78 protein-coding genes, 2 tRNA genes, 1 other RNA gene and 1 other annotated feature (2 of these 82 cut by a window edge) are annotated in these 52,925 nt (G+C 42.2%); of the genes, 76 read left to right on the top strand and 5 right to left on the bottom strand.

Annotation, left to right across the window (positions count from 1 at the left end):
* From rpoC to rlmH, 28 genes are all read left to right on the top strand, one after another.
* On the top strand, positions 1 to 1,463 hold the end of the coding sequence (gene rpoC / locus ACSYSH_RS04855; protein WP_252773355.1) for a DNA-directed RNA polymerase subunit beta'. 2,191 nt of this gene lie to the left of the window's left edge; 1,463 of the gene's 3,654 nt are visible here — the last part of the coding sequence; its start codon lies off the left edge, out of view; its stop codon occupies positions 1,461 to 1,463.
* Positions 1,464 to 1,557: 94 nt separating this feature from the next.
* Entirely contained in the window at positions 1,558 to 2,007 is a 450-nt protein-coding gene (locus ACSYSH_RS04850) for a hypothetical protein (RefSeq protein ID WP_489816129.1), read from the top strand.
* Positions 2,008 to 2,198: 191 nt separating this feature from the next.
* Positions 2,199 to 2,609, top strand: a complete 411-nt coding sequence (locus tag ACSYSH_RS04845) for a Mini-ribonuclease 3 (RefSeq protein WP_252773357.1) — start codon at positions 2,199 to 2,201, stop codon at positions 2,607 to 2,609.
* Entirely contained in the window at positions 2,602 to 3,351 is a 750-nt protein-coding gene (gene rlmB / locus ACSYSH_RS04840; RefSeq protein ID WP_252773358.1) for a 23S rRNA (guanosine(2251)-2'-O)-methyltransferase RlmB, read from the top strand. The genes ACSYSH_RS04845 and rlmB overlap by 8 nt, the downstream gene beginning before the upstream one ends.
* 45 nt (positions 3,352 to 3,396) lie before the next feature.
* The gene (locus ACSYSH_RS04835) at positions 3,397 to 3,963 is read left to right on the top strand and encodes an RNA polymerase sigma factor (RefSeq protein WP_252773359.1); all 567 of its coding nucleotides are present in this window, start codon (positions 3,397 to 3,399) and stop codon (positions 3,961 to 3,963) included.
* Positions 3,964 to 4,016: 53 nt separating this feature from the next.
* The gene (gene rpmG / locus ACSYSH_RS04830) at positions 4,017 to 4,166 is read left to right on the top strand and encodes a 50S ribosomal protein L33 (RefSeq protein ID WP_252773360.1); all 150 of its coding nucleotides are present in this window, start codon (positions 4,017 to 4,019) and stop codon (positions 4,164 to 4,166) included.
* Between the two features lie 11 nt (positions 4,167 to 4,177).
* Positions 4,178 to 4,354, top strand: a complete 177-nt coding sequence (secE, locus tag ACSYSH_RS04825; RefSeq protein ID WP_252773361.1) for a preprotein translocase subunit SecE — start codon at positions 4,178 to 4,180, stop codon at positions 4,352 to 4,354.
* Between the two features lie 93 nt (positions 4,355 to 4,447).
* Positions 4,448 to 5,017 (top strand): transcription termination/antitermination protein NusG, encoded by a 570-nt coding sequence (nusG, locus tag ACSYSH_RS04820; RefSeq protein ID WP_047974799.1) that lies wholly within the window; start codon positions 4,448 to 4,450, stop codon positions 5,015 to 5,017.
* Between the two features lie 162 nt (positions 5,018 to 5,179).
* Positions 5,180 to 5,644 carry a 50S ribosomal protein L11 gene (gene rplK, locus ACSYSH_RS04815; protein WP_047974798.1) on the top strand — a complete coding sequence of 155 codons (465 nt, stop codon included), beginning with the start codon at positions 5,180 to 5,182 and terminating at the stop codon, positions 5,642 to 5,644.
* Positions 5,644 to 6,336, top strand: coding sequence for a 50S ribosomal protein L1 (rplA, locus tag ACSYSH_RS04810; RefSeq protein ID WP_252773362.1), 693 nt, complete (start codon positions 5,644 to 5,646; stop codon positions 6,334 to 6,336). Before rplK ends, rplA begins: the two co-directional genes overlap by 1 nt.
* A gap of 36 nt (positions 6,337 to 6,372) precedes the next feature.
* Positions 6,373 to 6,492, top strand: a sequence feature (ribosomal protein L10 leader region).
* Between the two features lie 22 nt (positions 6,493 to 6,514).
* On the top strand, positions 6,515 to 7,033 hold the full coding sequence (gene rplJ / locus ACSYSH_RS04805) for a 50S ribosomal protein L10 (protein WP_489816127.1): 519 nt from the start codon (positions 6,515 to 6,517) through the stop codon (positions 7,031 to 7,033).
* Between the two features lie 50 nt (positions 7,034 to 7,083).
* Positions 7,084 to 7,452, top strand: coding sequence for a 50S ribosomal protein L7/L12 (rplL, locus tag ACSYSH_RS04800; RefSeq protein ID WP_047974795.1), 369 nt, complete (start codon positions 7,084 to 7,086; stop codon positions 7,450 to 7,452).
* Positions 7,453 to 7,526: 74 nt separating this feature from the next.
* Complete coding sequence (locus ACSYSH_RS04795) at positions 7,527 to 8,144, top strand: class I SAM-dependent methyltransferase (protein WP_489816126.1); 618 nt, start codon at positions 7,527 to 7,529, stop codon at positions 8,142 to 8,144.
* Positions 8,137 to 8,670: a tRNA adenosine(34) deaminase TadA gene (gene tadA / locus ACSYSH_RS04790; RefSeq protein WP_489816125.1), complete on the top strand. Its 534-nt coding sequence runs from the start codon at positions 8,137 to 8,139 to the stop codon at positions 8,668 to 8,670. Before ACSYSH_RS04795 ends, tadA begins: the two co-directional genes overlap by 8 nt.
* A gap of 70 nt (positions 8,671 to 8,740) precedes the next feature.
* Positions 8,741 to 8,827: signal recognition particle sRNA small type (gene ffs, locus ACSYSH_RS04785), an RNA gene on the top strand.
* Between the two features lie 46 nt (positions 8,828 to 8,873).
* Positions 8,874 to 10,874, top strand: a complete 2,001-nt coding sequence (gene dnaX, locus ACSYSH_RS04780; RefSeq protein WP_489816124.1) for a DNA polymerase III subunit gamma/tau — start codon at positions 8,874 to 8,876, stop codon at positions 10,872 to 10,874.
* Between the two features lie 3 nt (positions 10,875 to 10,877).
* The gene (recR, locus tag ACSYSH_RS04775) at positions 10,878 to 11,483 is read left to right on the top strand and encodes a recombination mediator RecR (RefSeq protein ID WP_489816123.1); all 606 of its coding nucleotides are present in this window, start codon (positions 10,878 to 10,880) and stop codon (positions 11,481 to 11,483) included.
* Positions 11,483 to 11,749 carry a DUF2508 family protein gene (locus tag ACSYSH_RS04770; protein ID WP_489816122.1) on the top strand — a complete coding sequence of 89 codons (267 nt, stop codon included), beginning with the start codon at positions 11,483 to 11,485 and terminating at the stop codon, positions 11,747 to 11,749. The genes recR and ACSYSH_RS04770 overlap by 1 nt, the downstream gene beginning before the upstream one ends.
* Before the next feature lie 9 nt (positions 11,750 to 11,758).
* A complete protein-coding gene (gene tmk / locus ACSYSH_RS04765) occupies positions 11,759 to 12,391 on the top strand; it encodes a dTMP kinase (protein ID WP_489816121.1) in 633 nt (210 codons plus the stop codon).
* A 4-nt stretch (positions 12,392 to 12,395) separates the two neighbouring features.
* The gene (gene darA / locus ACSYSH_RS04760) at positions 12,396 to 12,719 is read left to right on the top strand and encodes a cyclic di-AMP receptor DarA (RefSeq protein ID WP_252773370.1); all 324 of its coding nucleotides are present in this window, start codon (positions 12,396 to 12,398) and stop codon (positions 12,717 to 12,719) included.
* 6 nt (positions 12,720 to 12,725) lie between these two features.
* Entirely contained in the window at positions 12,726 to 13,688 is a 963-nt protein-coding gene (locus ACSYSH_RS04755; protein ID WP_489816120.1) for a DNA polymerase III delta subunit-related protein, read from the top strand.
* Positions 13,689 to 13,694: 6 nt separating this feature from the next.
* Positions 13,695 to 14,612 carry a 16S rRNA (cytidine(1402)-2'-O)-methyltransferase gene (rsmI, locus tag ACSYSH_RS04750; RefSeq protein ID WP_489816119.1) on the top strand — a complete coding sequence of 306 codons (918 nt, stop codon included), beginning with the start codon at positions 13,695 to 13,697 and terminating at the stop codon, positions 14,610 to 14,612.
* The gene (locus ACSYSH_RS04745) at positions 14,605 to 15,363 is read left to right on the top strand and encodes an acyl-[acyl-carrier-protein] thioesterase (protein ID WP_489816118.1); all 759 of its coding nucleotides are present in this window, start codon (positions 14,605 to 14,607) and stop codon (positions 15,361 to 15,363) included. The genes rsmI and ACSYSH_RS04745 overlap by 8 nt, the downstream gene beginning before the upstream one ends.
* Positions 15,364 to 16,359, top strand: coding sequence for a UDP-glucose 4-epimerase GalE (gene galE / locus ACSYSH_RS04740; RefSeq protein WP_252773374.1), 996 nt, complete (start codon positions 15,364 to 15,366; stop codon positions 16,357 to 16,359).
* Between the two features lie 167 nt (positions 16,360 to 16,526).
* Positions 16,527 to 17,405 carry an ROK family protein gene (locus ACSYSH_RS04735; RefSeq protein WP_252773375.1) on the top strand — a complete coding sequence of 293 codons (879 nt, stop codon included), beginning with the start codon at positions 16,527 to 16,529 and terminating at the stop codon, positions 17,403 to 17,405.
* A gap of 86 nt (positions 17,406 to 17,491) precedes the next feature.
* Positions 17,492 to 17,564, top strand: a tRNA-Lys gene (locus tag ACSYSH_RS04730).
* Between the two features lie 67 nt (positions 17,565 to 17,631).
* Entirely contained in the window at positions 17,632 to 18,387 is a 756-nt protein-coding gene (locus tag ACSYSH_RS04725; protein ID WP_252773376.1) for a M15 family metallopeptidase, read from the top strand.
* A gap of 592 nt (positions 18,388 to 18,979) precedes the next feature.
* Positions 18,980 to 19,459 (top strand): 23S rRNA (pseudouridine(1915)-N(3))-methyltransferase RlmH, encoded by a 480-nt coding sequence (gene rlmH, locus ACSYSH_RS04720; protein WP_252773377.1) that lies wholly within the window; start codon positions 18,980 to 18,982, stop codon positions 19,457 to 19,459.
* Positions 19,460 to 19,540: 81 nt separating this feature from the next.
* Here rlmH and ACSYSH_RS04715 read toward each other — a convergent pair whose 3' ends face one another.
* Positions 19,541 to 20,194 (bottom strand): NAD(P)H-hydrate epimerase, encoded by a 654-nt coding sequence (locus ACSYSH_RS04715; protein WP_252773378.1) that lies wholly within the window; start codon positions 20,192 to 20,194, stop codon positions 19,541 to 19,543.
* Between the two features lie 78 nt (positions 20,195 to 20,272).
* Here ACSYSH_RS04715 and ACSYSH_RS04710 point away from each other — a divergent pair, with 78 nt between their 5' ends.
* Both ACSYSH_RS04710 and ACSYSH_RS04705 read left to right on the top strand, forming a co-directional pair.
* A complete protein-coding gene (locus ACSYSH_RS04710; protein WP_489816117.1) occupies positions 20,273 to 20,602 on the top strand; it encodes a hypothetical protein in 330 nt (109 codons plus the stop codon).
* A gap of 47 nt (positions 20,603 to 20,649) precedes the next feature.
* Positions 20,650 to 20,737 (top strand) — tRNA-Ser (locus ACSYSH_RS04705).
* Positions 20,738 to 20,898: 161 nt separating this feature from the next.
* Here the strand turns inward: ACSYSH_RS04705 and ACSYSH_RS04700 are convergent.
* From ACSYSH_RS04700 to ACSYSH_RS04690, 3 genes are all read right to left on the bottom strand, one after another.
* Positions 20,899 to 21,966, bottom strand: a complete 1,068-nt coding sequence (locus ACSYSH_RS04700; RefSeq protein WP_491702259.1) for a site-specific integrase — start codon at positions 21,964 to 21,966, stop codon at positions 20,899 to 20,901.
* Positions 21,967 to 22,042: 76 nt separating this feature from the next.
* Complete coding sequence (locus ACSYSH_RS04695; protein ID WP_491706141.1) at positions 22,043 to 22,894, bottom strand: PH domain-containing protein; 852 nt, start codon at positions 22,892 to 22,894, stop codon at positions 22,043 to 22,045.
* Positions 22,895 to 22,907: 13 nt separating this feature from the next.
* On the bottom strand, positions 22,908 to 23,588 hold the full coding sequence (locus ACSYSH_RS04690; protein WP_491702261.1) for a helix-turn-helix domain-containing protein: 681 nt from the start codon (positions 23,586 to 23,588) through the stop codon (positions 22,908 to 22,910).
* 139 nt (positions 23,589 to 23,727) lie between these two features.
* Between ACSYSH_RS04690 and ACSYSH_RS04685 the strand changes: the two genes are divergently transcribed.
* Positions 23,728 to 23,940, top strand: coding sequence for a helix-turn-helix transcriptional regulator (locus tag ACSYSH_RS04685; protein WP_491702262.1), 213 nt, complete (start codon positions 23,728 to 23,730; stop codon positions 23,938 to 23,940).
* Between the two features lie 51 nt (positions 23,941 to 23,991).
* Positions 23,992 to 24,150: a hypothetical protein gene (locus ACSYSH_RS04680; protein WP_489816012.1), complete on the top strand. Its 159-nt coding sequence runs from the start codon at positions 23,992 to 23,994 to the stop codon at positions 24,148 to 24,150.
* On the opposite strand, the gene ACSYSH_RS04675 is transcribed toward ACSYSH_RS04680, so the two are convergent.
* Positions 24,128 to 24,310 carry a YegP family protein gene (locus ACSYSH_RS04675; RefSeq protein ID WP_491702263.1) on the bottom strand — a complete coding sequence of 61 codons (183 nt, stop codon included), beginning with the start codon at positions 24,308 to 24,310 and terminating at the stop codon, positions 24,128 to 24,130. The genes ACSYSH_RS04680 and ACSYSH_RS04675 overlap by 23 nt on opposite strands.
* A 72-nt stretch (positions 24,311 to 24,382) precedes the next feature.
* On the opposite strand from ACSYSH_RS04675, the gene ACSYSH_RS04670 reads away from it, so the two are divergent.
* The 44 genes from ACSYSH_RS04670 to ACSYSH_RS04455 form a co-directional block, all read left to right on the top strand.
* On the top strand, positions 24,383 to 24,586 hold the full coding sequence (locus tag ACSYSH_RS04670; protein ID WP_491702264.1) for a hypothetical protein: 204 nt from the start codon (positions 24,383 to 24,385) through the stop codon (positions 24,584 to 24,586).
* Between the two features lie 249 nt (positions 24,587 to 24,835).
* Entirely contained in the window at positions 24,836 to 25,057 is a 222-nt protein-coding gene (locus ACSYSH_RS04665; protein WP_491702265.1) for a hypothetical protein, read from the top strand.
* A gap of 64 nt (positions 25,058 to 25,121) precedes the next feature.
* Positions 25,122 to 25,304 carry a hypothetical protein gene (locus ACSYSH_RS04660; RefSeq protein ID WP_491702266.1) on the top strand — a complete coding sequence of 61 codons (183 nt, stop codon included), beginning with the start codon at positions 25,122 to 25,124 and terminating at the stop codon, positions 25,302 to 25,304.
* On the top strand, positions 25,301 to 25,690 hold the full coding sequence (locus ACSYSH_RS04655; RefSeq protein WP_491702267.1) for a hypothetical protein: 390 nt from the start codon (positions 25,301 to 25,303) through the stop codon (positions 25,688 to 25,690). Before ACSYSH_RS04660 ends, ACSYSH_RS04655 begins: the two co-directional genes overlap by 4 nt.
* Positions 25,691 to 25,705: 15 nt before the next feature.
* Positions 25,706 to 26,464, top strand: coding sequence for an AAA family ATPase (locus ACSYSH_RS04650; protein WP_491702268.1), 759 nt, complete (start codon positions 25,706 to 25,708; stop codon positions 26,462 to 26,464).
* Positions 26,465 to 26,468: 4 nt separating this feature from the next.
* Positions 26,469 to 27,071, top strand: a complete 603-nt coding sequence (locus ACSYSH_RS04645) for a DUF669 domain-containing protein (protein ID WP_489816005.1) — start codon at positions 26,469 to 26,471, stop codon at positions 27,069 to 27,071.
* A 51-nt stretch (positions 27,072 to 27,122) separates the two neighbouring features.
* The gene (locus ACSYSH_RS04640) at positions 27,123 to 27,971 is read left to right on the top strand and encodes a helix-turn-helix domain-containing protein (RefSeq protein ID WP_489816004.1); all 849 of its coding nucleotides are present in this window, start codon (positions 27,123 to 27,125) and stop codon (positions 27,969 to 27,971) included.
* Complete coding sequence (locus ACSYSH_RS04635; RefSeq protein WP_491702269.1) at positions 27,968 to 28,195, top strand: helix-turn-helix domain-containing protein; 228 nt, start codon at positions 27,968 to 27,970, stop codon at positions 28,193 to 28,195. Before ACSYSH_RS04640 ends, ACSYSH_RS04635 begins: the two co-directional genes overlap by 4 nt.
* On the top strand, positions 28,188 to 28,907 hold the full coding sequence (locus tag ACSYSH_RS04630; protein ID WP_491702270.1) for a phage antirepressor KilAC domain-containing protein: 720 nt from the start codon (positions 28,188 to 28,190) through the stop codon (positions 28,905 to 28,907). The genes ACSYSH_RS04635 and ACSYSH_RS04630 overlap by 8 nt, the downstream gene beginning before the upstream one ends.
* A gap of 228 nt (positions 28,908 to 29,135) precedes the next feature.
* Positions 29,136 to 29,546: a helix-turn-helix domain-containing protein gene (locus tag ACSYSH_RS04625; RefSeq protein ID WP_491702271.1), complete on the top strand. Its 411-nt coding sequence runs from the start codon at positions 29,136 to 29,138 to the stop codon at positions 29,544 to 29,546.
* A gap of 8 nt (positions 29,547 to 29,554) precedes the next feature.
* Positions 29,555 to 30,232, top strand: a complete 678-nt coding sequence (locus ACSYSH_RS04620; protein ID WP_491702272.1) for a putative HNHc nuclease — start codon at positions 29,555 to 29,557, stop codon at positions 30,230 to 30,232.
* A 17-nt stretch (positions 30,233 to 30,249) separates the two neighbouring features.
* Positions 30,250 to 30,642 (top strand): hypothetical protein, encoded by a 393-nt coding sequence (locus ACSYSH_RS04615; protein ID WP_491702273.1) that lies wholly within the window; start codon positions 30,250 to 30,252, stop codon positions 30,640 to 30,642.
* A gap of 84 nt (positions 30,643 to 30,726) precedes the next feature.
* Positions 30,727 to 30,948 carry a hypothetical protein gene (locus ACSYSH_RS04610; RefSeq protein ID WP_491702274.1) on the top strand — a complete coding sequence of 74 codons (222 nt, stop codon included), beginning with the start codon at positions 30,727 to 30,729 and terminating at the stop codon, positions 30,946 to 30,948.
* Positions 30,948 to 31,175 carry a hypothetical protein gene (locus tag ACSYSH_RS04605; protein WP_491702275.1) on the top strand — a complete coding sequence of 76 codons (228 nt, stop codon included), beginning with the start codon at positions 30,948 to 30,950 and terminating at the stop codon, positions 31,173 to 31,175. Before ACSYSH_RS04610 ends, ACSYSH_RS04605 begins: the two co-directional genes overlap by 1 nt.
* 28 nt (positions 31,176 to 31,203) lie before the next feature.
* Positions 31,204 to 31,551 (top strand): YopX family protein, encoded by a 348-nt coding sequence (locus ACSYSH_RS04600; RefSeq protein ID WP_491702276.1) that lies wholly within the window; start codon positions 31,204 to 31,206, stop codon positions 31,549 to 31,551.
* Positions 31,552 to 31,671: 120 nt separating this feature from the next.
* Positions 31,672 to 32,061: a dTDP-glucose pyrophosphorylase gene (locus ACSYSH_RS04595; protein WP_491702277.1), complete on the top strand. Its 390-nt coding sequence runs from the start codon at positions 31,672 to 31,674 to the stop codon at positions 32,059 to 32,061.
* Positions 32,062 to 32,101: 40 nt separating this feature from the next.
* Positions 32,102 to 32,527, top strand: a complete 426-nt coding sequence (locus ACSYSH_RS04590; protein WP_491702278.1) for a DUF722 domain-containing protein — start codon at positions 32,102 to 32,104, stop codon at positions 32,525 to 32,527.
* 304 nt (positions 32,528 to 32,831) lie between these two features.
* Positions 32,832 to 32,981, top strand: a complete 150-nt coding sequence (locus ACSYSH_RS04585; protein ID WP_491702279.1) for a hypothetical protein — start codon at positions 32,832 to 32,834, stop codon at positions 32,979 to 32,981.
* Positions 32,982 to 33,237: 256 nt separating this feature from the next.
* Positions 33,238 to 33,471, top strand: coding sequence for a hypothetical protein (locus tag ACSYSH_RS04580; RefSeq protein ID WP_491702280.1), 234 nt, complete (start codon positions 33,238 to 33,240; stop codon positions 33,469 to 33,471).
* On the top strand, positions 33,461 to 33,835 hold the full coding sequence (locus ACSYSH_RS04575; protein WP_491702281.1) for a DUF2335 domain-containing protein: 375 nt from the start codon (positions 33,461 to 33,463) through the stop codon (positions 33,833 to 33,835). Before ACSYSH_RS04580 ends, ACSYSH_RS04575 begins: the two co-directional genes overlap by 11 nt.
* A gap of 70 nt (positions 33,836 to 33,905) precedes the next feature.
* Entirely contained in the window at positions 33,906 to 34,676 is a 771-nt protein-coding gene (locus ACSYSH_RS04570) for a terminase small subunit (protein WP_491702282.1), read from the top strand.
* Complete coding sequence (locus ACSYSH_RS04565) at positions 34,663 to 35,943, top strand: PBSX family phage terminase large subunit (protein WP_491702283.1); 1,281 nt, start codon at positions 34,663 to 34,665, stop codon at positions 35,941 to 35,943. Before ACSYSH_RS04570 ends, ACSYSH_RS04565 begins: the two co-directional genes overlap by 14 nt.
* 9 nt (positions 35,944 to 35,952) lie before the next feature.
* Positions 35,953 to 37,527, top strand: coding sequence for a phage portal protein (locus ACSYSH_RS04560; RefSeq protein WP_491702284.1), 1,575 nt, complete (start codon positions 35,953 to 35,955; stop codon positions 37,525 to 37,527).
* Positions 37,502 to 38,359 carry a minor capsid protein gene (locus ACSYSH_RS04555; RefSeq protein ID WP_491702285.1) on the top strand — a complete coding sequence of 286 codons (858 nt, stop codon included), beginning with the start codon at positions 37,502 to 37,504 and terminating at the stop codon, positions 38,357 to 38,359. The genes ACSYSH_RS04560 and ACSYSH_RS04555 overlap by 26 nt, the downstream gene beginning before the upstream one ends.
* A 151-nt stretch (positions 38,360 to 38,510) precedes the next feature.
* Complete coding sequence (locus ACSYSH_RS04550) at positions 38,511 to 39,044, top strand: capsid assembly scaffolding protein Gp46 family protein (protein WP_491702286.1); 534 nt, start codon at positions 38,511 to 38,513, stop codon at positions 39,042 to 39,044.
* Between the two features lie 14 nt (positions 39,045 to 39,058).
* Positions 39,059 to 39,967, top strand: coding sequence for a hypothetical protein (locus ACSYSH_RS04545; protein WP_491702287.1), 909 nt, complete (start codon positions 39,059 to 39,061; stop codon positions 39,965 to 39,967).
* 20 nt (positions 39,968 to 39,987) lie between these two features.
* Positions 39,988 to 40,323, top strand: coding sequence for a phage head-tail connector protein (locus ACSYSH_RS04540; RefSeq protein ID WP_491702288.1), 336 nt, complete (start codon positions 39,988 to 39,990; stop codon positions 40,321 to 40,323).
* Positions 40,320 to 40,607, top strand: coding sequence for a hypothetical protein (locus ACSYSH_RS04535; RefSeq protein WP_491702289.1), 288 nt, complete (start codon positions 40,320 to 40,322; stop codon positions 40,605 to 40,607). Before ACSYSH_RS04540 ends, ACSYSH_RS04535 begins: the two co-directional genes overlap by 4 nt.
* A gap of 1 nt (position 40,608) precedes the next feature.
* Positions 40,609 to 40,968: a hypothetical protein gene (locus ACSYSH_RS04530; protein ID WP_489815980.1), complete on the top strand. Its 360-nt coding sequence runs from the start codon at positions 40,609 to 40,611 to the stop codon at positions 40,966 to 40,968.
* Positions 40,961 to 41,374, top strand: coding sequence for a hypothetical protein (locus ACSYSH_RS04525; RefSeq protein WP_491702290.1), 414 nt, complete (start codon positions 40,961 to 40,963; stop codon positions 41,372 to 41,374). The genes ACSYSH_RS04530 and ACSYSH_RS04525 overlap by 8 nt, the downstream gene beginning before the upstream one ends.
* A 9-nt stretch (positions 41,375 to 41,383) precedes the next feature.
* Entirely contained in the window at positions 41,384 to 41,935 is a 552-nt protein-coding gene (locus tag ACSYSH_RS04520) for a phage major tail protein, TP901-1 family (protein ID WP_491702291.1), read from the top strand.
* A 71-nt stretch (positions 41,936 to 42,006) separates the two neighbouring features.
* The gene (locus ACSYSH_RS04515) at positions 42,007 to 42,384 is read left to right on the top strand and encodes a tail assembly chaperone (RefSeq protein ID WP_491702292.1); all 378 of its coding nucleotides are present in this window, start codon (positions 42,007 to 42,009) and stop codon (positions 42,382 to 42,384) included.
* Positions 42,385 to 42,473: 89 nt separating this feature from the next.
* Complete coding sequence (locus tag ACSYSH_RS04510; RefSeq protein WP_489815976.1) at positions 42,474 to 42,767, top strand: carbohydrate-binding protein; 294 nt, start codon at positions 42,474 to 42,476, stop codon at positions 42,765 to 42,767.
* Entirely contained in the window at positions 42,760 to 45,636 is a 2,877-nt protein-coding gene (locus ACSYSH_RS04505) for a phage tail tape measure protein (RefSeq protein ID WP_491702294.1), read from the top strand. The genes ACSYSH_RS04510 and ACSYSH_RS04505 overlap by 8 nt, the downstream gene beginning before the upstream one ends.
* Positions 45,637 to 45,644: 8 nt before the next feature.
* Positions 45,645 to 46,436 carry a distal tail protein Dit gene (locus ACSYSH_RS04500; RefSeq protein WP_491702295.1) on the top strand — a complete coding sequence of 264 codons (792 nt, stop codon included), beginning with the start codon at positions 45,645 to 45,647 and terminating at the stop codon, positions 46,434 to 46,436.
* 35 nt (positions 46,437 to 46,471) lie between these two features.
* Positions 46,472 to 48,601, top strand: coding sequence for a phage tail spike protein (locus ACSYSH_RS04495; protein WP_491702296.1), 2,130 nt, complete (start codon positions 46,472 to 46,474; stop codon positions 48,599 to 48,601).
* 10 nt (positions 48,602 to 48,611) lie between these two features.
* Positions 48,612 to 49,025 carry a hypothetical protein gene (locus tag ACSYSH_RS04490; protein WP_491702297.1) on the top strand — a complete coding sequence of 138 codons (414 nt, stop codon included), beginning with the start codon at positions 48,612 to 48,614 and terminating at the stop codon, positions 49,023 to 49,025.
* Positions 49,009 to 50,265 carry a BppU family phage baseplate upper protein gene (locus tag ACSYSH_RS04485; RefSeq protein ID WP_491702298.1) on the top strand — a complete coding sequence of 419 codons (1,257 nt, stop codon included), beginning with the start codon at positions 49,009 to 49,011 and terminating at the stop codon, positions 50,263 to 50,265. Before ACSYSH_RS04490 ends, ACSYSH_RS04485 begins: the two co-directional genes overlap by 17 nt.
* A 10-nt stretch (positions 50,266 to 50,275) precedes the next feature.
* Positions 50,276 to 51,529, top strand: a complete 1,254-nt coding sequence (locus tag ACSYSH_RS04480) for a BppU family phage baseplate upper protein (protein ID WP_491702299.1) — start codon at positions 50,276 to 50,278, stop codon at positions 51,527 to 51,529.
* Between the two features lie 14 nt (positions 51,530 to 51,543).
* A complete protein-coding gene (locus tag ACSYSH_RS04475; protein WP_489815969.1) occupies positions 51,544 to 51,885 on the top strand; it encodes a YomQ N-terminal domain-containing protein in 342 nt (113 codons plus the stop codon).
* Complete coding sequence (locus ACSYSH_RS04470; protein WP_489815968.1) at positions 51,885 to 52,016, top strand: XkdX family protein; 132 nt, start codon at positions 51,885 to 51,887, stop codon at positions 52,014 to 52,016. Before ACSYSH_RS04475 ends, ACSYSH_RS04470 begins: the two co-directional genes overlap by 1 nt.
* Before the next feature lie 27 nt (positions 52,017 to 52,043).
* A complete protein-coding gene (locus tag ACSYSH_RS04465; protein ID WP_491702300.1) occupies positions 52,044 to 52,343 on the top strand; it encodes a hypothetical protein in 300 nt (99 codons plus the stop codon).
* A gap of 28 nt (positions 52,344 to 52,371) precedes the next feature.
* Positions 52,372 to 52,686, top strand: a complete 315-nt coding sequence (locus tag ACSYSH_RS04460) for a phage holin (protein ID WP_491702301.1) — start codon at positions 52,372 to 52,374, stop codon at positions 52,684 to 52,686.
* 12 nt (positions 52,687 to 52,698) lie between these two features.
* Positions 52,699 to 52,925, top strand: partial view of a peptidoglycan recognition protein family protein gene (locus tag ACSYSH_RS04455; RefSeq protein WP_491702302.1) — the start only. 676 nt of this gene lie beyond the right edge of the window; 227 of the gene's 903 nt are visible here — the first part of the coding sequence; its start codon is at positions 52,699 to 52,701; its stop codon lies beyond the right edge, outside the window.

The following is a 52,925-nucleotide window of genomic DNA, read 5'->3' as shown; positions in this document are numbered from 1 at the left end:
AGGATTCAGGTGCTCGTGGTAACATCTCGAACTTCGTTCAGTTGGCTGGAATGCGTGGTTTGATGGCCGGTCCTGGTGGTAAGATTATCGAATTGCCAGTTACCTCAAACTTCCGTGATGGTTTGACTGTGATGGAAATGTTTATCTCAACCCACGGTGCTCGTAAGGGTATGTCTGATACGGCCTTGAAGACGGCCAACTCAGGTTACTTGACTCGTCGTTTGGTTGATGTTGCTCAGGACGTTATTGTTCGTGAATACGACAACGGTTCTGATCGTGGTGTGGCTGTTAAGGCAATCGTTGATGGTAGCTCAGTGGTTGAACCATTGTACGACCGAATTCTTGGTCGCTATGCTATGAAGACTGTCTTTGACCCAGAAACTGGTGAAAAGATTGTTGCTCGCAACGAAATGATTGATGAAGATGCCGCTAAGAAGATTGATGCTGCCGGTATTGAAGAAGTCACGATTCGCTCTGTCTTTACATCAACGACGGAACACGGCGTTTCTGTCTTGGATTATGGCCGGAACTTGGCTACTGGTGAAGAAGTCGAAGTTGGTGAAGCCGTTGGTACTGTTGCCGCTCAATCAATCGGAGAACCTGGTACGCAGTTGACCATGCGTAACTTCCACACGGGTGGTGTTGCCGGTGGAAACGATATTACACAAGGTTTGCCTCGTGTGCAGGAAATTGTTGAAGCTCGTATTCCTAAGGGACGTGCTGAAATTTCTGAAGTAACTGGTAAGGTTACCACGATTGAGGAAAACCCAGCCGAACGTACAAAGGAAGTCACAATTGAAGGTGAGACGGATACCCGGACTTACACCTTGCCTTTGGCTGCTCGGATGCGCTTTGGTGAAGGCGACATGATTAACCGTGGTGATGCGATTAATGAAGGACCAATTGATCCAAAGGAATTATTGGCCGTAACAGATACGTTGACTGCTGAATCATACATGTTGTCAGAAATCCAAAAGGTTTATCGTTTGCAGGGAATTGAAGTTTCTGATAAGCACATCGAAGTGATGATTCGTCAGATGTTGCGTAAGGTACGTGTCATGGATCCAGGTCAGACGGATTTGTTGCCTGGAACTTTGATGGATATTGCGGACTTCAAGCGGGCTAACGAACCAGCTTTGTTTGCTGGTAAGGTTCCCGCAACTGCTCGTCCTGTTTTGCTTGGAATTACAAAGGCTGCCTTGGAGACTAACTCATTCTTGTCAGCTGCCTCATTCCAAGAAACAACGCGTGTCTTGACGGATGCTGCTATCCGTGGCAAGAACGATCCACTTGTCGGTTTGAAGGAGAATGTTATCATTGGTAAGATTATCCCTGCCGGTACTGGAATGGCTGAATATCGTAAGATTAAGCCAGAAGTTGTTGGTGAAGTTGTTGACCAACCCGAAGAAAAAGACATTCAATCTTTGGACCAGGTTGCCCAAACAATTGATGGTCAAGACTAAAAGAATCAAGGGAAAACCAGCGAAAGCTGGTTTTTTTATTGTTCAAAGTCCCTGAGTAGGGTAGACTAGGAGTAGATTTAAAAACGAGGCGACCATGAAAAAAGTAAAGATTGACTGGATTGATTGGATCCAAAAGCTGAATAAAAAACAACTTTGGGCAATGGTGATCATCCCGACAGTGCTCCTATTAGTTTTGTTGTTGGTCCGCATTAAAACTGGGAACGAAGCCTATAATCAAAATTGGTTTGTTTATTTTTTTGCGGTCCTTTACGTTGTCGCATTTAGTCCAATTGGTGAACAAATCCAATTTCGTTTGTTTCCACAATCGATTCCTCATAACCAATACCAGGTGACCACTTGGTCGCAATGGAAACAGGCCATGATTACGGCTACTGTTTTGATGATTATTTCGCTTTTATTTTGGCCAATTCAAAAGCAAGGTGAAATTGCGACTCATTTGATTGCGGCCATCATCGTTGGTTTTTTGTCCATGTGGACGATTCGAATGGTGCAGGGAATGCGGCGAGAAAAGAATAGGCGCTAAGTCAATCACTCGTTATCAGTCAGCGAATTTTCGACTGAGGCGAGTGTTTTGCCTTTTGCAAGAAATGTTATTGAGGCCTTAATTTTGTAAAATCAGGACAAGATTAGCCTGATTACTTGTTGAGAGCTAACAAAATTGGTACTGTCTAGGTGTCGCTAGCCTAGTTGAGCCAAAACTGAAAGAGATATTGAATGGAACAACTTGACTATAAACAGATGAATGGGCTGTCTTTAGCTTACATCGGTGATGCGATTTATGAATTAACAGTCCGCAATCACCTGGTTGCCATGGGATTAACGAAAGTGAACGACTTACAAAAAAAGTCACGGCACTATGTCTCGGCCAAAGCGCACGCCGCCTTGTACCAATTGATGGAAGATGATCAATTGCTCAGTGAGAATGAGTTAACTTATTTTAAGCGTGGTCGCAATGCCAAGTCATATACCAAGGCTAAAAATACCAATGTTGTGGCATACCGGATTTCAACTGGTGTGGAAGCAATGATTGGTTACTTGTACTTGTCTAATCAAGAAGAGCGTTTACAAACGATGATGGAATGGATTTTCGACCAAGTGGAAAGCGGGAGAACGAACAATGTCTAATGAGCAAGCACCAGCCTTTATTTACGGTCACCATGCCGTTGTTGAGGCTTTAAAACAGAAAACAGCAATCAACAAGCTGTGGTTACAGCCTGGTTTGCAGCCAAAAGTAGAGCGGGAAGTGAGCCAATTAGCTAAGCAACAGGGCATTGTTATCCAACAAGCGCCCAAGGCAAAGTTGGATGAGTTAGCCGATGGGGGTAATCACCAGGGCTTGGTTTTGTCAGTGGCTGCCTTTACTTATGCTAGTCTAGATGACTTGTTTGACAAGGCTCAGAGTAAAAATGAGGATCCTTTTTTCCTGATTTTGGATGAAATTGAGGATCCCCATAACTTAGGATCAATTTTGCGAACGGCTGATGCTGCTGGTGTTCATGGTGTCATTATCCCCAAGCGTCGAGCAGTGCAACTGACGGGAACGGTGGCGAAAAGTTCTACAGGTGCAATTGAGCACGTCCCGGTTTGTCGCGTGACGAATTTGGTGCAAACAGTTAAGACATTGAAAGAACGTGGCGTTTGGATCTTTGGTACTGACATGGCCGGACAAGATTATCGGACATGGGATGCCAAAGGTGCTACGGCCCTGGTTATTGGAAATGAAGGGAAAGGAATTTCACCCTTACTGAAAAAACAGGTTGATGGTATGTTAACCATTCCAATGATTGGTCATGTTCAATCGTTGAATGCCAGTGTGGCTGCTAGTTTATTGATCTATCAAGGATATAGTTCAAGGCACCCTCTTTAAGGGGCCTTGTGTTCACAAAGCCCCCCGCTAAAGGAGGCTTTTTTGATGGAAAGAAGACCATTACGGGAAGGGAGCCACGAAGTGCTCCTAGCGCAACAGGGTGATGAAGAGGCTTTTGTGACCCTCTATCGTCGTCATGTGGGCATGGTATGGCTGGTCTACGGTAACTATTTGACGAATGTTTGTCGCGCAGATGATTGGGAAGCGGATGCTCTCGAAGCCATGTTGCACTGCCTAAGACGTTATGATGTGCAAAAGGCTCGGGCAAAGTTTTCAACATACTTAATGGCTGCTTTACGTAATCGGGCGATTGACTATATTCGGAAGCAAAATACAAAGCAGGAGCAGTTTAACCGTGCGATGACACGTTTTGATGCCAGCCAGGATTTGCCTGTTGTGGTTGCTGAACCGACGGGAACCCCGGAACAACAATGTATTGCCCGTGAAACTCTAGCGGAAGTTTTAAACTTTCGCAAAGGTGAAGTTGCTAATATTATTAGTTTTCTGATTGGTGATGGGCGAATTTTATTGCAACCACATGAATCGAGTCATCAAGTTACTAGGGTGCAATACCGGTTGAAGCAGGCTTATTTGCGGCGGCTCTATGAGTGAATGTTGAAAAGCAGGCCTAAAGATGCTATGATGCTAGTTAGTGAGGTAACTTTATGCCAAGTCAAAAAGCATCATTGGCCTGTGAGGTCTGTGGATCAAGAAATTATACCGTTACCCTGGCAAAGGGGCGGGTAGAGCGCTTGAGCGTCAAAAAGTTTTGTCCCCATTGCAAAAAGCATACGCTCCACCGAGAAACAAAGTGAGGTAGTGAACCATGATTACATACTTTAAAAATGTCGCTGCAGAAATGCGCAAAGTTTCTTGGTTGTCAATGGAACAAACAACAAAAGAAACGGTTGCTGTTATTAGTATCTCAATCGTTTTTGCCGTCATTATTGGTGCATCAGATTGGCTTTTGCAACAAGGTGTCAATTTGTTCTTGGCACGATAAGTCGGAATATAGTATACTAAAGGCAGTTAGAAGAGTCAGCGGACTCTTTTTTATTTGCAATTCAAGGAGGAAGGGCATTTGCCCGAAATAACCATGACTGAAGAAATCGAAAAAGCTTGGTTCGTTGTCCACACATATTCAGGTTACGAACACAAGGTTCAAGCAAACTTGGAATCACGAACACAAACAATGGGAATGGCCAATCAAATTTTCCGGATTTTGGTGCCAGAACAAGAAGTTTCGACTGTTCAAGATGGTGAAGTGAAGACTTCCATCGAAAATGATTTCCCTGGCTATGTCTTGGTTGAAATGGCCACTCCACAAGATGGTAATATGACTGATGAAGCTTGGTATGTTGTTCGTAACACGCCAGGTGTTACCGGATTCTTGGGTTCTCACGGAGCCGGATCAAAGCCAAACTCTTTGTTGCCTGAAGAAGTTGAATTGTTGATGAAGCGCATGGGAATGACTGGTCAAGCCACTGTTGATTTGGATATCGAAGTTGGTCAAACAATCAAGATTGTTGCTGGTCCATTTAACGGGATGGAAGGAATTGTCCGTGCCATTGACAATGAAAAGCAAGAAGTTGAAGCAACAGTTGAGGTCTTTGGTCGTGAAACGCCAACAGAACTTGGCTTCAACGATATCGATACAAATTTTTAATTAGAGTTTAGACCGAGTACAAATGCCTTTGTTGTTGGGTTTAAAGAAAAAACGTCCTTTACTTGGGACGTTTTTTTTGATATACTAATCTGGTATGTCAAAGACATGCGTGGAAGCAGCACTGAAGCTGCGCTCTACCACAACACGAGGAGGAAATATATCGTGGCTAAAAAAGTTATCAATGTTGTGAAACTGCAAATTGCCGCTGCCAAAGCAACTCCAGCTCCACCAGTTGGACCTGCCTTGGGACAAGCCGGTATTAACATCGCACAGTTCACTAAGGAATTTAACGCACGGACTGCTGACCAAGCTGGTTCAACAATCCCTGTCGAAATCTCAGTTTTCGATGATCGATCATTCGAATTCGTTACTAAGACTCCACCAGCAGCTGACCAATTGCGGAAGATTGTTGGTAAGGGTTCTGGTGAACCTAACCGTACTAAGGCCGGTAACGTAACCTTGGACCAAATTCGTGCAATTGCTGAAAACAAGATGGCAGATTTGAATGCCAACGACGTAACAGCAGCCATGAAGATGATCGAAGGAACAGCCCGTTCAATGGGTGTTACGGTCGACGGTGTGGACTTGACTGTTGAAGGAACAGCAATCAAGGAGGACGCAGAATAATGACACAAAAGCATGGTAAGAAGTATTTAGAAGCTGCTGCTAAGGTTGAAGCTGAAAAGGCTTACGCATTGGCAGACGGAATTTCTTTGTTAAAGGAAGTTTCATACGCAAAGTTCGACGCTTCAGTTGAAGTTACTTTCAAGTTGAACGTTGACACTCGTCAAGCTGATCAACAACTCCGTGGTGCTGTTGTTTTGCCTAACGGTTCTGGTAAGGACAAGACAGTTGTTGTCTTTGCTCAAGGCGACAAGGCAAAGGAAGCCGAAGCTGCCGGTGCTGACGTTGTTGGTGCTGCTGACTTGGTTCAACGCATCCAAGACGGTTGGTTAGACTTTGACGTTGCTGTGGCAACTCCTGACATGATGGCACAAGTTGGTCGCGTTGGTCGCGCATTGGGTCCTAAGGGATTGATGCCAAACCCAAAGACTGGAACTGTAACCATGGATGTTACCAAGGCTGTTTCAGATGCTAAGGGTGGTCAAGTGACTTATCGTACTGACCGTGACGGAAACGTTGCCGTTACTGTTGGTCGTGTATCATTTGACGATGCAAAGTTGGCTGAAAACATTAAGTCAATTGCTGAGACTGTTTTGAAGGCTCGTCCTGCAGCTGTTAAGGGAACTTACGTTTCAAACGTTGCTTTGTCTTCAACAATGAGTCCTGCAGTTACCTTGGACTTGGCTTCTCTTTAATTGACAGTCTAGCTGAAAACTGCTAAGATAAATAAGTAAATAAAATCAATTTTGCCTAAGACTCAGGTGGTGCTTGCACCTTAATATCCTGCCGAGGAAGTTAATCAATTAACTTTACCCGTCTGTCTTTTGCAGGCGGGTTTCTTTTGCAAAAAAATCTTTGAAAGGAGAATTTCATATGAGTGAACAAGCTATTGCAATCAAAGCACAGAAGGTTTCAGAAGTTGCCGATCAATTTAAGGCTGCTTCAGCCGCTGTTGTTGTCAACCCACGTGGTTTGACTGTTGCCGAATCAACCGACTTGCGTTCACAGTTGCGTGAAGAAGGCGTTGTCTTGGAAGTTATCAAGAACAAGGTTTTGGAACGTGCTGCTAAGGAAGCTGGTTTCGAAGAACTGAACGATTTGTTTGCTGGCCCATCAGCCGTTGCCTTTTCAAACGACGATGCTGTTGCCCCAGCTCGCATTTTGAAGAAGTTTGCTGACGAAAATGACAAGCTCGTTATTAAGGGTGGTGTTGTTGACGGAAGTATTGCTGGTGTTGATGAAATTAACAAGTACGCTTCATTGCCTTCTCACGAAGGTTTGCTTGGTCAGTTGATGGCCGAATTCCAGTTCCCTATCCGTTCCTTCGCTTATGCTGTTAAGGCATTGCAGGAAAAGAAGGAAGCTGAAGAAGCTACTCCAGCTGCTGAATAAGCATAACTATAAATTACAAACTATTTAAAAACTAATTGGAGGAATTAATCATGGCTTTTGATAAAGACGCGATTATCGCATCATTGAAGGATGCAACAATTTTGGACTTGGCTGACTTGGTTTCAGCTATCGAAGAAGAATTTGACGTTTCAGCTGCTGCTCCTGTAGCCGCTGCTGGTGCTGCTGGTGCCGATGGCGCAGCTGCCAAGTCAGACTTCGACGTAGAATTGACTTCAGCAGGTACTGCTAAGGTTAAGGTTATCAAGGCAGTTCGTGAAGCTACTGGTCTTGGCTTGAAGGAAGCTAAGGACATGGTTGACAACGCACCTTCTGTTATTAAGGAAGGCGTTGCTGAAGCCGATGCTAACGAATTGAAGGAAGCTTTGGAAGCAGCTGGCGCATCAGTTACTTTGAAGTAATCCTAGAAAAAGGGCCTTTAGAGGCTCTTTTTTTGTACATATTTTAGTAAAATAAGAACAGAGGACAACAACGCATGACGGAAAAAATTTCAGGTGAACAATACTTTACGGCACAACCAGATGCAGCTCATGATTATCAAGATTTTGATTTTGAACTTTTAGGTAATAATTTGCATTTCACGACCGATGCTGGTGTTTTTTCCAAAAGAACGGTTGATTTTGGGACACGGACGATGCTTGCTGTCGCGGCCAAAACTGATTTTCCAGCTGGTCGTATCTTGGATTTGGGCACCGGTTACGGTCCAGTGGGGATTGCTATTGCTAAGGCGCTGAACAAAAATGTTGATATGGTCGACGTCAATCAGCGAGCCCTTGATTTGGCCCAAAAGAATGCCAACAAAAACGGAGTGGGTAGCCAAGTGAAAGTTTTTCAGTCCAATATTTATGAGGGTGTTCAGGATCAATATGCGTTAATTTTGGTCAATCCGCCAATTCGCGCTGGTAAGCCAGTGGTGACAGCAATGCTCCAGGAAGCCAAAAACTATCTACTACCAGGTGGTAAGCTCCTAGCCGTTTTGCAAAAAAAGCAGGGCGCACCATCTGCTCAAAAGAATCTCGAAGCTGTTTTTGATAACGTTTCGATTGTAGGTAAAAATAAGGGCTACTATGTCTTGGAGGCGGTGCATGGCTGAAATTCCAACTTTAAGCTCTGAACAAGTGGCTTATTTTATGGATATTGCCATAGCAGAGGCGAAACAGGCTGGTGAAATTGGTGAGGTACCGATTGGTGCTGTAATTGTCAAAGATGGACAGGTGATTGCGACCGGTTCAAACCGGCGGGAAATCGACCAAGAAGCCAGTAGCCATGCTGAATTATTGGCCATCAACCGGGCAAATCAGGAGCTCGGTACGTGGCGGCTCGAAAATACAGCACTTTTTGTGACCTTAGAGCCCTGCCTGATGTGCGCGGGAGCCATCATTAATGCTCGGATTCCATTGGTCTATTATGGTGCCCAGGATCAAAAGGCTGGTGCTGTATCATCTTTATATAATGTCTTTGAGGACAAGCGGTTAAACCATCAAGTAAAAACTTATGTTGGTGTGAAGGCTGATCAATCCAAGGCTTTATTGAAGGCCTTTTTTCAAGAAATTCGACAAAAGCAAAAAGCGAAAAAACGGGCTGCCAAAACATTGAAAAAGTTGGCTGAAAGTGAGTAACCGTCAGGTTTTTAGACTGATTTTTCTTCTTGGAAATGCTTGCTAAAAACCTGATATTTCGCTATAATAACAGTGCAGGCAAGGGTTGCCTTTCGAACCGAGTCAGGACAGAAATGTAGCAGCTCTAAGATTGATTAACCTTGTGCTTGTGTACATAGCAAAACCGCCAAACGGCGGCTTTTTTTGTAAGGGAGGGGACCACCATGGCATATCAAGCACTTTACCGGGTGTACCGGCCAAGGACTTTTGAGCAAATGGTCGGCCAAGAAGTGATTACCAAGACGCTCGAGAACGCCATTGAGCAGAAACAAACAGGTCACGCATACCTATTCTCGGGTCCACGCGGAACGGGAAAGACCTCAGCGGCTAAGATTTTCGCCCGCGAAGTCAATGGCATTAGCCAGGACCAGGCAAATGAGTCCCACCCCGACATTATTGAAATTGATGCGGCTTCGAATAACGGAGTTGATGAAATCCGATCTATTCGAGATTCGGCTAATTACGCCCCAATCGAAGCACCATTTAAGATTTATATTATTGATGAGGCCCACATGCTATCGACGGGCGCCTTTAATGCACTTTTGAAGACTTTAGAGGAGCCACCGGCTCAAGTAAAGTTTATTTTGGCGACGACTGAAGTGCAAAAAATGCCTGCCACCATTTTGTCGCGGACACAGCGCTTTGAGTTTAAGCGGCTTTCTAACGAAACGATTAAGAACCGCATGATTGAAATTTTGCACCAGGAAGAGCAGCCATTTGAAGACCAGGCTTTAGAGGTTGTGGCCACTGCTGCGGAAGGTGGGATGCGCGATGCTTTGTCAATTTTAGATCAGGTAATTGCCTATGGTCCAGATAAAATTTCGCTCGAAAACGCCCTGACGGTAACCGGATCGGTCAAAATCGATCAGTTACTGACTTACTTAAATCAAATATTAGACCGCGACACGGCAGCTGCTTTAGCAACTTTGTCTGCAATTTTGTTAGCAGGAAAGGACGCTAATCGCTTTTTAGCTGACTTGATGGCTACCCTGCGAGATGTGATGCTCGTTGACTTAGCGCCGGATCTGGTGCAGGCAACTAGTAAGATAAAAGAGCTAAAAGCCTTTAAAGCCAAAATTTCCCAAGACCAATTGCAACAAATGCTTGTCGTTATCGATGATGTGAAGACCCAATTGGCTGCCTCATTGCAAAGCGATATTTACCTTGAAATCTTGACGGTTAAGCTAACATTAGCAGACGCAGATCAAAGTCAGTCAGCTTCCCGAGTTAATCAAGGAAAGTTGCATGAAGAACCTTTTACACGCAGGGAAAACACAAAAGAAGTAAAAATAGCTGCTAAGCCAGTTGATACAGACCAGACTAAGCCGGCTATTGTTGAGGCTGCGGCAACCAAACAAGCTGCAGTGACTGAGGACAAGGTCACTGAAAGAATTCAAGGAGAACCAGCTGCTAAAGAGGCAGCGGGTCGACAGGCTCAATCAGAGCAAAGACCACTGACAGGGTTAGAGCAGGATAATGATTTGTTAGGGGATACTGATTTTGCTGGTGAAGAGCGGCCTTCACCAATTGACCCGGCGGCAAATCAATCAACGGGAAAGTCACAGAACGACGCGTCTTACGCTCAAGTACAAGCAGCGCCAGCCAAAGAATCAGTTTCGCGAGAATTACCAACTGTTTATATCGGTCAAGAGCCCGTTCAAGCAGTTCTGTCTCAGGCAAAGCGAGATTGGCTGACAAAGGCGCAAAACGTCTGGCCTGACCTAGTCAAGGATTTTGCAGTTAAAGACCAAGCAGTCTTACAGACGGTCGAACCAATGGCTGCTTCCGACCGGGCCTTGATTTTAGCCTTTGATTTTCCAGCAATTATGGACGCTAGTATACAAAATACCGCTTTGTTGGCTAATTTGGCAGCTGCACTGCGCAAAAATCAGTTACCAGAAATTCTAGTCATCCGGAGCAAGGACGAATGGCAAAATGACCGAGCAGCTTACGTGACAGCCTTGCGGTCAGGGAAAAAAATCGAGATTGCTCTTGATGACTTGACTCCACTGGTCTTAGAACCAAAGTACGACCAGTCAGCGGCAGTGACTGAGACGGCCAACCAAGAAAAAGTTGACCAGGGTCCTGATTTAGTACAAGAAGCCAAAGCCCTCTTTGGGGACGATTTGGTCGTTGTGACCCAAACAGATGATGAAGGAAAATAGGACATGCAATATCCAGAACCAATTGCAAAATTAATCGATTCATATTCAAAGTTACCGGGAATTGGGGCAAAAACTGCCAGCCGATTAGCTTTTTACACATTGGGGATGGACCGAGAGGATGTCAATTCCTTTGCCAATGCCTTGGCAACAGCGAAAGAATCGGTTACATTTTGCGAAATTTGCGGTAATATAACAACAAAGGATCAAAATCCTTGTGCTATTTGTTCCGATGCTAGCCGTGATCAGAGTACAGTTTTGGTCTTACAAAACCCAAAGGATGTGATGGCAATGGAGCAGACTGGGGAATATCACGGACTTTATCATGTTTTAAATGGTGTGATTTCTCCTAGTGCCGGAACAGGGCCAGAGGATATTAATCTGCCATCTTTAATTAAGCGTCTTTCAAAGGATGAGCAGATTCAAGAAGTGATTGTTGGGACGAACGCCAATACCGATGGTGAAGCCACCGCGATGTACTTGGCCCGCCTTTTGAAGCCGGCTAATATTAAAGTGACTCGACTAGCAACCGGCTTAGCGGTTGGGGCCGATATTGATTATGCGGATCAATTGACTTTGATTAAGTCCATCGAAGGCAGAAATGAGCTCTAATGTTTAATAAAAAGAAAAAAGTGAATACTGGTTTCCTCAAAGAAAAATTTGATGCATTACTTTTAAGTCAAATTAATCAAGCACGTTTAGAATACCACCAAGCGCAAGAGTCCGAAACGGCATTGGTCGATTCGCGGGTTAACGGTCATATGATTCAAGCCCGAACGGCAGTCGACAAGGTGAAGTTCTCCTACCTTTACAATGAGGCTCGACGTCGCAAGGCAGTGGCGAAGCAACCGCTGATTTTCAAGCAACCACAGGAATAGGAGCTGCCCATGAGTGAAATGCATTTTTTGTCATTTGAGGGTCCGGAGGGGGCAGGAAAAACCACGGTGATTGAGGCGGTGCGTCCGTACTTAGCAGAACTGGCTCAGGCAGATGTCTTAGTAACTAGAGAACCAGGTGGAACACCGATTGCTGAAGGAATTCGAACGCTGCTCCAAGAAAAAACGGAGCCGGCAATGGATTCTTGGACGGAAGCATTGCTCTATGCCGCTTCTCGACGTGAGCACCTAGTCCAAACCGTTCAGCCGGCAATTGCTGCCGGAAAGGTGGTTTTGTCAGACCGGTACCTTGATTCATCATTGGCTTACCAAGGTGGTGGGCGTCAACTTGGGGTGAACCGGATTGCCGAACTAAACGCCTTTGCCACGCAGGGACGACTACCAGATTTAACGATTTATTTGGATTTGCCGGTCGAGATTGGGTTGAAGAGGATTTTTGCCAATCGAAAGGGTAAGATTGACCGACTGGATGAAGAGGAACTTTCTTTTCATCAGACAGTCCGTCAAACTTATTTGGAATTGGTGGAAAAAAGCCCAGAACGAATCAAGCTGGTCAATGCCAACCAAGATGTTCAAGCTGTAATTGAAGAAGTCAAGCAGGTCCTAGCGACCTATTGGAGGTAAGAAGATGAAATTAGTCAATGCCATTGTTCAAGATAAAGATGCAACAAAGTTAGCTAACGCCTTCGTGAAGGCCAAGATTCAAGCAACCCGTCTTGCCACATCAGGTGGCTTCTTGCGGTCCGGCAATACGACCTTTATCATTGCCATTGATGAGGACCGAGTTGAGGAAGTTCTGCAAATTATTAAAGATGTTTCACAGAAGCGTAAGCAGTTTATGGTGCCGCCAATTAGTGTTGAAGGAGAGCGGACGGGGGCTTTCCCAGTCGAAGTTGAAGTAGGTGGGGCCACTGTCTTCACGCAGACGATTGATGATTTCTACCAGTTCTAATTTTTAATGGCTAAAAGAAATAGTAACAAGGGTCAAACAGCCCAAAATACTGCAGCACCAGCTCTTGTTGACCAAGATTTTCAGGCAATGGCAGCAGCGGCCTATCCGGCTAATTACCGCCAGCTTGAGCAAGCGGTGGCTGAAGACCGCCTTTCACACCTCTATTTGTTAGCTGGTGTGGGCAATGCTGAAAAAATTGCCTTGGCGCAGTCGTTGGCTTCTTTTGTACTTGGTCAAGATGAGCTAACGAAGCAGCGACTGGCCGCTTTTGATCACCCAGATTTTGTGACCGTTTTACCCGAAAAGCCGGGAGCGGCGATTAAAATTGCACAAATCAGGGCCTTGGTCCCAGAACTGACAACAACTGCCTTGGAAGGACAGCGAAAAATTTTCGTGATTGACCAGGCGGATACGTTGACGACAGCAGCGGCTAATTCACTGTTGAAATTTATCGAGGAGCCGGTGGGTCCACAATTAATTTTGCTTTTAGCAAATCAGACCAGCGATGTGTTGGCAACGATTCGGTCGCGCGCCCAGTTAGTGAGCCTCCAGGCATCCGACCAAGTAAACCTTGGTAGTCAGGTTGCTCAAGAAGCTTTCGCCAAGGAGGCCCAACCGAAGGTTTTTAAGTGGTTTGAACTGGCGATGACAGAGGATGTGGCTTTAATGGCATACCTACAGGGACAACTTTTGCCCATGGTGACCGTCAAGGACCAGGAAAATCAGGTTCTATCCTGGCTTCAGTTGCTTGGTCGCGACTTAGCTGTTTATTCTTATGTTGACCAAGACCAATTGGCTTTTCCTCAGTTGCTTGGTTTTTATCAGGGAATGGTTAAGCGTTATCAGCCTGACCAGTTATTAGCGGTTGGGAAGCTGATTTTACAAACCGACCAGTTGAAGAATGTTAATATTTCTTGGCAAAGTCGGTTAGAAAAACTGGGACTCGAAATCACAATGGCCTTGGGATAGGATGATATGCAGGTACAAAAAAGTTTTGCAGAACAAACAACGGGGACACTCTACCTCGTTGCCACACCGATCGGTAACCTTCAGGATATGTCAAAGCGAGCCATTGAGGTGTTATCGACCGTAGATTTGATTGCAGCTGAAGACACAAGACACACACAGTTATTACTGAACTACTTTGATATTCATAACAAAAAGACGGCCCTTCATGAGCATAACTGGCAGGAAAAGGCTCCACTGATTGTTCAAGATTTGTTGGCAGGACAGTCGGTTGCCCAGGTTTCTGATGCGGGCTTGCCTTCCATCTCAGATCCGGGGAAAGAATTAGTAGCCCAAGCAATTGCTGCTGGAATTCCAGTTGTGCCTGTGCCAGGGGCCTCAGCCGGTATCACGGCGTTAATTGCCTCTGGCCTTGTGCCACAACCATTCTATTTTCATGGCTTCTTGCCACGAAAGAAGGGAGATCAGCAGAACGTTTTGGCGGACCTTGCTCGTCGACCCGAGACACTAATTTTTTATGAGGCCCCGCACCGCTTGAAGGCAACAATGGAAAATTTGCTTACTGTGTGTGGCCCTAGTCGACCAGTCGTCTTGGCCCGGGAGCTAACAAAGCGTTACGAGGAATTTTTGCGTGGGACCACGAAGGAGTTGGTCGACTGGCTAACTGAAAATCAGGCCCGTGGAGAATTTGTTGTGATGGTTGCCGGCGCTAGCACAGAAGACCTCAAAGAAATGGCCGAGCCACAGCAGGGGGATGCTAAGATTTTGGCTGAAACGGCTGACCTCCCTCTTGACCAAGCGGTGGCCAAGTTAGTCACGGCCGGTCAAAAGCCGAATCAAGCGATTAAGCAGGTCGCCAAAGAACGGGGATTGAACCGGCAAGAGGTTTATAAAATTTATCATCAAATCGAGGAAGATCATGGCTGATATTTTTTCAATTACACGACCTGTTGAGTATTATCAGGTTGATCTGACACGCAAGCTTTCCTTACCAATGGTCTTGAACCTGGCCATCCTATGCTCCAGGCTCCAGGGGGAACACTTGAACGTTGGTTATACTGAAACCGATAAGCGTGGTTTGGGTTGGGTTATTTTACAATATGATTTAAAGATTACCCGCCGGCCAAAATTAGGTGAGAAGATCACAATTGAGACCAAGGCTGGGGAGTGGTCTTCTTATTTTGCCATGCGTGGCTTTTACTTTAAGGACGAACATGGTGAAATAATTATTGACATTGATTCCCTTTGGGCCTTGATTGACTTAGAGACGAGGCGAATGAAGCGCCTACCTGAAGACCTTGTTGTTCCTTATGGTGGCCAAGAGGTGCGTCGTTTAGACAAGATGGTCAAGGTTGATAAAATCAAAGATGCAGATGTTCAGGTTAGGCGGCCCTATCAGGTACGTTTCTTGGACATTGATGGAAACCGCCACGTCAACAATTCTAAATACTTGGAGTGGATGTTGGATGTGTTGCCCCTTGATTTTTTGAAAGGGCATGAGGCGGCTGAGCTGACCATTCGTTATGAAAACGAAGTCCATTATGGTCACCGAGTTGAATCACAAGCAATTTTAACAGATAATAAATCAAGACACCGGGTTGTCAAAGAAGATGGAATTTCGGCAGAGGCCGTGATTAATTGGATGGACCGGCCCAAACAAAAAAGTGAGGAAAAGTAGATGTCTGTATTAGTATTAGGTGGCGCTGGCTATATTGGTTCACATATGGTGCGGCGGTTGTTAGACCAAGGACAAGATGTTGTTGTTGTTGATAATTTAGTAAAGGGGCACCGAGCAGCGGTGGCACCGGAAGCTAAGTTTTATCAAGTCGACATTCGCGACAAGCAAGCCTTGTCTGAAGTTTTTGAAAAGGAAAACATCGATGCTGTCGTTCATTTTGCGGCTTTCTCAATTGTGCCAGAATCCGTTGCTGAACCATTGATGTACTTTGATAACAACACGGCGGGAATGGTGACTTTGCTGGAAGTGATGAAAGACTTTGATGTGAAGAAGATTGTCTTTTCATCAACGGCCGCTACTTACGGTAACCCAGTGAACATTCCAATCAAGGAAACAGACCCACAAAACCCAATCAACCCTTATGGGGAATCGAAGTTGATGATGGAAAAGATGATGGCTTGGGCCGATTCGGCTTATGACATCAAGTGGGTAGCCTTGCGCTACTTCAACGTGGCCGGTGCTATTGAAGATGGTTCAATTGGTGAAGACCATGGTCCAGAAACGCACTTGGTCCCCATCATCTTACAGGCGGCAGCCGGTCAACGCGAATACATCGAAATGTTTGGGGATGATTATAAGACGCCAGATGGTTTCAACGTTCGGGATTACGTCCACGTTGTGGACTTGGCAGATGCCCATATTTTAGCCTTGGATTACTTGGCCAAGGGTAACAAATCAGCTCAATTTAACTTAGGATCTGCCACTGGTTTCTCGGTTAAGGAAATGGTTGAGGCAGCCCGTGAAGCAACTGGCGTGAATATTGAGGCCAAGGTTGGGCCACGTCGTCCTGGTGACCCAGATATCTTGGTTGCAGATTCAACGCAAGCTCGAGAAGTTTTGGGTTGGCAACCAAAGTTTGATAATGTGAAGGACATCATCAAAACAGCTTGGAATTGGAAAGAAAAGCATCCAAATGGCTATGATGACCGCAAATAAAGTTTAAAAGGCCAAAGAGGCCTTTTTTTAGTATGATTTTGCAATATAATTAATAAAAAAGCAAAAAAGTGTTGTTTGTTTGTCTGTAAGCGTTTACAATAAAGATAAGGAAACGTGTTGAATAAAATCAACCTCCGGTTCAAAACAAAGCGGAAAGGATGTTCGCCATGGCACTATTAGGAGCAATTGAAGGCGGCGGTACGAAGTTTGTTTTAGCTGTCTGTGATGAGGATATGAAGATTGTTGACCGTCAGTCGATTCCGACTGAAGACGGTGAAAAGACACTTGATGCGGTGATTGCCTACTTTGATCAGTTTGAGGATATCAAGGCAATGGGGATTGCGATGTTTGGCCCGATTGATATTAATCCAGAGTCCAAAACTTATGGCCGCGTCTTAGATACACCAAAGCGTGGTTGGTCAGGTTATGATTTTATGGGTCGAATGAAGGCCTGGCGTGATATTCCTTACTACTGGACCACTGACGTCAATGGTGCGGCATGGGCTGAGTATAAGACGGGAGCCGTGAAAGAAAATCAATCGTTGGTTTATCTGACGATTGGAACGGGTGTTGGTGCAGGTATTATCAACCGTGGCCACTTTTTGGCAGGCTACGGCCACCCCGAGGCAGGCCACATTATGATTCAAAAGCATCCAAAGGATGACTATCGGGGCCATTGTCCATTCCATCAAGACCACTGCTTGGAAGGCTTGGCATCTGGACCGGCCATGGCTGAACGTTGGGGGATGACAGCTAAGGAATTACCTGATGACCATATCGCTTGGGAAATTGAAGCTGATTATTTGGCCCAAGCCGCAGTTGACTTTACGGTCATTCTCCGCCCCGACAAAATTATCTTTGGTGGCGGGGTTCCACACCGCGAGAACTTATTACCAATGATTCGCAAGGCTTTTGCCGATAAGTTCCGTAATTATTTGGCAACACCCGATTTTGAGGATTACATTGTCCCTGTTTCTACTGGCGATAACGCTGGTATTATTGGCTGCTTTTATTTAGCCCAAGCTAAGTTAGCGGAAGAAAAATAAATTAGAAAATTCCGCTTTTTTGGTAAAAAAGCTTGCCGACTGTTGCTATATATGTTATGATATCTTTTGTTGTGAAAGATATTCATGGTTAGTTAGCTCAGTTGGTAGAGCAACGGACTCTTAATCCGTGGGTCCAGGGTTCGAGCCCCTGACTGACCATCATAAAATAAAAGACTGGAATTTATTCCGGTCTTTTTTTGTATCGTAGGGTCATAGGGGGTTGCTAATGACAAATAAAAAACGAATCATAGTGCTGATTGTTGGCTTGATTTTACTAGTGATGATTACCTTTTTAGCATTGGGATTACACGGGCGAAACCAGGGCCATAAGACGAGCCGGTCACAGACAAAGGTAACTACCTCAAGTCTGCCAAAGGGTGTCAAGAGCACAGACTGGGATCTTGTCTTGATTAATAAGCAACATCCAGAAAATCAGGAAATTAGTTTTACCCAAGCTCAGGTTGGTGATAAGGTCGTTAACCAAAAGATTCAGCAGAGTGTCATTGATTTTATGGCTGGGGCCAAAGCAGCTGGTTACGAGACGACCTTGGTTTCGGGCTACCGTTCAATCGAATATCAGAAGGAAGTCTTTGCGAATGTTTTAGCAAACAACGAAAATAACGGAGAATCAGAGGAAAAGGCACTGGCTGAAACCAAGAAGGTTGTGCAAACACCAGGTTCATCGGAACATCAAACCGGTTTGGCTATTGATCTGGCTGGAAATGATGCTTTAGCAAAGTATCCAGGCTTGACTGGTGAGATGGACCAGTTTGCTTCGCAGCGTTGGTTGATTGACCATGCGCCTGAATATGGTTTCATTCTTCGGTACCCAAAGGACGAGGCGTCAATTAAGGAGACAGGCATCGATTATGAGTCTTGGCATTTCAGGTATGTTGGGGTTAAAAACGCACAGTATATAACGAAACATCATTTAACCCTCGAGGCCTATTTGAAGGCTCTGAAGGCGCGAGAGGCGTCTTAAAAATGAAGGTGGATAATTGGGAATTATGTTCCTAGTTATCCGCTTTTTTTGTGGTCATGATTTAGTAGATTGTTCCTTAATTGAAATGCTGGCATGAATTTAAAAAATAACTGAAAAATAATATTTCAATCAATAAAATTATCGACTATACCAATTTTAGAATGTCTGTTCGGTTGATTTGCGGTAAAATGAATAGTCGAGTGACAAAATAGCTTTTAAATTCGACTTTTCTGAAGGAAAAAGGCGATATGCAGCGCTTTAGCATAAGGACAACTTTAGACTATGGGATAAAAAGACGAATATTCACATGAACGCGAGGGGAACAGATGTGCTTTTTTGTTCGTAAAAAGGGGAATGGGGAAAAATTTGGATAAGTTTTCCAAAACCCCAGTCTGATGGCTTTTCTCTTTTTGGAAAAGTAACACCCAAAACCTGTGGATAAGTGGTGCGTTTGGGGATAAATCACTAGAAATTGGTCTATATTGGCTGATTTTTTGGGTATAAGTCTGGGGAATAGTGGATAAAAGAGTGGATAAGTTGAATGAAAGGGACTAAGTTTTATTTTTAGACCAAAACAAGTGGTGAAATTAAAATGAAAATTAAAGTATTAACAGTTGGAAAATTAAAAGAAGATTATCTGAAAAAGGGAATCGCGGAATACGCCAAGCGGTTGAATCGCTTTGGTACCGTCGAAATGGTGGAAGTTTCTGATGAAAAAACGCCTGAAAAAGCGTCAGCAGCTGAAAATCAACAAATTATGGTGAAGGAAGCGGAGCGAATTCAGAGTAAAATTGGTGAACGCGACTTTGTCGTTGTTTTAGCGATTGAAGGACAGGAGCTGGCCTCAGAAGACTTCGCGGAAAAATTGGAAGCTGCCAAGAACACGGGTCATGGTACCTTAACCTTTATTATTGGTGGATCACTGGGACTGGATCCCGTCGTTAAAAAGCGGGCCAACCTTTTACTCTCTTTTGGAAGATTGACACTACCACACCAGTTGATGCGTTTGGTGCTGGTTGAACAGATATATCGAGCAATGATGATTTCAGCGGGATCTACTTATCATAAATAAGCAGTAGTCAAATGCGACCAAAAAAGCCAAACTCCATGGAGTTTGGCTTTTTCATATTAGCACCAGTATAACTGGTCACTGTTACTGTTTATTAATTGAAAACTGAAAGTCATCCGGGACAACAATCCCAATTTCTTTGACTAGCACCTGTCCAGCAGACTTTTTTCCTGGATTTTTGGTGACACCGACTTTAGTAAAGCCAAAGGAAATCGTTGTCTTGGCCTTTAGGGCAGCCCCCATGATTTGGCCAGTGGTACCATTCACGCCAGTGGGCAGATCAAGTGCAACAACGGTACTTTCGATGTGATTAGCTGCCTTGACCATCTTTTGCAGGCCCTCGGGTAAATCTTTATTTAATCCGGTACCAAAGATGGCATCGATGATTAATGAGGCTTGCTTGAAGTCTGATTTTTCAGAACGTGGAACCCCGCAGGCTTCGGCAATTTGCAGTTGGTGCTTGACCGCGGGCTTGGCCTTATTGGCATTACCGACAAACTGTAATGAAACGGGAATGTGCAGCTGATGCAATAGGCGTGCCAGAGCGATCCCATCGGCACCATTGTTGCCCAAGCCCACTAAGACCAAAACGTTGGAGAGGTCATAGGCTCCGGCGCCAAGGACGTCTAGAGCGGCCAAAGCGGCACGTTCAATCAAAACCTCTTCTGACAAGCCAATGGTTGCCATCGTGTATTGGTCTAGTTCCTGCATTTCTTCTGTTGTCACGAGTTGTGTCATTCAAATCACCTTAGTATAATAGATATATTCAATTATAATATAGAACAGCAAAAAAGAGTAATGAAAGGCGGCCACAAAATGGATAACATGGAAGTTGCTGATGATTATCAACAGGTAAAGGACCAGGTGGCGATTTTGAATGCCCGCGGGGAAACAGTCACGGAAGAAGAAATGATTGAGCGGACTCTTTTGCGTGGCTTGGAAGAAATTTTGGACTACCGGATGGATGGAACCTTTTACACGGTTAAGTGGAACGATCAGAAAGAATTGGAGCTTTATGATGTCTATCATGAGCTTTCCGCAACTATCAAGGCCAAGGGTAGCTCTTTGATTGAAGATTTTAAGCAAGATGACCAAGGATTGTGGGACAACTTTAATTTGTCTGTAATGGCAATCGAGAACCGTTAAAAATGCTTGCTGTAACAAACATTATCTGTTATGATATTATCTGTTACGGAGAAGTACTCAAGAGGCTGAAGAGGCGCCCTTGCTAAGGGTGTAGACGTGTTAAAGCGTGCGAGGGTTCGAATCCCTTCTTCTCCATTTTTGCCCATTTACTGCAATTAGCGGTAGATGGGCTTTTTTGTGTCTTCATATCAGCAAACCCTTTCATATCAATACTTTAAGACATTATCTTTATTAAATATTGTAAAACATTATAAAAGATTATCGAATAAAAACAGAATCGAAGTGCTACAAAAGTGCTACAAATTCTGTAATAAGATAATCGTTTTATCTTTTTCTTTAAAGCGTTTTTCTTTCATCAAATGAGCATATACTTTCATCGTAATATCTACTCCAGCGTGTCCTAGTCTTTCAGAAACGTATTGAATATCGACATCATTTGCGAGCAAATAACTGGCATGTGTGTGGCGTAATCCGTGCATTTTTATTTGTTTTGCTTCTAATTTATCCAATAGCCAGGCAAGCTTTTTATTACATGCATTGTCAGTCATTGGGTATCCTGTCGAACTTTGAAAAGCATATTGATTAGACATATTCCATCCTTTGGCAATTTCCATGAAAGAAGCGGGCATGTCAATGATTCTATTTGAAGTATTTGTCTTTGGCTTTTTTACGGTCTTTTCTTGCAATGACCAAGACTTATTGACTGTGATTGTGTTGTTTTTAAAATCAAAATCATTGGCATTCAGTGCAGCTATTTCTGAGTAGCGACAACCAGAGTAACAGGCTATTAATATCATTTTGGATGTAATATCATTTTGCTCTTTTGCTAATTCAATTAATTTTAAAAATTGATCATGCTCTAAAAATTTAGAATCACGATTGCTACCTTGCTTTTTTGATGCGACTACAATATTTCTTGAAATATCTTTTGCTAGCATGCCTTCATCTACTGCATATCGGCAGAAAGCCCCAATCATATTCTTTATATGAGTGACGGAAGACTTCACGTGATTCTCTGCATATTGATTTATGAGCAATTGCAATTCCTTAACTGATACGTCTGACATCTTCATTTCTGACCAGTTATCACAGATAAGACGGTAAGTGGCTAGATACCAGCTTTTTGTATTTGTCTCAATGTGCGGCTCTTTAAAAATGGTATACCATGACCAATATTCATCTTTGAATAACTTTTGGCTGTATGGCAGTTTTCCTGTATTTTTTTGTTCTTCGATTGAGACAGCCCACTTATTGGCTTCTGATTTAGTTAAGAATCCAGATTTTGTCTTTCGTTTTCGTTGACCGTCTACAGTGACCAATATATTAGCTGTCCAAGTCTTTCCCCGTTTGTAAATACTCGCCATAATCGTTCCTTTCTAAAAATAGGTACAAATAAAAAGGCCTGTGGCCTTAATCGTGTATGTATGCCCTGCTGGGCTATTAAATGCCAAGTATCTGCTTCTTTTTGGCCTCAAACTCTTCTTGAGTAATTGCTCCCATATCGAGCAGCTCTTTTAATTCTTTGATTTGACTTAAGTTGCTCGTTTGTGGTTGTTGTTGAACAGGTTGCTGCGCTTGGAAAAGTTGTTGATTGTCGGCTGTCTTCTTATCTTGAACTGCTTTTTTGAGCTTTTCGACAAAGATAGGGGCATTGCGCTTATCAACGTTTTCAATGGCAATGGTATTTGCGCCGTTTGTAATCATGATGGTGGACAATACGAACTTGGAAGAATAAGACACTGCGTTAATGTAATCAAATCCAATCTCTTCATAATCGCCACCAACGAACATATTCTTGTTGATGAACATCAAGCGGTTATTAGTAATAACAATCAGATATGAACGTCCTTCACGCCCACCAGAGACGGCGTAGACAATCTTTTCATTGGGATCTAAATATTCATGCAAGTGATTGATTTCTTTTTTAGTTCCGAAAAGATTTGAAACGCCTGCTGCTTCAAGTTGTTCTTGAATGTCGTCAGTTTGACTTGGCTCATCGGGCACATCATCACGAAGGTACTTCAATCGGTCATTTTTTGCTTTCTCGAAATCGTACTTTTCGCCGTTGTTGTAGAGCTCCTGCAAATATTCATATGGTTCACGCTTGATTTGACCTTGCTTCTTTAAATCAGTCTTTTTGATTCCTAACTTTGCCATACATTTTGTATGAATTTTCTTTGCTAAACGGCCATTAACGTTGTTTACAGGCCAAGATGTAAAAAAGTTACATTTTTCAAAGCACAATGGGCATGTTAATAATGTCATTTCTGGTTGGCTGTTTTGATTGTTCATAATACTTCTCTCCTTAAAATTTAGATGTTTGTTGGACTAGCTTACCAATGATTTGAACTGGAGGCTCGCCATTGTCAATATCTACTTTCTTATACTCAAACGGCTTAAACTGTTCGGTTAACCAACTATCTGGTTCAAACCTTATTCTATCAGGGTAAATGTAAACATGTTTCAATGTTGCAGAATCTCCATTGATGATAACACCACATATATCTCCATTACTAATATTTGATGTATCAATTTTGGCTAGGATGGCTACTGCTCCGTTGGGGATAACCTTATTCATGCTTTCGCCATCTACATGAAGGGCAATAAGATTATCTGATCCATAACGGTCAATGATGTCATCATCAACTTTGATGCTACCTTCAATATCTTCTTTTGCGCCCTCTGGGTAACCTGCTGAAATACGTCCATAGATTGGAATTTCAACAGTATTTGTAGATTTCGATATATTTACTTTTGAAACATCATCTACAATTCCAGCAATTTTAAGAATCTCGTCATTTGTAATTCTGAGACCATTAGCTAGTCGATATAATGTTTCAACTTTAGGAATACTTTTGTGACCGTTTTCTAATTGTGAAAGATATGACGGAGACATATTTGCTTGCAATGCTGTTTGTCTTACGCTAAAACGCTTATCTAATCTAATATCTTTGATTGTTTTTCCGAAGTCTTCTTTCGTTGCCATATCTAAGCACCTTTCATCTTTATAAACACAAGTATAACCAAAAGAAAAACAAATAAAAGAAAAAAGTAAATAAAAGTGTTTGACAATGTGACACAAATGTTTTACAATTAGTTTATCAGTTAAGGAAAGGAGGATAGAAATGACTGAAACTCTTCAATTCAAAGACATCGAAAACACACGGAAAATGATTAAAATGTCTGGAGAAAATTTTTCTTCTTTTTCTAAAAAGGTAAAGGTAGACCCATCAATGATGAGCAATTATCTAACTGGAAAGAAGTTCCCGAGTCCTCCTACTGCAAAGAAGATTGCTAATGGATTAGGCAAAGATATGTATGATATTTTTTTTGCTTAAACTGTTTGCTAATGTGACACAAATTGTTTTACAAAACAGAAAGGAGGAAGCATGAACGAAAAACAAGAACTATCTCAAGAATTAGATAACATTAAAAATATGTTCGATAGTATCGATGTAAATAAAAAGAGCAGTGTTGATACACTACTCTCCGCATCTGCAAAGATTATCCATTTAGCAAACAAAGTTACAGCTTTTCAGAGTCGATAACTAATGTATCTCTGTCAACATTTTCTTTAATTGACTGAATCGTTTTTTCAGCGCTACTTTTCAAAAGATAAGTTTCACTTTGTGCCACTACTTGGCCGTTTTCAGATTTCAATAAAAAATAATATTGGCCATCAACAGATTTATTAATAACAAAATACAATGTACTACTCTCCTTTCAATTTACTAGGCCCTGTAATGCCAGTAATAAAAGGATAGCAAAAAAGGAGAAAGTATGGAAAAGAAAGATAGTTTTCATGAATTAGCAAAAAAAATGTTTCCAAATCCTAAGCAAGAGGTGGTAGAAACACCCAAAAAAGTCTATATAGATGGACATCAAATTGATTTCGTCAGTGAAGTGAAATCAGAAGATTTTGGCAAGGACGTAGTAAAAGTGACAATAACGTTTTTTGCTAAAAGCTTTAAATTAGAAAGCTAACTTAGAAGGCGGTGATGAATTGAACGGAACAGCTTATACAAAATTCGACATTAACGAAGAGTACACGCAAAAGCAGGTCATGGATAAGCTAGGAATTAAAGCCCATGCAACTTTTAAAAAGTGGTTTAAGGATGATCCGAAATTTCCCAAGCCATTATGGCCGAGTGAAACGCACCCAGTCTATTCGGGTTATGAACTGTTTAACTACTTCTTCAAACGAGCAAGGAAATACGCATAGGAGGCAACGAAATGACACTAATGCAGTTCAACGATTTACTGATGTTCGTGATTGGAACATGCGTAACCACGTTATCAATCATGGCATACAAATACTATAAACGGGCACCATTATTTGATGAATACGATCTAGAGAATGATTTTATCAATGAAAACGGCCATCAAGGAAAGCGGCTTGCGAAACATGATTTGAAAATTGCAAAACAAAAAGCCCGCTTGAGTAAGCGAGCTTAAGGCATAAATTTATCCGTCTAAAAATAATTTTATGCCCTAATTATAGCACAAAAGGGGGTTAAACATGACAACAACAGGTAATTTTGTAGCTGACGATATGTCTTTATACCACGTTAATGGTCGTAATGATGACGAAATTGAAAGAGTGCAAGACAAGTTGGAAAAATTATATATCAAGCAATCTGAATTAAGCGAAGAAATTGAAGAGCAAGAGACTTACCTAGAAGAATTGGGGGTACAAGTATGAGAGATGTATCAATCGTAGATCCATACGGAGAAATCACATCAGGGGTTGATTTAGGGAACGAAGACTTTTTCAATTCGTTGTCGCCCAGTCAGAAAAGCGAAGTGTATTTCAAAATTCAAGAGATGGAAGGGAATATCAAGAAGTTCAAGAAATACGCACGAGAATACATGATTCACGGCGGCCAAATTGACGATATTGAAATGGGCGAAGTTAGTCGAAGAGTGACGATTAATGATCCCGAACTAATGCTTAAATACTTGAAATCTTACGGACTAGAGGTCCTTCAATTTAAAGGTGTGACAGACCTTAAGAAAATTCTAAACGAAGAAGAATTTGACGAGGTTACCGTCATCAAAAAGACTGAGAAAGTTAGTTTCAAAAAGTAAGAAAGGAGACGAATAATGATTGAATTTCAGCCAGGCAAGATTATTCCATCAGGAAACATGTATTTCATCTATGGAGATGGTGGAACGGGTAAAACAAGCCTATCCAAGTATCTCAATGGGAATAAGGTCAGCTTCATTTTTGATGGTTCATATAACGCATTAGCAGACACCACAGACACGTTCGTATTTGCCTTTGACGATACTGATGCACCGAATATTCAAGCTCAGGTAGATTATTATGTCGATTCAGCAATTAGTAGCCCAAACTTTGACACAATCATTTTGGACAACGTGACGGCACTCCAAAACTGGGTACTGGATAACATTGATGGTCGAAGTAAAGACGGTCGTCAGAATTACCAAAAGTTGCAGTCGTGGTTCAGAAATTTGGGAATGAAGTTGCGTAAGAGCCGAAAGACAGTTCTCGTAACTGCCCACCAGATTGATAACGGTGCAAGTGGATTAGACGGAAAAGGACGATTTGAGGCCGATATGAATCAAAAGACGTTCAATGCATTGTCAGCACCATTTGACGTTGTTGGACGTATCTACAAACAAGATGGTCAACGATTTATCGACTTTGATCCAGAACAAGGAAATCATGGTAAGAATCGAATTGACGAACGTACTTTGATTAAGGCAAACGAATTGGTAGAGCCTGCTGAGCATAAAGAGCTACCAACAAAAAAGCAACAGAAAGCGCCTAAAAAGGCCGAGAAGACATTTGAAGAACAAGTAGCAGACGTTGCTAATGAATTAGGAAAGCGAGCATAAGACTATGGCATTTGGATTTACAACAGACGAGAACAACGTATTTGGTCAATCAGTACAAGAATCAGGTACTTACAACGTGAAGATTTTGGATTCATCAGAAGCCAAAACGTCATCAACTGGAAGTGAGATGGCAGTCTTTGATTATGAAGTAGTTGATGGCGAATATCAGGGTGGAAAAGTTCGATATGACAACATGGTTTGGAAAGATGGAACTGCGGAAGAAACCGAACGCTCAACAAAGAATTTTAACAATATGGCAGTTTCTGCAGGCGCTAAAAGCGGTGTTCAATTCAGTTCACTTGCTCAATACGTGAAATCAATGATTGGCAAGACAATCAACATCAAAGTTGAATGGCAGACAAGTGATTACACTGGTAAAACTAACCTGACTGTTCGAGCTAAGACTCATGTAGATAGTGATGGTTCAAAGCCAGATGGAATCACTCGTGACATGTTTGAGGCTAAGAATAGTTCGCCAAAGGCGCAAGCACCATCAAGCAACGCATTTGCAAGTAAGCAACCAGAGCAGACTGGATTCAATCCTTTTGCTGGCCAATCAGTAAACAATTCTGAAATCGACATCTCAGATGATGACCTTCCATTCTGATTGGTATAGATATTTATTTTAATGAAACAGTAGTAAGAGAAAGGACTGGAAATGTCAAATACTAGGTTCTTTTCACAAATACCTGCGTGGGTTGACGATTTGGACAATGTGAGTGATTTTCAAGTGCGTTTGCTTGGATTTATTTACACACTATCAAACACGGGGCAACATGCCTTTCCTAGTAATAGCTTTTTGGCTGACAAATACCATAAGACAACACGATCCGTACAGCGAGCACTTAGTGACTTGTATGAAAAGGGGTTGTTAAAAAGCACTGTCAAATACAAAGATGGCACTACAATTATCGAAAAACGGTATTTAGAGTTGATTGAGCCCGGGGTAGGGACACAAACGTCCCTACCTAACGACAAAAATGTCACCCCCCTAGGGACACAAACGTCCCTACCCCAGGGACATAAACGTCCCTACCCTAGGGACAAAAATGTCCTAGATAATAGATTAACTAATAAATTAACTAATAGATTAGATACACATAAGGGCGTTGATGAAGTCATTGACCCCATGCTGGCTTCAAAAATGTTGGCTGCTTATAACAAGGCGACCGAACGAAATAATAAGAACACGGGTACGTTCTCATCGTTAGCGATGAAAAATGTATCACTTGAGGATTTTCAAGATGTACTGAATTACATGGTTGCTACATTCTCTAGCGTGGAGTACATCACGGTTAAGTCACTAATCGGTAGGTTTGAAGAACATTTAACTAGTGCTAATGAACGCGGATTTGTTGATGGCAAAATTCCAAAACCAAAAAATGCCAAGGGTAAGCAAGAGCCAAAGATTGCAACGAATGCTGACATTCAACAGCAGCAAAAACAACCAAATCAGCCGCAAGAAGATTTGATGGCAATTCTGAACGGCAGGAAGACACATGTATGAATAATCGACTAAGAGAGTTGAGACAGGATAACCATTATTCGCTAGCAAACGTTAGTCGATACGCCGCATCAAAGGGTTTGAAGATGAGCACAGCAAGCTTATCAAACATGGAAACGGGCGTGACTAGCGTAAGAGATGTGCAATTGGTTTTGCTAGCAGAATTGTATGGGGTATCCGTTGATTATATTTTGAAAAACGAAAAGGGGAGGCTAGACGATGAGTGAATTTAATTTAATCAACTTGAACGAATCAGCGGGAAAAGAACCGACTGTATCTGCTCGAGAGCTTTATAAGGCGTTACAAGTAAACTGGCGCTTCTCGGAGTGGTGGAAGTCGGCCAGTCGAACACTGGTTCAAGGGCAAGATTTTCAACCCGTAGGTACACCTACGCCTTTAAAAAACCGCAGTGGAATCGCTGTTAAGGTTTTGCAGGATTACCAACTTGACGTTCGTTCTGCTAAGCACATTGCCATGATGAGCCAAACAGAAGTCGGCCACCAGATTCGTGACTACTTTATCGACATTGAGGAACGTTTCAACGATCCAATGTACAAGATGAGCCAGATGGTTATCTTTGCACAGAATCAGATGAAACTGGTCATGGATGATGCAAAATTCGGTCAGCGCATCAAATCAAGCAAGGATACCAGCAGCGTGAAGACACTGGCCGAGTTTTTGACACAAAATGGTTTCCGAATTGGACAGAATACGCTGTTCAAATTATTGCGTGATGAAGGCTATCTTTGCAGGCGAACAGGCGAGTCATTCAATTTGCCCAATCATCAATTTGTAAAACAGGGACTGTTCGAAATCAATACAACCGAAACGCCTATGGAAAAGGGACAGGTTAGGGTTAATCGAACAACTAAGGTTACTCAAAAAGGTATGGACTACTTTTTGAAACGATACTGCGAAGAGAAAGAGATAGCGGAATGAAAACACGAGAAATCAGCGACAAGATGGCTGATAGATTAAGAGATGTTCGGTCAAAACACCAAATGAGTCTAACAGATTTGGTCATATCAACCGAGGTATCAAAGACTCAGTTGATTCGGTTTTACACCAGTGATCTCAGAACGTTCACAGAGGAAACGTACGAGAAACTATGGCGATTCGCCTATTATTACGACAAGTGAGTTGGAAATGCAGAAAATAACACGGGAAATGGCAGACGGAATTATCAGTGAGTTCAAAAAATCTGGAATGAACATCCTGCAGTTTGCCGAGTACACAGGGATTTCGGTTTTTGTTGCAAAGAAATTAATCAACGGCAGGGCGCTTGTATTCAACAGTTCTGTCTACGAACGATTAGTTATCATTTCAGAGGAATTCGGATTTGGAACAGTTAGCAGTGGGGATTGTGCTGTTAATCGGGTCAACTTCATGCTGATTAAAAACCATTTATCGATTGAAGAATTAGCAGACATGGTAGACATGTCAGAAGTCCGTATTCGAGCAGTGATAAAAGGGACAAGCGAGCCGAGTCCAGACGAATGGACGACAATGGCTAAATCATTGAACGTGTCGAAACGTTACCTGATGGGAATTGATGACAACCCAGGAAGAACAGCGTAAGAGGTCTTATGGAAGTTGCAGGCAAGTTGCTCAGCAAACGTGGCAACGTGGTCACAATTGAATTATCTGAACCTGACAAGCTCGCAGTGCTCGATAAATTCGGTACGAGTGTAGTTAGCCTACTTTTTGAAGACGGGCGCTCTGTGAGCCCTAAACAGCGTAAATTTGCTTGGTCAATAATGCAGGACATTGCCACTGCATCAATCGGTGGAAGTGAAGCAGATTTTGAACAGAGAATATACGGCTATTTCAAGAGCGAGATGGCAAAATATTACGGAATCGAAGACTTCAGTATGTCGGATGCTGCTGGCAACATGTCGGACACTAATTTGCTGATTAATATGCTTCTTGAATTTTGTTTACAGCACAATATAGCACTTAGATACAGGCCATTAGACCACTTAGACGTTCCAGCAATAGCTCGCTATGAGTATGCCTGTCTGATGAATAAGCGGTGCGTGATTTGTGGACTAAAGGCGGACCACCACCATATCACCGGGAGCAAGGTCGGCATGGGTAATGACCGCACGAAGATTAATCATAGGGGTCGGCGTTTGATTGCGTTGTGTCGCCAGCACCATGATTTATTCCACCACGAAGAAAAAGAGCGAATGGATGAATATCATTTGCAGGGTGTTCCTGTGGACGAAAAAATAGCCAAGATTTATAACTTGAATTACTGGTAATTGGTATAGGAGTAATTATGACTAAAAAATTCACTGAAAAAGAATATCAGAAGATTACAAAATATTTTGATGATTTGAACGACAGATATGGTATGGGTCTGCTAGATGAAGATTTTGTTAAAGATATTTTCAAAAAATTTATTCGCGATTATGACTATAAGTTATATTGGCAAAAACTAGTGGCCATCATGAACCCGATCACTCGAGACTGGGCGCATGACCAGTTTGTTGAAACAGAGAAGAAGTACCGTTGGAAATATAAAAAAGTAGATGAGGATGGGGATGCTTACTGGCTTGATAGTCAATTCGAAATAATTGTTTTGGAACGCAATGACTACTACCCATTTACCGAAAAAGAAATAATCGAAGCCGGATATAATCCCGACATGTTCGAACGAGAGTTGGAATGATGGATAAAAACTCACATGATGAAAATGTTGACAAGATTTACAACCTGAATTACTGGTAAAAGTGAAATTGGTATAGGAGATTTTATGGAAAAAGTGAAAGCTATTAAGATTTCGTACATGGTTCACAACAAAGAAAATGGTGAATTTTTTTATGACACAAAAAGAGTAGATAAAAAAGATTTCAAAGATGAGAGTTCTTTTGAAAAATTTTTGGAAGATGTTTTTAATCTAAAATCAGAAAACGTGATTTTCGGAAAAGATTTAAAAAATTACAAGATTGATTTCATTTATGAAGAGGTGGAGTGATGATTAAGACACTTGTTAGCACTAAGGTTAAGAACTTGACTTATGAAGTCGGAAAAGAAGTATCTATTGGAAGCCAAAAATTAGTTGTTGAGTATATTTATTTGACAACTCGTTATGGAAAGAAATTAGAAAATACGGAAGAGTTTATTGTCACGCTAGAAGGAGGATGTACGCTTTCGCTTCCTTATGGCGACTTTGGAATGTTATACCCGAACGAAGAGTCATAGTGATGAACGAAATGTTAGAGGTGGAGTGATGAGAGAGATTAAGTTTAGGGCGTGGGATGGAGAAAAAATTTATCCCGATGTAATTAGAACATTAAGCTTCTGCCTTATTGCAGACAATATAACAGTCGAACAATTCACAGGACTGCATGACAAGAACGGCAACGAATTATACGAGGGAGATATTGTTAAGGTTTACGGATTCTCTAAAGTTACTGTCGGTAAGGTAATTTATGAAGACTATTATTTTACCCTTGATGGATTCTGCGACATAAGTACAGACAGACCAGAAATGGCATTTTCAGAAGGTGAATTTGAAGTAAATTACGAAGTAATTGGCAACATTCACGAGAATCCAGGATTATTGGAGGGAAAATGAAGAGTACGATTGGAATTTATTTGTTGGTGTTGTTTGCAGCCGTTCTAACGGTGTTAGCAGTAAGCGTAATATGGGCGTTTATCTACTTGATGTTTAAGTATCTTCGAGATTTTAAATTTAATGGCCATGATTGAGTTCGATTTAAACGTTCTTAAATCATATACGCTCAATAAGTACATTCATGCTGAGCGGAAGAATCGTTATATTGCCTCTAAAATTAAGAGGCAGGCAACCAATTACTGCCAGCTAGTAGTGCAGCAGGCCATGGTAGATGGTGTACGATTCGAGTGGCCATGTAAGTTAGAGATTAAGTGGTATTTACCTGACCAACGTATAGATCCAGATAATTGGTCATTTACGAAGAAGTTCATTTTTGATGGAATGCAGAAGGCAAATATTAGTAGCGAAATTTTCTTGCCAAACGATAGCTATAAATTTGTAAAAGGGTATGACGAGACATTTGAAATTGATAAGTTACATCCAAGAGTTGAAATAAGAGCAATTAAGTGAGGCGGCGGTTATCCGTCATACATAATTGAAAGGATTAAATGTGGCAGATAAATTGGACAAATTATTTACCGAATATTTCTCAGGAGAAATTGAGAAGAAGATTGCTTGGCGCAGATTTGAACTGCGGTTTGATAATCCAAAAATTGATGAAAACGTTGGTGGTGGTCGAAAGAAGAACGAAATTAATCGAACGCTTGATAAACAGCTAATCAAAGAAGAATCAGACCATGAGATTGTTGAGTTAACAAAACGCTATGAATCAGTTAAGCAATTCATGATGACTTTAGATCCACAGCTAGTGACAATGCTTGATTATCACTACGACACGCGTAAGTCATACGTATGGGAAAAGGTAGCACAAATGATGTACAAATCCAAAAGCCAGTGCTTAAGAGATTTGCAGAAGTCGAAGCAGGAATACCTGGAAAGCCCTTGGGCTAGGGCAGTGGATAACTTGGTGTATTAAAAACATGCGACTCTCATGCGACTTTTTGGCTAAAAAAAGGTGCGATAATTGTAGTATAGAAACATTAGATATTTGATGTTTCACTCAGCGACCATGTTGCTCCAATTACCTTTTTCTTTCTACTACTAAGTCATGGGGTCGCTGATTATGGATAAAGAGCGGTGCAATCCCGCTTTTATTCTTAGCTTGCCGTAATCAAAGCAATTGGTAGCGAGCATGCAGTCATTTCCTGGCGGAAAGTGACTGCGGTACATATAGTGGTTGTTTCCATTTCGGAAATAGCCTTTTTTTATTGGAGGTAATTATGAAAAATAAAATCATGAAGCATTTAGGGCGCACGTTCGAATGGATGTGCGTAGGCGCACTGTACATGATAGCAGTAGGTTTATTTACTGGAGCAATCGGTATTATTACTTTAGGCATTAAGATTGCCTGGTTTGGAGCAACGTTCTAATGGTTTACGAGGACAAAGATACTAGAATAAAACGTCATAAAGACCAGGCAACGGCTGTGAATAAGAAGTTCGCTACTATGACGGATGAGAAACCAGACAAGCACGATTATCGACATGCTAACATGCGGGCAGGATTTCGATATGGTGCGATCAATTATCATAAGCATATGAGGTGGATAGATGAATAACCATTACTTTTAATGTTTGAAAGTAATATACGTGATATAATTTGTTCAAGGTAAAAGGAGCTCACATTATGGATAAAGTAACTAAAGAATTTACTAATGCTGTTACTGATGCTTTTTTAGATGGACTTAAAACTGGTTTTTCTGTCATTTTTTCGCCTTTTCGATTTATAGCTAATTCTAAGTCTGGAAAAGATTATGAATATAAAGCATATCTATCGGTAAGCGATGATGAGAAAAAATACAATGATTGGAAAAATGTTGATAATGACTTAAGAAAGGTTATTCATAATTATGGCCAATAATAAGTATCTGTTGGCAGAGAAACATAATGGTGAAGAATCAGTTAGTTTATCAACAGGACCATTACCAAACCCTGATGCGTTAGAACGAATCGAAAAATTAGCGCCTGGGTCTACCGAGAAAATCATTGATGATACAATTGCTGAATCAGAACATCGACGTGATTTAGAGGGTATAGAACAGCAAAAATACTGGCGTTTTAAAGGATACGGCCATTTTACAGCTTTAATCGTTGCATTATCAATGATTTTAGCCACATTCGGGCTTGTTTACCTACAGCATCCAGTAGCTGGCTCTATATTTGGAACAGCAACGTTTATATCTGCTATTGGAATGTTTATGGACGGTAGTAGCAAAGGTAAATAATATTTAAAAGACAGCTTAGGCTGTCTTTTTTTAGTACATAAAATTAGGAGAAAGGAGGAGCTGTAATGACATGACAAAGCGTGATGAAGCTAAGCATGACTATTTAGCTGGTATGAAGTACAAGGATATTGCAGACAAGTATGATGTTAGCTTAAGTACCGTTAAGTCTTGGAAGTCTCGATATTGGTATGACGAAACAAAGGTTGCAACCAATAATAAAAAAGTTGCAACCAAGTCGCAAAAAGTTGCAACCAAAAAAGAAGTTCATCCTGCCGTTCAAGAGCTGGAAGATAGCGAGCTAAATGACAAGCAAAAAAGCTTCGTTAGTGAGTATGTCAGACTCTCCAATGCAACACAGGCTTATATAAACGCTTACGGTGTAGAGTACAATATTGCTAAAACTAATGGACCAAGATTGCTGGAAAATGCTGGAATAAAAAACGCAATCAAACGTCTACGCCAGGCTCGATTAGCAGAGCTGGGCATAGGCGTTTTTGATTTGATTGATGACATGGCCAAAGAAGCTAGGTCAGACATTCGAGACTTCGCTGATTGGGGTTCTGATGAGTTTGAATCAATTGATGAAGAAAGTGGAAAGCAATACACCAAGCACAAGTCATGGGTTGCGCTGAAAGACAGCGATTCAGTCGATAGCTGGGCGGTCAAAAAGGTTACAGTAGGCAAAGATGGCCCAATGGTCGAACTGCATGACCGAAATAAAGCGCGCAGGGAGTTGCTTGAATACCTGAACGGCAAGGGAGTCTTTGATAACGGCGCTAATAATGGCGAGATGATTATCAATATGGATTCATTCGAGGAGATTAAGCATGACGAAGATTGATTTAAATTTTCATAAATCGGTTGACCAGTCATACTATCAACTATTTTCGAGTCATGATCCATTTGTTGCGATTAAGGGAGCTCGTGGTTCTGGTAAATCTTGGGCGCAGGCTTATAACGTTATCTATGAGATGCTGCGACTACCATATGTTAATTGGTTAGTTATCAGGCAATATCAGAACACCAATAAGGAATCAACATATAACACGCTGAAAAAGGTCATCAATCTACTAGGGTTGAGTGACATTTTTAAATTCACAGTTAGTCCGCTAGAAATTACCATGAAATCAACAGGCCAGAAGATTTACTTTCGTGGTATGGACGACCCGCTGAAAATCACGTCTATTAGTGCTGAGAATGGCTACTTATGCCGAGCATGGTGGGAAGAAGCGTACGAGTTAAAAAGCCGTGAGGACTTCCAGACAGTCGTTGAATCACTACGTGGACAGTTGCCTGATGGTGGCTATTATCAACATGTTCTGACGTTTAACCCGTGGTCAGAACGCCATTGGCTAAAAGAAGAGTTCTTCGATGAAGACACCAAGCGTAATGGCGTGCTTAATTTCACGACAACTTATAAAAACAACAGCCACTTAGATCAGCAGTTTATTAACAATATGATGGAGCTCAAGAAGCGCAATCCTAATCGTGCCAGAGTAGCCGTAGATGGCGAATGGGGTATTGCAGAAGGACTTGTCTTTGAAGACTTGTTTGAGCTTGAAAACTTCGATGCAAGCAAGATTCAGGGAAGACAAATCATGGGTCTTGATTTTGGTTTCACGCATGACCCGACTGCCTTTGTTAAAGCTATTGTGAAAGACAACGATATATACGTCTATGACGGTTTTTATGAACAGGGATTATTAAATGAACCTATGGCACGAAAACTAGCCAAAGGTGGTGCTATGAAGGGAAAAGTATACGCCGATAGCGCTGAGCCAAGAACGATTGCTGAATTGCAGAGTCGAGGACTTCGAACAATCGTGCCTGTTGGAAAAGGAAAAGATTCCAATCAACAGCGAATGGAGTTCATGAAGAATTATCGTTATCACATCCATCCAAGTGCCAGTTTCTTGCTAGAAGAAATGGAAACATTTACCTATAAGAAAGATAAGTTTGGCAAGATGACTAACGCTGTTGAAGATGGAGACGACCACGCTATTCAGGCATTAGGATACGCACTTGAGCCAATTATCTTTACTAACAAAGATGGCTCTTACATGAATTATCGAGAACGAGTTAAAGCGGCCAAGGACATTGGACTGTAAGGAGAAATTATGCCACAAGAATACAATACTGAGGCGTACATGAACCTCAGAAATGCACTGATGGTGTATAAAGAAGACAAAGATTCACTCACATCAGAGCGAATTGGTCAATTTATTGCCCATCATTACAATAAACAACGGCCACGATTGTTGATGCTGGACAGCTATTACAAGGGAATCAATACCAATATTCATGATAAGAATAGCCGAAGAGTTGACGAGTACGGAGCTGATGTGAGATTGGGACATCCATTTGCCCAAGAAATCGCTGATTTCCACACAGCTTTTAGCGTTGGTAATCCAATCACAATTACCGTCGACAGTGATGGTAATGGTATTGATGACGAGCACGATTTGCTAGACGATATTAATGCGTACAACGATATTGATGCGCTCTACTATGACTTATTCAACGATATGTCGAAATATGGTCGAGCATTCGCCAATATTTACCGTGACCAAGATGATAAATTGGAGCGAATTACACGATTAAGCCCTGCTGATACGTTTATTATTTACTCGAATGAAGTTGACCCAGTGCCGTTGGTTGCTGTCCGCTACACGCCAGTAAATAATTTGCAGAATTCGGATTCAAGCGATTATGGCCAGTTCATTATTGAAACTTGGTCTGATAATCAGTACACGATTAGCCAGCCTACCGACATTGTTGGTGGCAGTGTTGTTGACGGTTACGTGAATAGTGAAACTCAAAAATTGATGACAATGCCTGTTGTTGAATTTTGGAACAATAGCCAACGCTTAGGCGACTATGATGGTGTGCTTAGCTTGATTGATGCCTATGATGCCAGCCAGTCTGACACTGCTAACTACATGCAGGATAGCAATGATGCCATGCTGGTTATTCAGGGCGACATCCAAGACTTGTTAGAGGGTGCTGAACTTGCTGTAGATCCAGACGATAAGGACTATCTGGAAAAATTGGTTGACGAAAAACGCCAGCTATTGCAAGACATTCGTAAGAGTCGAACGTTGTTCTTGAAATCTGGAATTAGCGCCTCTGGTCAACAGACGAGCGTTTCAGCTAGTTATATTCATAAAGAATATGACAGTGCTGGTGTAGAAGCATATAAGACACGATTGTATAAGAATATTCACTCGTTTAGTCGTACTCCTGATGTATCTGATGACAACTTCGCCAGCAACTCATCTGGTGTGGCTATGCAGTACAAGCAGTTAGGTGTCATTCAGTTAGCTAAGACAAAACGCAGAATGTTCGAGAAAGGCCTGACGGCAATTTATCGAATTATTCAAGAGCTAGAATTGGCTGTGAAAGGTAAATGGGACATTGACTATAACAACATCAATTTCATGTTTACCGATAACCTGCCAACTGATGATGTCAATACCATTCAGACGTTGCAACAGGCTGGTGCTAGCTTCCCACGAGCTTATCTTGACCGTTTTGCTCCAGGAATCTCAACTGATGAAATGAACAGCCTGCGAGAAGAGCAGGATAGCAATAATCAGGTCATGCAAAACGAAGTAATGCATATCCAAGAACGTGATGCACTGATTAATAGTATTGGAGATGAGACTGATGACGAGCAATCGGGAGAAGGTTAAGCAATTTGCAAATCAACAAGCACTGAACGACAGCCGAAATGCTCAAGCATTGCAAGAAATTGTGGATGATACTAGTTCTGACTACATGGACTGGTGGTCGGAATTCTTAGGAGAATATCCAGATTTCGAACAGGGCGATTATTCTGGTATCCCAAATCAAGACTTAGTGAGCTATCTAGACAGTTATGCTAAGCAGAACGGACAAAATCCTGTCAAAGTTAGCAATGTCGACCAAATGATTGAATACGCAGTCATTTTATTTACGACTGTGGTGGCCTATAAGGCGATTAAAAAGATTTCTAGTAATCTTAATAGCGAGGCCAATAAAACGGCTCAATTCGGCTTTAAAACGTATGATGTGAAGTCAAAACCAATTGACCACACGTTGGTTAATACAAATTTTGATGGGGTAAATTGGTCCAACTCAATTTGGAAGAATCAAAGCACTCTTCGTTCTGATCTATCAAACATCATGCGCCAGTCCCTGCTTGAAGGGCAGAATCCTGTGACGTACACCAAACAGCTAAAAGACAAGTTCGGTGTGCAAAAGTACCAAGCAGAACGTATCTTACGCACAGAATCAGCAAGAGTTTCAGCCTTGCAACAGGCAAAAAACATCAAAAATGCAGGATTTGAGTACATGGAATGGGTAACGGGTGGCGGTGCATGCCGTTATTGCATGGAAATGGACGGAAAAGTGTTCAAAGCCGTTGATTTTGGAGATGGTCGTTACACCATTCCAAAACATCCTAATTGCCGTTGCTCTGTTACTGGTTTTTACAAGCAAAACAGCAATGATGATAATTCTTCGGATGAAGAAGATGATGATTAAAGCATTCACTTATGATGAGTGCTTTTTTTGTACATAAATCGACCTGGGATGTCGTTAAAAGCACCAGAAATCAAATAACGGAACGAAAAGGTGGACTGTGTACCAGTAATGGCGGACAGTGTGCCTTTTGTTGTGTAAAAGGAGAATCGAAATGGCAGAAGAACCAAAAGCACCAGAAACTGATGTAACCGAAGAAGCCAAGGATGAGGAAGCACCCAAGACTTACACGCAAGAGGAACTTGATAAGGAAATCGAACGTGAAGCTGAACGGCGAGTTGCCAAAGCCAAGAAAGGCTGGGACGAACAACTCGATGATAAGTTGTCAGAGGCTAAAACAGAGGGTGCAAAGCTGGCTAAGATGTCTGCTCAAGAAAAGGCAGAAGCAGCGGCTAAAGAACGTGCTGATAAGTTATCTGCTCGAGAAGCAGAGCTTAACAAACGAGAATTGACAGCGAATGTGCGTGATGTATTGGCTGAAAAGGATTTGCCATCTGAATTGGCCGAACCGTTGGTGGCATTGGGAGATGCTGATTTGATTGCTCAGACTGCTGATTCAATTTCTCGCTTGATTTCAGAACGAGTCAACAAGGAAGTTGACAGCAAGTTGAGCGGTGGCGGGAAACCAAAGGGCTCAGCAGAAAATATTGACACAAAGAGTGATTTAGCGAAATCACTTGGCCTATAAGGGGGAAATAACTAATGGCATATAACTACGTAACTAAGGATGGCGGCGTTTTCGACCAAAAGATTAACCAAGGATTGATTACTTCTGTGTTGGGAAACCAGGCCTTGCAATTTGTGAACGGTGGTAAGTCATTTACATTGACTACGATCTCAACATCAGGATTTAAGCCACATACTCGTGGAACTGGCTACAATTCAGGGTCTGTCACAAACGATAAGAAGGTCTACACAATGGGTCAAGACCGTGATATTGAATTCTTTGTTGATAAGGAAGATGTTGACGAAACTAACCAAGATTTGGCAGTCGGTAACATCACTAAGGTCTTTGTGGAAGAACAAGCCCAACCAGAAATTGATGCATATCGTTTCTCAACGTTGGCAGGATTGGCAAAGACTTCAACTGTTGAAAAGTTGGACGAAACGAACGTTTATACCCGTCTTAAGGCAGCTTTGTTGCCAGTGCGTAAGTATGGCGTAACGGACATCATTGGTTTCGTTTCAACGGAAACCATGGACTACTTGGAGCGTTCAAAGGAATTTACTCGTTCAATCACGAACCAAAACGTTGGACAAACAGCTTTGGAATCTCGTGTCACATCATTGGACGGTGTTCAACTTATTGAAGTGCTTGATCCAACGTTATTGAATACTAAGTTTGATTTCTCAGATGGATTCAAGCCACAGGCTGATTCACAGGCAATCAACTTCTTGTTTGTTGCAAAATCAGTGACGATTCCAGCATTGAAGACTCAATCAGTTTACTTGTTCAACCCAGGAGAGCATACAAACGGAGACGGATACTTGTACCAAAACCGCTTGTACCACGATATTTTCGTTAAGGACCGCAAGAAGGATGGCGTATCTGTCTCAATTAAGACGGCTGCTACAACTTCTTCTACTGACGGCGCAACGCCAGCTAAGTAATTGGAAAGGGGGTGTAAGTGATGAGTTCAGCGACTGATTATGCTGTCTTGCTTGACCCTAAGGCGGACATTAACACAAAGCTTATTTTGATTGAGAATGGAGTGAAATCACGTCTTTCAGTCTTGCTAGGATTGCCAAACGGTGTCAACATTCCACCAAAGTTAAACTATATTGTTGACGAAGTGGTGGGTGCTCGCTTTTCTCGTCTAGGCAATGAGGGCTTGAAACAGTCAAATCAAGACGGATTAACCCTTGTATTCCAAGATGACGATTTCGCTAAATTTAAGAATGAAATTGATGAATATAGGTATGGCGATACGTCTAGTCCACGGACAGGGCGGGTCACATTCCTATGATTTGTGAAGTTGAAACTTATACGCAAGTGAAAGGTAGTCAAGACCCACGAAAGCCGACTAAACATCAAGATGTGTTAGTTGGCAAGTACACAGTGAATGTGACCAATTTGAGCGCTGAGACTGCTTTCCGAAAGTATGGAACAGCGACCTATGGCCAAAAAGAACTGCGTACAAGCATGCCACTAGACGATTTTGATTATTGCCTAATCAGTGGCAAGAAATACGTGGTGCAAGAACGTCAGACGGTTAATTACCGTCAGTCGATTCTAGTAAAGGAGGCATGAGATGACTGTAAAGGGGGCAGATGAGTTCAGACGTGCTATGCAGGCCAAGATGGTTAGAACTCCAGCTCAGGTAAAGTCGTTAATTTTATCAACGACTGCTAGCACGCAGCAACAGGCCATGCGACTCGAGCCAATAAAGACTGGTTTCTTGAGACGTAGTAACAAGATTGATATTCAAGAATCTCCACTTTGGATTATCGGGACTGTCTCAGCAAATGCGTATAACAAGGACTTTAACTATGGTTATGCGCAGGAAAATGGTACTCGGTATATCAAGCCAAAGCTCTTCATGTATCAGGCCTACCAAACTCACAAAGAAGTTTTCAAAAGTAATTTAAAGGCGGTACTCATGAATGGTTAGTGAGAAACCAGATTATCAATTATATAAAACGATTGGCGGTTATCTGTATGACAAATATGGAGACCGCTTTTTTAGTACAGTTCCAGATTTAAAAAGCGAGACATTTGAAAGCCCGCTGGTGTTCATGGGCGATTATAGCCTGCAGCAGAACACTCAAACGAAGGGTGCTCTCGTATCTCGTGCTTCGGTCACAATTCATGCTTACAACAAGGCAGAAGACCAGTATGACATGGATCAGTTAGAGCAAATCATGGCTGATTTATATGATTATGTGATGAAGCTCAAAAAGACGGACAACTACCTAGTTGAATTCGACCCTCGATACACGATTAATAGTCGTGCATTCGAGCAAGAGGACAACATTCGGTTAGTCCATGGAACGTTAGATGTCACATTTAGAATTTAGGAGGTAGAAATGGCTGACCAATTAGTTAAACAATCGGGTGGTAAGGCAATTGTCTTTGCTCGTTTGCGTTCAAATCAAGCAACACAGGAAGGTACTCGTGTTGCTTACCAGACAACTTATTCATACAAGTTGTCTCGTGATAGCAAGACAGAAGATACAAAGGACGGCAAGGTAACCAAGGGTGGTGCTTTGGAAGGAACTTTGTCATTGGAATTGTTGTCATCAAATCAAGCAATCGTGCGTGATTTGGAAAGCGCTCAGGTAAATGCCTATTCACTTGATTTCTGGATTGTCTTCACGGACACACCAGGAACAAAGACAGGTACTTATGCAGGGCGTTATATGCGAGCTGATTTGACTTCGTTTGAAGAAACAGGCGATTCTGACAATTCAGTTTCAGTTAAGGTGGAAGCCGCTATTCAAGACGGTTATGCACGACTTGGAGACGTTACCTTGTCAGTGGATAACCAAGACAATGGATATGCGTTTGAAGACCTTGGAAAGGTTTCAAATTCTGAAACCACAAGCACTAATAGTGCACCAACGTCTACAACTAAGTAATGATGCTAGCGACAACGGCTTAAACGTTCGAATGGGGTGTGAAGCCCACTAATATGAAGGAGATTAATTATATGTTGAAGTTTGAAATTAATGGGCAAGAGCAGGAATTCAACTTTGGAATGAAGTTTATTCGTGAGTTGGATATGGCAAAGGAAGGGCAAAACAATGGTTTGAAGTTTGGCGTCGGATTGCAATACTACTTGGCTTCATTTATTCAAGATCAAAGTCCCTTGGCTGTTTCAGAAATCTTATTGGCCGCCAATCATGCAGCAGGCGGTAAGTTGACGACTTCAAAGCTCGACAAGTTCTTTGACGAAGAAGCGGATTATGAAAAGGTCACTTCTGACGTTATGGACCAACTTGAGAAAGGAAAATTTACGAGCCAAAAGGTAGCCGTCTTAACCGCTCAAATGGCAGCGGCGAAGGCTCAAACGGAAGCGAACAACTAAAAAATCTCGATAGCGCAGCTCAATATCACGAAATATTGGTAAATGGACTGCGCTATTTTAATGTGTCGAACGTTGAAGCTATTGAGCGGATGACTCCATTTGAGTACGAACTACAAATGGAAGCGGCAGAGCTCAGAGAGTTGGACCGCAAACATACGACACATGAGATGGCATGGGCCTACATGGCCGTGCAACAAACAAATAGCAGTGGGGATAAGCTCAAATACAACACATTCGATAAGTTCTTCGAAAACTCGTACAAGAAGGCCTTTAACGAAGTCAAAGAGCGGACGAATCCTACTGTTAGCATGACCGTTAAGCGAGTTGAGAAAGAATACAACCTAGACTTACTCGATAAGTTGGAAAGGAGGGTAAATGGCTGAAACATACGGTGTTAGTGCCGTTTTCGAGGCAAATATGACCAGTTTCATGGCAGGAATTACAACTGCTATGAGCGGTATGAGCCAGTTTGAAAACAAAGCTAACCAATCTTCAAATAATGCCTCTAATTCAATGAAATCAGTTGGAAAGGCCATGACAGTTACTGGTGCGGCAACGACTGCTTTGGGATTATCTGCAGTGAAGTCTTACGGGACATTCTCGCAAACAATGAACCAAGCGGCTGTTGTTGCTGGTGGTACTTCTAAAGATATTGGTGGCCTGACAAAGGTTGCCGAAGAGATGGGAAATAAGTTGCCTGTCAGTTCGCAAGAAGCAGCTAATGCCATGCTGTCAATGGCACGAGATGGCGCTAGTTTAAGCACCATTAAGAAAGAATTCCCAGCGATTGCTCAAGCGGCGACCGCTTCTGGCGCTGATTTGCAGACGACTGCTGGTGTTGTTCAACAAGCCATGAACGTTTGGGGTGATTCCTTTGAAAGCCCTGCCCAAGCGGCATCAATCTTGACTCAAACGGCCAATCTATCGAATGCTTCGATTGAGTCCATGCAACAGGCACTTGCCACAATTGGCGGTACAGCTAAAAATGCTGGTGTCAGCATGCAAGATGCTTCGACTGCGATTGGACTGTTGACTAACAAGGGATTCAGCTCTGCTCAGGCCTCACAAGATTTGAACCATGCCTTGATTCAAATGCAAGCTCCAAGTAAGCAGGCGAAGAAAACAATGGATCAGTTAGGCATTTCATTTACTGATGCCCAAGGAAATATGAAGTCGTTGCCGTCTATCTTGCAAGAGATTTCGGCCAATATGGATGGTATGTCTTCTTCTCAAAAGGCCGAAGCATTGAAGAAGATGTTTGGAACTGCTGGAATGGGTGCTATCTTGCCTTTACTTGACTCTATCAAGGATAAGTCAGGTAATACCACGACTTCATGGCAAGCCTTTAGTGACCAGATTCAAAAGACATCACAAGATGGTGCGACAGCTACTAAATCACTGGAAGACCAGTCAGCTGAAATGCAACAGAACGTTGGTTCAAAGTTGAAACGACTGAGTGATAACTGGGGGTCTTACCAAAACGCCGCTGCTAGTTCTCAGAGTGGGGTAACTGGTGGGCTAATTGATTCAACGAATCAAATTGTGCGTTGGGGAACGACTAGCAATGACTGGCTAGCAAAAGTCAGCCGTTCATTCGTTGGTCTTGCGCCTGTTATTGGTCCAGGGATAACTGCTACAGGTCAGTTCCTGAATAATATGAACCATATCACGAATGCAGCAAGTACAGTCACGAGTAAAATTGGTAGTTTTTCAAGTAATTTGATTAACACGGCCAAAGCAGCTAGCGCTGCTTCAAAGGGTAGTGAGGCGGCAAAGTCATCCTTGTCAATGATGGCGAAAGAAAGTAAATTGGCTGCCGCTGCTCAGTGGGCATTAAACAGTTCAATTCTTTCTAATCCAATGACCTGGATAGTCGTTGCAATTGTGGCAGTTGTTGCTGCTCTTGCCTTATTTTTCACTAAAACTAAAATTGGGCAAGACCTCTGGAAAGGCTTTGTCGATTGGTTAGGTCAGGCATGGAATGGTCTGGTTGGCGTGGCTAAGGTAGTCTGGCAAGCAATTTCTAATGCTTTTACAACAGTTGTTGATGTTGTGAAGGAGATTTGGAAGCCAATTGGCGCATTCTTATCAGGAATATGGAATGGCTTTGTCGACAGTTTGAAGCCAATTATTGAAGCACTTAAAAATGCATGGAGTCCATTGTCAGAATTCTTTGGCATGCTGTTTAAGGGAATTTTAGTCATTATTGGAATTGCCCTTGCGCCCTTGATTGGTACGATCACTGCCATTGTCGGTGCTATCCAAGTTGCATTTGCATTCCTTGGACCAGTTATGAGTGGAATTTGGAATGCTATTGTCATCATTATCTCTGGCGTTTGGAATGTGATTGTAGCGGCAGTAACCATGTATATCAACGTTGTTAAAGATGTCATTGTTGGTGTGTTTAACGTTGTTAAGGACGTAATTCAGACTGTCTGGAACGTTATTTCAGCGATTATCAGTGGTGTCTGGAATATCATTGTGACGATTATTAGTACCGCTATTAACGTTGTCGCAGGCGTTATTAAGGCAATCATGGCCGTTATTCGTGGCGACTGGTCTGGTGCATGGGATGCCATTAAGGGTGTAGCAAGTGCTATCTGGAATGGTATCTCATCGATTATCGGAACGGTTATTAAGACGATTGCCTCTGTCGTTGGCTCAGTTGTTCATGGTATTGCGAATGTCATAAGTGATGTTTGGAATTCAATCACGAATGTAACCAGTAGCTTTTGGAACGGCATTAAAAACATTATTAGCAGCGCTATGCACATTGATTTGTTTGGCGCTGGTAAAGCCATTATTGATGGTTTCGTCAAAGGCCTTACATCAGCATGGGAAGCTGGTAAAAAGTTTGTTAGTGGAATTGCGAACTGGATTAAAGACCATAAAGGGCCAATCAGCTATGATGCTCGTTTGCTTGTTCCAGCTGGAAATGCCATCATGTCTGGATTGAATGGCGGCTTGAACAGCGGATTTAATGACGTGAAGAGTAATGTAGCTGGCATGGCATCAGAGATTAGCAATTCGTTTGGAACAGCTAATCTAGCATACGAAATGACCCCAATCACGTCAGGATTTGACTTGAATTCTGATGGTACTGTATCCATGTCACTAGATAACCAAAAGCAACCTGCCAATATCAATATTGGTATGGGTCAGAACACTTATTCAACGTTCGTTGATGACATCAGCAACGAGCAGGGTAAGGCATATGACTTGCAGAAGAACAACGCTGTTAACGTCTTTTAGGAGGGACTATGAATTACGATTTCAAGGATCTAAATAAAACGACATCAGCGCCACAGGACAAGTCGATTGAATCTCTTACATTCAATGGGGTAAATATTGAGAGCGAAATACCTGAATTCTTGACTGTCAACGTTGATGGTCGTGATGGTTACACTCGAAAGTTAAACACTGTTGATAGTCGAAGTGATGGGGACTACTTTTTGAGTTCAAAACTCGATAAGAACACCATAACAGTGAAGTATTTCTTACTCGCTAACGATACGGAAGAATTCAATCAAGCGTTTACTCGTTTGAAGTTTCTATTGCAAGGAGATGAGAAGGAGTTCTACTTTGCTGACGAACCAGAGTTTTCTAGAATTGGCACTGTGACCAAGTTAGAGAATTCTGACCCAGGTTCATTGTCTGTTCAGGGAACAATTGAGATTACTTGTAGCGACCCATACCGCCATGGACAGACGAAGGTTGTCAGCGGGTCAAACGTTGTCTACATCAACGACCCACAGCTATTGTATGACCAGAATGTTGATACTATAACGGCTAAGATTGGTTCAGCTACCAATCAAGTTGTCATGACCATTGGCAACGACTGGAATATGACTTTAAACGGTTCTTTTCAGGTTGGTTCAACCTTGGTCTTAGACATCAACAATAGGACACTGACTAGCAATGGTAACAGCGTTCTGAACACGATTGATATTACCAAGACCAATATTTTTGAAGCAAAAATCGTGAAAGGAGTACAAGTACGTTGTTCGCAGGCAACGGAAATCACGGTTAAATACCGTGTCAAACTGTTATGATCTATCTCTTTGATAAACGGCAAGAAGTCGTTCAAATGATTGAAAAGGCTGATTTAACAGAGGGTACTCTGGACTTGAAAATCAATCAGGCTGCTAAGTTGGACATCTCTTTGCCACCAGAAAAGTCACTGGATAAAAAGGTGCGTTATCTAGGAATCGAACACCCGTTGAAAGATGGCCAGTTCTTGTTGTTGCGCTTGATGACAATCAAAGACAACGAGAATAGCATTGACTATTCATTCTATGAATTGGCTTACCAAGAATTGGGTACGTACACTTATATACAGGACAGACGCTTTCCAAACGGTGCAAGTGCTAATGACTTGATGAGTGTGGCTCTTGGTGGCTCACCATGGAAGTTGGGGCAAGTCAACGTACCTGGAAATCTCCAGACAAATTTTTACTACATCAGCAATCTTGAAGCTATTAACACGGTCACACAAGGACTAGGTGGAGAGGTTGTTTTTTATGTGTCTATTACTGGAAACAAGATTACTGGCCGTTATATGGACTATCTATATCAGCAGGGTAATGACACTTCAAAGGTGTTCGTTCATGGCGATAATTTGCTAACTGTTGACCGCACTGGCGATAATTCAAGTATTTATACCGCGATTTTGCCACGAGGAAAAGGCGAACAGGTTAGTGAGGGCCAAGGCGATAGCCCTGATGGTTATGGAAGGCGTATCAACATTCAGGATGTTGTTTGGTCAAAAGCAAAGGGCGATCCGTTGGATAAACCCAGCGGAGATGTGATTTTAGTTGACCCTGTGGCGACAGAAGAATATGGCCACATTGATGGCAACGAACGCCTCTTGATTAAGACTTATGACAACATTGATGACACGACTGAGCTGATTAACACTGCTTACCGTGAATTGATGGACAGCAATCATCCATCTGTCCAGTATTCGGCCACTGTGGCTGAGACTGGCGGACTTGGATTAGGCGATACGGTCTTGATTATGCATAATGACCGGAACTTGTCTTACAAGACACGGGTATTTGAAGTGTCAGTGGACTTAGTTCGGCCAGAGAATTCGAGCTTGAAACTAGGAGATGATTTGAGTTCGAATAGCCTCACTAGCACCATCTCTTCCATTTCAAGTAACGCCACAGCGGTCTCTAATGGCCTTGCTTGGACGTTTTCAAATGGCGGGCATAATGACACTACTTACAGTCCAGTAGCTCCTACAAATCCAAGGCAGGGCAATGTATGGTACAAGTCACTACCTAATGGCGATACAGAGCTGTACTACTATGACGGTAATGCGTGGGTGTTAAGCGCTCAAACGGACTCTCAATGGAAGAAGAATAGCGCTGAATTGAATGGCGACCATACTGTTTATCGTGGCTCAGACACACCAACTAACCCACAACAAGGGGATACCTGGTACAAAGATGATGTCAACGAGAAAAATGGCGTGGCTATGTATTCATATTCTGGATCAACTTGGGTTAAATTCAACGGCATTACTGATGCCAATCGGTTGCAACAGGGAATTATTGATGCTAACCGTGTCAACGTGCTTAATCTGGATGCCAACAATATTAGCACTGGTCATTTGTCGGCCGATTTCATTAAGGGTGGCCAAATTGATGCTAGCCAGATTAACGTTATTAATTTGAATGTGAATAGTTTGGTTGGAAACATTTCCCAATTCATTCAATCAAATTGGAATGGTAATTATCAATCAGTTTCGATTGATAATACCGGCATGAAAATTAGCTCAGATAATTTAGTTACAACATTCAACAACTATGGAATTGACTTAAATTGGAACAATCGAAGTCTAGGGTTTATTGGTCGAAACAATTTGGTTTCTGACCCAAATAAATTAGGGCTAACAATTAACCTTAATTCTGATGCAGATTATTTTGGACTTGCTGCCAAAAATAAAGATGATCCAAATGGTAATTATCCAGTTAAGTTCGGTTGGTATCGGCAAGGATTGTCAAATCAAGACCCTGGTTTCTTTTTCCAAGACGTTGTGACTTTTAACCAAGCAATCTATTTGCATAGTGATATTTACTTGAATGAGCCAACTATTGGCGATAGAAATTTGAGAAATATGCTGTTTAATTTCGCTCTTCAAAATTTCAAGATTATTACTGGCATCAGTTGGGACGGAAAAATAACTGAATACGTTAGTTTCAATTGGTAGAAAGGGAAGAATGATTAAAATTGAAAATTCAAAATTGAATGACATTGCTAATTTCTTAGATAAGGCTGAATTATCTGGACGAGTTTCACGACATCGGACCAAGTTATTGAGCTCAATTGGCGAAGTCATGGTTGATTTGGCCAAAGACGAAAAGAAAATTATTACTGATAATGGTGCAAGCATTGATGAAAAAGGCAACATTGTTGGATTTCCAAATGACGAAGCACAGTTAGCTGCTCAAAAAGAGTTGGCTGATGTGAAAGTCGAAAAGTCTATCTTTAGTGAGCGCGTTGAAGGCCAATTTAGTGGGCTATATCATGATCTTGATAATTACGATAAGTCACTAGCAGGAGCAGAGGCAAACGCTTATGACAACCTGCTAGAGGCATTAGAGGAAGGAGGATATAGTGAGCAAAACAATTAACCTAAATTTGGACACAGCAAAGTCTGATATTCAAAATCCTAAAATCTTATTGAGACAAGGAGATGGGAATTATCAAACATTGCGAGTGACTATCACTAGTAATGGCGAGCCAACTGATTTGACAAATGCTGATGTTGTCTATTTAGGAACGACATCAGCGGACCATAAAATTATTGACTCAAACATCACGAAAGTTGATGCACTGAATGGCGTGATTGACTATCGGCCACCTAAGCAGTGGGGACAAGATATGGGTAACTTCAAGAATTCATATTTTGAAATCACGACAGGCGATTCAACTGGGTCAACGGCTTCATTTAAAGTATCTGTGCTCGAAGCAGTCGATTTGACAGCCGAACAAGCAGGCGACTATATCACTGTAGTTGATGGAATTGTGGCCACCGTTCGAAAAGAGCTATCCGATCAATTAGCTGACGTAAAAGTTAAAACGGACAATGCTACTGGGCTAGTCAAGCAGGCATCAGATAACTTGGTTGCCATGGCTCAAAACTACAACACGGATATCACGAATAAGTACAATGACGCTAAGAATAAAGCTAACGATATTAATCAAATGCTGAACACTGGGGCGTTTGCAAAAGTTGGTGCTAGCAATACTTTCACAGCAAATCAAACAATTTCGAAAGATTTGACAGTCAGTGGAGCATTACATGCAAATGCTGATAATGCAGTTCATGCTGATAAATCAAGCTACGCTGATAAGGCTGGTACATCTGGATGGGCAAACGGAGCTGGACAAGCTGATAACGCCACTCATGCTAGTAATGCCGACAACGCAACTCACGCAGTTAATGCTGATGTTGCCAATTCGGCCAAAAGTGCCGATGTGGCTAATAGTTTAAATCCCGCCAACAGTCAGACGGTTAATGACTTGACCGTAAATGGGCGAGTTTACGGTAATGCTGTTGTTAAAAATATTAAGATTGGTAAATTAAACGCAGTAATTTCTCGTTTTGGTCCACAGGTTTTCTTGTCCATTCCTACGCAAGATTGGCCATACGATTCTGGTTCTCCATGGACGATAGCGTATGACATGGTCGTACCAATCGGATACCGACCTGTCAGCAAGGCTAATCTGCCAATGATGAATAGATTTGCAACATCATTCATGCAAGTTAATACTGACGGCACTATGTATTTTTCTTCAGCAAGTGTTGACAATTCAACTGGTTTTGAAACTATGGGAAGTTGGGCAACCAACGACTCATGGCCTGGATAAGGGGGTTTGAATGAATGAAATTGTTCTAAATCTAGATACAACAAAAAATAATATCCCAAACCCGACTGTCGTGCTCAGGCAGGGCGATAGTGAATATCAGTCAGTTCGGGTAGCGGTCACAGATAACGGCACGCCATTGGACGTCACAAACGCCGTGATTACGTTCATGGGCACAACGCCTGCAGGTACTAAGATTATTGATACAAACGTCAGTAAGACTAGTACCGTGGGCGTTTTTGAATACACTTTTCCAAATCAAGCGGGCGGAACTGCTGGAGCGTTTGCCAATGCTTATTTTAAAATTTCGGAAGGCGAAAAGTTAGGTTCGACTGGCTCATTCAATATCCAGGTACTCGATTCCATTGATATGAATCAGGCGGAGGCCAGTGATTATGTGTCAGTCGTTGATGGTGTCATCAGTGCGGTAAAATCCCAAGTGGAAAGCAACATTCAGACGGCTACCAGCCAGTTAGATGGGACAGTTACCAGCGCTCAGTCAACATTGAATACAGCAGTCCAAGAAGCGACTGACAAGCTGAATCAGACGATTACTACTGGCAATTACGCCAGTCAGGAATACGTCCAGCAGACAGTGACCAGTGGCCTTAATGCTATCAATAAGGTAGCCAATGCAGGCCATGCAGATACTGCGGATACTGCTACTAATGCTGGCCATGCAGACAGTGCTAATAGTGCCACAAGTGCAAATCATGCTGATAGCGCTGACAATGCCACGAATGCTGGCCATGCTACTACGGCTGACAGTGCGGCCAAAGCGGATATTGCTGAGAAATTAGATGATAATACGTTCTACAGAATGGGCTCGTTCTATACCAAAGGATACTCATTCTTGGGCGGTGGCGTTGAAACATGGTACACACTGATACATCACGGCAGTGCCACTATTGAAGGCGACTTAACTGTCGGCGGAAAAATCAATAATAAGCAGTTGCAATTGACTGACAGAGTAGAAATCAAGACTAGTTTTGGTTTTTCGTTTTTCCTAAAACGGATTGGCCCGTTAGTTATCTGCTACAGCTATGGTGGCTATTCAAGTGACATTAATAATTGGGCCCGACTTGGTGCAATATTACCAATTGGTTATCGGCCATCAGAGCTACAATACGCTCAAACGTTTGTCGGCACTCAAAATATTGTGTTTGGAATCAATACTGATGGGTCCACATACAACGATAATGTTCATGTAGCCCCTGGTCCTGTCTACTTAAGCCTGGTATTCACGACTGCTGATGACATGCCTTAATGAAAGGAAATGAAATGGAAAATAACACACAATCTACAATCGACAATAATAAGTGGTATTTCAAGTTTGATCCGAACACTTTTGCATTTATTCCGGGTGCAATCAGGTCAGAGGAACAGCCTGAGAATACAACAACAGTCGAACCAAGCGGTGTGATGAATCCCGTTTGGAATCCAAATACTAATTCATGGACTGGGCAATCTATGGAGGATTATTTGGCTGAGCAACGGGCCAATCAACCAAAGGTAGTTGATGCCAACCAACAGGCTTTGAATGCGACAGCTAATGTGCTATTAACCCGCTTGATTGCTCAGGATAAGCGAATTGCTGAACTGGAATCAAAGGAGGCTAAGTGATGTTTGACGTGTTAAAAAATTGGTATGAAATGGGACTGGAAAACAACGATAGCCTGAAGAATTGGGTTGTCGGTGAAATTATTACAGTCGACCAATACCAGCAAATTACTGGTATTGTTTACTCATTTTAAAAAAATAGCAGAATAACAGGAGGAGAAATGTTTGGACTAAGTGCGGGGGATTGGACTGGAATTATCCAGACATCAATCATTGTCGGTGGTACGTGCTATAGCTGTTACCAGGCAATTAAGAAAAACTTATCATCTAGTTTGAAAAGTGAGCTAGAAAAGTTAGTCGATAGCACTAACTATCACAATGAACGACTAACCAAGAGCATCGACAGCTTGGACGAAACAATCAAAGGCATTCGAGTAGATGTCGAAACGCTCGAGACACGGGTATCTAAGCACGATACCCAAATAGCTGTACTACAAGAAGTGACACATTCAGCCGACTGACGTTGGCTTTTTTTATTGGAGGATAATCATGAATCTAACTGACACATTAGTATTGGCAGCTACATTATTGACGATTGCAGCACCAGCAGAACATGCATTAGTACGCTGGTTGCGAACGAAGACTAAGAATGGAAATTTGCAGTTGCTGCTAACATGGGCCGACCAGGCTGTTGCTTTGCTGGAAAAGAGCGAATTGGGCGGTACTGAAAAGAAGCAACAAGCCATTGACTATGTAGCGACTCGATTGGCAGCTAACAAGCTGACCGGCAAGTTCTCACAAGAACAGTTGTCTGCAGTTATTGAACAGGCAGTGGCGCAATTGAACGCCACTACTACGAAATAAGGAGGAACAAAAATGACAGTATCAGGATTGGCTACACCGTACGGATTCCAGTCATTCCCTAACTTTACTCAGGGACGTCAGGGAAATTCTATTAATAAAATCGTGATCCACCACATGGCCACAACTGACTATGACTCAGTTCCTGGAATTTGGAACAGCCGTCAGGCTTCTGCTCACTATGGAATTGGCCAAGATGGCCAAATTCGTGCCTATGTAGATGAAGACAACACAGCATGGCA

Source organism: Fructobacillus sp. ESL1117 (assembly GCF_058508565.1).
Note: the sequence above shows the minus strand (reverse complement) of the source record. Positions and strands in the feature narration are given on the sequence as shown.

Coding starts and splice junctions, on each gene's coding strand:
- ACSYSH_RS04850 (WP_489816129.1), top strand. CDS start 1,558: ATGAAAAAAGTAAAGATTGACTGGATTGATTGGATCCAAAAGCTGAAT.
- ACSYSH_RS04845 (WP_252773357.1), top strand. CDS start 2,199: ATGGAACAACTTGACTATAAACAGATGAATGGGCTGTCTTTAGCTTAC.
- rlmB (WP_252773358.1), top strand. CDS start 2,602: ATGTCTAATGAGCAAGCACCAGCCTTTATTTACGGTCACCATGCCGTT.
- ACSYSH_RS04835 (WP_252773359.1), top strand. CDS start 3,397: ATGGAAAGAAGACCATTACGGGAAGGGAGCCACGAAGTGCTCCTAGCG.
- rpmG (WP_252773360.1), top strand. CDS start 4,017: ATGCCAAGTCAAAAAGCATCATTGGCCTGTGAGGTCTGTGGATCAAGA.
- secE (WP_252773361.1), top strand. CDS start 4,178: ATGATTACATACTTTAAAAATGTCGCTGCAGAAATGCGCAAAGTTTCT.
- nusG (WP_047974799.1), top strand. CDS start 4,448: ATGACTGAAGAAATCGAAAAAGCTTGGTTCGTTGTCCACACATATTCA.
- rplA (WP_252773362.1), top strand. CDS start 5,644: ATGACACAAAAGCATGGTAAGAAGTATTTAGAAGCTGCTGCTAAGGTT.
- rplJ (WP_489816127.1), top strand. CDS start 6,515: ATGAGTGAACAAGCTATTGCAATCAAAGCACAGAAGGTTTCAGAAGTT.
- rplL (WP_047974795.1), top strand. CDS start 7,084: ATGGCTTTTGATAAAGACGCGATTATCGCATCATTGAAGGATGCAACA.
- ACSYSH_RS04795 (WP_489816126.1), top strand. CDS start 7,527: ATGACGGAAAAAATTTCAGGTGAACAATACTTTACGGCACAACCAGAT.
- tadA (WP_489816125.1), top strand. CDS start 8,137: ATGGCTGAAATTCCAACTTTAAGCTCTGAACAAGTGGCTTATTTTATG.
- dnaX (WP_489816124.1), top strand. CDS start 8,874: ATGGCATATCAAGCACTTTACCGGGTGTACCGGCCAAGGACTTTTGAG.
- recR (WP_489816123.1), top strand. CDS start 10,878: ATGCAATATCCAGAACCAATTGCAAAATTAATCGATTCATATTCAAAG.
- ACSYSH_RS04770 (WP_489816122.1), top strand. CDS start 11,483: ATGTTTAATAAAAAGAAAAAAGTGAATACTGGTTTCCTCAAAGAAAAA.
- tmk (WP_489816121.1), top strand. CDS start 11,759: ATGAGTGAAATGCATTTTTTGTCATTTGAGGGTCCGGAGGGGGCAGGA.
- darA (WP_252773370.1), top strand. CDS start 12,396: ATGAAATTAGTCAATGCCATTGTTCAAGATAAAGATGCAACAAAGTTA.
- ACSYSH_RS04755 (WP_489816120.1), top strand. CDS start 12,726: ATGGCTAAAAGAAATAGTAACAAGGGTCAAACAGCCCAAAATACTGCA.
- rsmI (WP_489816119.1), top strand. CDS start 13,695: ATGCAGGTACAAAAAAGTTTTGCAGAACAAACAACGGGGACACTCTAC.
- ACSYSH_RS04745 (WP_489816118.1), top strand. CDS start 14,605: ATGGCTGATATTTTTTCAATTACACGACCTGTTGAGTATTATCAGGTT.
- galE (WP_252773374.1), top strand. CDS start 15,364: ATGTCTGTATTAGTATTAGGTGGCGCTGGCTATATTGGTTCACATATG.
- ACSYSH_RS04735 (WP_252773375.1), top strand. CDS start 16,527: ATGGCACTATTAGGAGCAATTGAAGGCGGCGGTACGAAGTTTGTTTTA.
- ACSYSH_RS04725 (WP_252773376.1), top strand. CDS start 17,632: ATGACAAATAAAAAACGAATCATAGTGCTGATTGTTGGCTTGATTTTA.
- rlmH (WP_252773377.1), top strand. CDS start 18,980: ATGAAAATTAAAGTATTAACAGTTGGAAAATTAAAAGAAGATTATCTG.
- ACSYSH_RS04715 (WP_252773378.1), bottom strand. CDS start 20,194: ATGACACAACTCGTGACAACAGAAGAAATGCAGGAACTAGACCAATAC.
- ACSYSH_RS04710 (WP_489816117.1), top strand. CDS start 20,273: ATGGATAACATGGAAGTTGCTGATGATTATCAACAGGTAAAGGACCAG.
- ACSYSH_RS04700 (WP_491702259.1), bottom strand. CDS start 21,966: ATGGCGAGTATTTACAAACGGGGAAAGACTTGGACAGCTAATATATTG.
- ACSYSH_RS04695 (WP_491706141.1), bottom strand. CDS start 22,894: ATGAACAATCAAAACAGCCAACCAGAAATGACATTATTAACATGCCCA.
- ACSYSH_RS04690 (WP_491702261.1), bottom strand. CDS start 23,588: ATGGCAACGAAAGAAGACTTCGGAAAAACAATCAAAGATATTAGATTA.
- ACSYSH_RS04685 (WP_491702262.1), top strand. CDS start 23,728: ATGACTGAAACTCTTCAATTCAAAGACATCGAAAACACACGGAAAATG.
- ACSYSH_RS04680 (WP_489816012.1), top strand. CDS start 23,992: ATGAACGAAAAACAAGAACTATCTCAAGAATTAGATAACATTAAAAAT.
- ACSYSH_RS04670 (WP_491702264.1), top strand. CDS start 24,383: ATGGAAAAGAAAGATAGTTTTCATGAATTAGCAAAAAAAATGTTTCCA.
- ACSYSH_RS04665 (WP_491702265.1), top strand. CDS start 24,836: ATGACACTAATGCAGTTCAACGATTTACTGATGTTCGTGATTGGAACA.
- ACSYSH_RS04660 (WP_491702266.1), top strand. CDS start 25,122: ATGACAACAACAGGTAATTTTGTAGCTGACGATATGTCTTTATACCAC.
- ACSYSH_RS04655 (WP_491702267.1), top strand. CDS start 25,301: ATGAGAGATGTATCAATCGTAGATCCATACGGAGAAATCACATCAGGG.
- ACSYSH_RS04650 (WP_491702268.1), top strand. CDS start 25,706: ATGATTGAATTTCAGCCAGGCAAGATTATTCCATCAGGAAACATGTAT.
- ACSYSH_RS04645 (WP_489816005.1), top strand. CDS start 26,469: ATGGCATTTGGATTTACAACAGACGAGAACAACGTATTTGGTCAATCA.
- ACSYSH_RS04640 (WP_489816004.1), top strand. CDS start 27,123: ATGTCAAATACTAGGTTCTTTTCACAAATACCTGCGTGGGTTGACGAT.
- ACSYSH_RS04635 (WP_491702269.1), top strand. CDS start 27,968: ATGAATAATCGACTAAGAGAGTTGAGACAGGATAACCATTATTCGCTA.
- ACSYSH_RS04630 (WP_491702270.1), top strand. CDS start 28,188: ATGAGTGAATTTAATTTAATCAACTTGAACGAATCAGCGGGAAAAGAA.
- ACSYSH_RS04625 (WP_491702271.1), top strand. CDS start 29,136: ATGGCAGACGGAATTATCAGTGAGTTCAAAAAATCTGGAATGAACATC.
- ACSYSH_RS04620 (WP_491702272.1), top strand. CDS start 29,555: ATGGAAGTTGCAGGCAAGTTGCTCAGCAAACGTGGCAACGTGGTCACA.
- ACSYSH_RS04615 (WP_491702273.1), top strand. CDS start 30,250: ATGACTAAAAAATTCACTGAAAAAGAATATCAGAAGATTACAAAATAT.
- ACSYSH_RS04610 (WP_491702274.1), top strand. CDS start 30,727: ATGGAAAAAGTGAAAGCTATTAAGATTTCGTACATGGTTCACAACAAA.
- ACSYSH_RS04605 (WP_491702275.1), top strand. CDS start 30,948: ATGATTAAGACACTTGTTAGCACTAAGGTTAAGAACTTGACTTATGAA.
- ACSYSH_RS04600 (WP_491702276.1), top strand. CDS start 31,204: ATGAGAGAGATTAAGTTTAGGGCGTGGGATGGAGAAAAAATTTATCCC.
- ACSYSH_RS04595 (WP_491702277.1), top strand. CDS start 31,672: ATGGCCATGATTGAGTTCGATTTAAACGTTCTTAAATCATATACGCTC.
- ACSYSH_RS04585 (WP_491702279.1), top strand. CDS start 32,832: ATGAAAAATAAAATCATGAAGCATTTAGGGCGCACGTTCGAATGGATG.
- ACSYSH_RS04580 (WP_491702280.1), top strand. CDS start 33,238: ATGGATAAAGTAACTAAAGAATTTACTAATGCTGTTACTGATGCTTTT.
- ACSYSH_RS04575 (WP_491702281.1), top strand. CDS start 33,461: ATGGCCAATAATAAGTATCTGTTGGCAGAGAAACATAATGGTGAAGAA.
- ACSYSH_RS04570 (WP_491702282.1), top strand. CDS start 33,906: ATGACAAAGCGTGATGAAGCTAAGCATGACTATTTAGCTGGTATGAAG.
- ACSYSH_RS04565 (WP_491702283.1), top strand. CDS start 34,663: ATGACGAAGATTGATTTAAATTTTCATAAATCGGTTGACCAGTCATAC.
- ACSYSH_RS04560 (WP_491702284.1), top strand. CDS start 35,953: ATGCCACAAGAATACAATACTGAGGCGTACATGAACCTCAGAAATGCA.
- ACSYSH_RS04555 (WP_491702285.1), top strand. CDS start 37,502: ATGACGAGCAATCGGGAGAAGGTTAAGCAATTTGCAAATCAACAAGCA.
- ACSYSH_RS04550 (WP_491702286.1), top strand. CDS start 38,511: ATGGCAGAAGAACCAAAAGCACCAGAAACTGATGTAACCGAAGAAGCC.
- ACSYSH_RS04545 (WP_491702287.1), top strand. CDS start 39,059: ATGGCATATAACTACGTAACTAAGGATGGCGGCGTTTTCGACCAAAAG.
- ACSYSH_RS04540 (WP_491702288.1), top strand. CDS start 39,988: ATGAGTTCAGCGACTGATTATGCTGTCTTGCTTGACCCTAAGGCGGAC.
- ACSYSH_RS04535 (WP_491702289.1), top strand. CDS start 40,320: ATGATTTGTGAAGTTGAAACTTATACGCAAGTGAAAGGTAGTCAAGAC.
- ACSYSH_RS04530 (WP_489815980.1), top strand. CDS start 40,609: ATGACTGTAAAGGGGGCAGATGAGTTCAGACGTGCTATGCAGGCCAAG.
- ACSYSH_RS04525 (WP_491702290.1), top strand. CDS start 40,961: ATGGTTAGTGAGAAACCAGATTATCAATTATATAAAACGATTGGCGGT.
- ACSYSH_RS04520 (WP_491702291.1), top strand. CDS start 41,384: ATGGCTGACCAATTAGTTAAACAATCGGGTGGTAAGGCAATTGTCTTT.
- ACSYSH_RS04515 (WP_491702292.1), top strand. CDS start 42,007: ATGTTGAAGTTTGAAATTAATGGGCAAGAGCAGGAATTCAACTTTGGA.
- ACSYSH_RS04510 (WP_489815976.1), top strand. CDS start 42,474: ATGACTCCATTTGAGTACGAACTACAAATGGAAGCGGCAGAGCTCAGA.
- ACSYSH_RS04505 (WP_491702294.1), top strand. CDS start 42,760: ATGGCTGAAACATACGGTGTTAGTGCCGTTTTCGAGGCAAATATGACC.
- ACSYSH_RS04500 (WP_491702295.1), top strand. CDS start 45,645: ATGAATTACGATTTCAAGGATCTAAATAAAACGACATCAGCGCCACAG.
- ACSYSH_RS04495 (WP_491702296.1), top strand. CDS start 46,472: ATGATTGAAAAGGCTGATTTAACAGAGGGTACTCTGGACTTGAAAATC.
- ACSYSH_RS04490 (WP_491702297.1), top strand. CDS start 48,612: ATGATTAAAATTGAAAATTCAAAATTGAATGACATTGCTAATTTCTTA.
- ACSYSH_RS04480 (WP_491702299.1), top strand. CDS start 50,276: ATGAATGAAATTGTTCTAAATCTAGATACAACAAAAAATAATATCCCA.
- ACSYSH_RS04475 (WP_489815969.1), top strand. CDS start 51,544: ATGGAAAATAACACACAATCTACAATCGACAATAATAAGTGGTATTTC.
- ACSYSH_RS04470 (WP_489815968.1), top strand. CDS start 51,885: ATGTTTGACGTGTTAAAAAATTGGTATGAAATGGGACTGGAAAACAAC.
- ACSYSH_RS04465 (WP_491702300.1), top strand. CDS start 52,044: ATGTTTGGACTAAGTGCGGGGGATTGGACTGGAATTATCCAGACATCA.
- ACSYSH_RS04460 (WP_491702301.1), top strand. CDS start 52,372: ATGAATCTAACTGACACATTAGTATTGGCAGCTACATTATTGACGATT.